At 67.6% G+C, this 56,042-nt stretch carries 56 protein-coding genes and 1 tRNA gene (2 of these 57 running past the window's edge); 28 read left to right on the forward strand and 29 right to left on the reverse strand.

The features are described 5' to 3' along the window. Positions 1–587 carry the 5' portion of a hypothetical protein gene (locus AC3DET_RS08760; RefSeq protein WP_488391373.1) on the reverse strand. The gene continues 85 nt to the left of window position 1, outside the view, so only the first 587 of its 672 coding nucleotides appear in the window; it begins with the start codon at positions 585–587; its stop codon lies off the left edge, out of view. 185 nt (positions 588–772) lie between these two features. On the opposite strand from AC3DET_RS08760, the gene AC3DET_RS08765 reads away from it, so the two are divergent. The 9 genes from AC3DET_RS08765 (at position 773) to AC3DET_RS08805 (ending at position 10,891) form a co-directional block, all read left to right on the forward strand. Further along, a complete protein-coding gene (locus AC3DET_RS08765) occupies positions 773–1,840 on the forward strand; it encodes a polysaccharide deacetylase family protein (RefSeq protein WP_488391374.1) in 1,068 nt (355 codons plus the stop codon). Between the two features lie 21 nt (positions 1,841–1,861). After that, positions 1,862–3,157: an O-antigen ligase family protein gene (locus AC3DET_RS08770; protein ID WP_337731087.1), complete on the forward strand. Its 1,296-nt coding sequence runs from the start codon at positions 1,862–1,864 to the stop codon at positions 3,155–3,157. Next, positions 3,154–4,707 carry an oligosaccharide flippase family protein gene (locus AC3DET_RS08775; protein WP_337731086.1) on the forward strand — a complete coding sequence of 518 codons (1,554 nt, stop codon included), beginning with the start codon at positions 3,154–3,156 and terminating at the stop codon, positions 4,705–4,707. The genes AC3DET_RS08770 and AC3DET_RS08775 overlap by 4 nt, the downstream gene beginning before the upstream one ends. Beyond that, entirely contained in the window at positions 4,704–6,050 is a 1,347-nt protein-coding gene (locus AC3DET_RS08780; RefSeq protein WP_488391375.1) for a phenylacetate--CoA ligase family protein, read from the forward strand. Before AC3DET_RS08775 ends, AC3DET_RS08780 begins: the two co-directional genes overlap by 4 nt. Before the next feature lie 7 nt (positions 6,051–6,057). Then, positions 6,058–7,209 (forward strand): glycosyltransferase, encoded by a 1,152-nt coding sequence (locus tag AC3DET_RS08785; RefSeq protein WP_192201495.1) that lies wholly within the window; start codon positions 6,058–6,060, stop codon positions 7,207–7,209. Positions 7,210–7,239: 30 nt separating this feature from the next. Further along, positions 7,240–7,881 carry a polysaccharide deacetylase family protein gene (locus AC3DET_RS08790; protein WP_488391376.1) on the forward strand — a complete coding sequence of 214 codons (642 nt, stop codon included), beginning with the start codon at positions 7,240–7,242 and terminating at the stop codon, positions 7,879–7,881. A gap of 108 nt (positions 7,882–7,989) precedes the next feature. Beyond that, positions 7,990–9,177, forward strand: coding sequence for a hypothetical protein (locus AC3DET_RS08795; protein WP_488391717.1), 1,188 nt, complete (start codon positions 7,990–7,992; stop codon positions 9,175–9,177). Next, a complete protein-coding gene (locus AC3DET_RS08800; protein ID WP_488391377.1) occupies positions 9,174–9,965 on the forward strand; it encodes a glycosyltransferase family 2 protein in 792 nt (263 codons plus the stop codon). The genes AC3DET_RS08795 and AC3DET_RS08800 overlap by 4 nt, the downstream gene beginning before the upstream one ends. Positions 9,966–9,967: 2 nt before the next feature. Then, positions 9,968–10,891, forward strand: a complete 924-nt coding sequence (locus AC3DET_RS08805) for a glycosyltransferase family 2 protein (RefSeq protein WP_488391378.1) — start codon at positions 9,968–9,970, stop codon at positions 10,889–10,891. A gap of 9 nt (positions 10,892–10,900) precedes the next feature. Here the strand turns inward: AC3DET_RS08805 and AC3DET_RS08810 are convergent, their stop codons facing one another. The 8 genes from AC3DET_RS08810 to AC3DET_RS08845 all read right to left on the reverse strand — a co-directional run bounded on the left by AC3DET_RS08810 (position 10,901) and on the right by AC3DET_RS08845 (position 21,788). Further along, the gene (locus tag AC3DET_RS08810; protein ID WP_488391379.1) at positions 10,901–12,913 is read right to left on the reverse strand and encodes a heparinase II/III family protein; all 2,013 of its coding nucleotides are present in this window, start codon (positions 12,911–12,913) and stop codon (positions 10,901–10,903) included. A 272-nt stretch (positions 12,914–13,185) separates the two neighbouring features. Continuing rightward, positions 13,186–15,048 carry a hypothetical protein gene (locus AC3DET_RS08815; protein WP_488391380.1) on the reverse strand — a complete coding sequence of 621 codons (1,863 nt, stop codon included), beginning with the start codon at positions 15,046–15,048 and terminating at the stop codon, positions 13,186–13,188. A gap of 10 nt (positions 15,049–15,058) precedes the next feature. Next, positions 15,059–16,360 carry a hypothetical protein gene (locus AC3DET_RS08820; protein ID WP_488391381.1) on the reverse strand — a complete coding sequence of 434 codons (1,302 nt, stop codon included), beginning with the start codon at positions 16,358–16,360 and terminating at the stop codon, positions 15,059–15,061. Between the two features lie 20 nt (positions 16,361–16,380). Then, positions 16,381–17,148 (reverse strand): P-loop NTPase family protein, encoded by a 768-nt coding sequence (locus tag AC3DET_RS08825; protein WP_488391382.1) that lies wholly within the window; start codon positions 17,146–17,148, stop codon positions 16,381–16,383. 10 nt (positions 17,149–17,158) lie between these two features. After that, positions 17,159–18,748, reverse strand: coding sequence for an XrtA system polysaccharide chain length determinant (locus AC3DET_RS08830; protein WP_192201487.1), 1,590 nt, complete (start codon positions 18,746–18,748; stop codon positions 17,159–17,161). Further along, positions 18,748–19,368 carry an XrtA/PEP-CTERM system exopolysaccharide export protein gene (locus tag AC3DET_RS08835; RefSeq protein ID WP_488391383.1) on the reverse strand — a complete coding sequence of 207 codons (621 nt, stop codon included), beginning with the start codon at positions 19,366–19,368 and terminating at the stop codon, positions 18,748–18,750. Before AC3DET_RS08835 ends, AC3DET_RS08830 begins: the two co-directional genes overlap by 1 nt. 95 nt (positions 19,369–19,463) lie before the next feature. Continuing rightward, positions 19,464–20,471, reverse strand: coding sequence for an NAD-dependent epimerase (locus tag AC3DET_RS08840; RefSeq protein ID WP_192201486.1), 1,008 nt, complete (start codon positions 20,469–20,471; stop codon positions 19,464–19,466). A gap of 27 nt (positions 20,472–20,498) precedes the next feature. Then, on the reverse strand, positions 20,499–21,788 hold the full coding sequence (locus tag AC3DET_RS08845; protein WP_488391384.1) for a nucleotide sugar dehydrogenase: 1,290 nt from the start codon (positions 21,786–21,788) through the stop codon (positions 20,499–20,501). Between the two features lie 219 nt (positions 21,789–22,007). On the opposite strand from AC3DET_RS08845, the gene galE reads away from it, so the two are divergent. Next, entirely contained in the window at positions 22,008–23,024 is a 1,017-nt protein-coding gene (galE, locus tag AC3DET_RS08850; protein ID WP_488391385.1) for a UDP-glucose 4-epimerase GalE, read from the forward strand. A gap of 116 nt (positions 23,025–23,140) precedes the next feature. Further along, positions 23,141–24,196, forward strand: a complete 1,056-nt coding sequence (locus AC3DET_RS08855) for a diguanylate cyclase (protein ID WP_488391386.1) — start codon at positions 23,141–23,143, stop codon at positions 24,194–24,196. A gap of 7 nt (positions 24,197–24,203) precedes the next feature. Here the strand turns inward: AC3DET_RS08855 and AC3DET_RS08860 are convergent, their stop codons facing one another. Both AC3DET_RS08860 and thiD read right to left on the reverse strand, forming a co-directional pair. Then, positions 24,204–25,043, reverse strand: coding sequence for an alpha/beta hydrolase family protein (locus AC3DET_RS08860; RefSeq protein ID WP_488391387.1), 840 nt, complete (start codon positions 25,041–25,043; stop codon positions 24,204–24,206). A gap of 14 nt (positions 25,044–25,057) precedes the next feature. Beyond that, positions 25,058–25,864, reverse strand: a complete 807-nt coding sequence (gene thiD, locus AC3DET_RS08865) for a bifunctional hydroxymethylpyrimidine kinase/phosphomethylpyrimidine kinase (protein WP_337731073.1) — start codon at positions 25,862–25,864, stop codon at positions 25,058–25,060. Between the two features lie 103 nt (positions 25,865–25,967). On the opposite strand from thiD, the gene AC3DET_RS08870 reads away from it, so the two are divergent. Further along, positions 25,968–26,990: an acyltransferase family protein gene (locus AC3DET_RS08870; RefSeq protein ID WP_488391388.1), complete on the forward strand. Its 1,023-nt coding sequence runs from the start codon at positions 25,968–25,970 to the stop codon at positions 26,988–26,990. An 18-nt stretch (positions 26,991–27,008) separates the two neighbouring features. Here AC3DET_RS08870 and AC3DET_RS08875 read toward each other — a convergent pair whose 3' ends face one another. The 5 genes from AC3DET_RS08875 to AC3DET_RS08895 form a co-directional block, all read right to left on the reverse strand. After that, positions 27,009–27,722 carry a YoaK family protein gene (locus AC3DET_RS08875; RefSeq protein WP_337731071.1) on the reverse strand — a complete coding sequence of 238 codons (714 nt, stop codon included), beginning with the start codon at positions 27,720–27,722 and terminating at the stop codon, positions 27,009–27,011. A gap of 7 nt (positions 27,723–27,729) precedes the next feature. Then, positions 27,730–28,224 (reverse strand): hypothetical protein, encoded by a 495-nt coding sequence (locus AC3DET_RS08880; protein WP_488391389.1) that lies wholly within the window; start codon positions 28,222–28,224, stop codon positions 27,730–27,732. Positions 28,225–28,279: 55 nt separating this feature from the next. Then, positions 28,280–29,677, reverse strand: coding sequence for a PhoH family protein (locus AC3DET_RS08885; protein WP_337731069.1), 1,398 nt, complete (start codon positions 29,675–29,677; stop codon positions 28,280–28,282). 115 nt (positions 29,678–29,792) lie between these two features. After that, the gene (locus tag AC3DET_RS08890) at positions 29,793–30,278 is read right to left on the reverse strand and encodes a peroxiredoxin (RefSeq protein ID WP_446538596.1); all 486 of its coding nucleotides are present in this window, start codon (positions 30,276–30,278) and stop codon (positions 29,793–29,795) included. A gap of 2 nt (positions 30,279–30,280) precedes the next feature. Further along, positions 30,281–30,841 carry a glycine cleavage system transcriptional repressor gene (locus AC3DET_RS08895; protein WP_142124317.1) on the reverse strand — a complete coding sequence of 187 codons (561 nt, stop codon included), beginning with the start codon at positions 30,839–30,841 and terminating at the stop codon, positions 30,281–30,283. Positions 30,842–31,020: 179 nt separating this feature from the next. On the opposite strand from AC3DET_RS08895, the gene dapA reads away from it, so the two are divergent. Both dapA and AC3DET_RS08905 read left to right on the forward strand, forming a co-directional pair. Then, entirely contained in the window at positions 31,021–31,929 is a 909-nt protein-coding gene (gene dapA / locus AC3DET_RS08900; RefSeq protein ID WP_488391390.1) for a 4-hydroxy-tetrahydrodipicolinate synthase, read from the forward strand. A gap of 15 nt (positions 31,930–31,944) precedes the next feature. Then, positions 31,945–32,436, forward strand: coding sequence for a hypothetical protein (locus AC3DET_RS08905; RefSeq protein ID WP_192201476.1), 492 nt, complete (start codon positions 31,945–31,947; stop codon positions 32,434–32,436). A 433-nt stretch (positions 32,437–32,869) separates the two neighbouring features. Here the strand turns inward: AC3DET_RS08905 and fdxA are convergent, their stop codons facing one another. Continuing rightward, positions 32,870–33,193 (reverse strand): ferredoxin FdxA, encoded by a 324-nt coding sequence (gene fdxA, locus AC3DET_RS08910; protein WP_056881145.1) that lies wholly within the window; start codon positions 33,191–33,193, stop codon positions 32,870–32,872. A 304-nt stretch (positions 33,194–33,497) separates the two neighbouring features. Between fdxA and AC3DET_RS08915 the strand changes: the two genes are divergently transcribed. After that, complete coding sequence (locus AC3DET_RS08915; RefSeq protein ID WP_192201475.1) at positions 33,498–34,205, forward strand: pirin family protein; 708 nt, start codon at positions 33,498–33,500, stop codon at positions 34,203–34,205. 80 nt (positions 34,206–34,285) lie between these two features. Here AC3DET_RS08915 and AC3DET_RS08920 read toward each other — a convergent pair whose 3' ends face one another. The 8 genes from AC3DET_RS08920 to AC3DET_RS08955 all read right to left on the reverse strand — a co-directional run bounded on the left by AC3DET_RS08920 (position 34,286) and on the right by AC3DET_RS08955 (position 40,473). Next, positions 34,286–34,444, reverse strand: a complete 159-nt coding sequence (locus tag AC3DET_RS08920) for a DUF1427 family protein (protein WP_142124313.1) — start codon at positions 34,442–34,444, stop codon at positions 34,286–34,288. Continuing rightward, entirely contained in the window at positions 34,441–34,671 is a 231-nt protein-coding gene (locus AC3DET_RS08925) for a DUF1427 family protein (protein WP_337731065.1), read from the reverse strand. Before AC3DET_RS08925 ends, AC3DET_RS08920 begins: the two co-directional genes overlap by 4 nt. Continuing rightward, entirely contained in the window at positions 34,668–36,302 is a 1,635-nt protein-coding gene (locus tag AC3DET_RS08930) for an MFS transporter (protein ID WP_488391391.1), read from the reverse strand. The genes AC3DET_RS08925 and AC3DET_RS08930 overlap by 4 nt, the downstream gene beginning before the upstream one ends. Before the next feature lie 3 nt (positions 36,303–36,305). Next, on the reverse strand, positions 36,306–38,147 hold the full coding sequence (locus AC3DET_RS08935; RefSeq protein WP_488391718.1) for an amidohydrolase: 1,842 nt from the start codon (positions 38,145–38,147) through the stop codon (positions 36,306–36,308). Between the two features lie 88 nt (positions 38,148–38,235). Next, entirely contained in the window at positions 38,236–38,694 is a 459-nt protein-coding gene (locus tag AC3DET_RS08940; RefSeq protein WP_446538591.1) for a DoxX family protein, read from the reverse strand. Positions 38,695–38,706: 12 nt separating this feature from the next. Then, a complete protein-coding gene (locus tag AC3DET_RS08945; RefSeq protein WP_446538590.1) occupies positions 38,707–39,363 on the reverse strand; it encodes a hydrolase in 657 nt (218 codons plus the stop codon). 91 nt (positions 39,364–39,454) lie between these two features. Next, positions 39,455–40,054 carry an NAD(P)H:quinone oxidoreductase gene (wrbA, locus tag AC3DET_RS08950; RefSeq protein WP_192201470.1) on the reverse strand — a complete coding sequence of 200 codons (600 nt, stop codon included), beginning with the start codon at positions 40,052–40,054 and terminating at the stop codon, positions 39,455–39,457. A gap of 59 nt (positions 40,055–40,113) precedes the next feature. Next, positions 40,114–40,473, reverse strand: a complete 360-nt coding sequence (locus AC3DET_RS08955) for a helix-turn-helix transcriptional regulator (RefSeq protein ID WP_446538589.1) — start codon at positions 40,471–40,473, stop codon at positions 40,114–40,116. Positions 40,474–40,776: 303 nt separating this feature from the next. Here AC3DET_RS08955 and AC3DET_RS08960 point away from each other — a divergent pair, with 303 nt between their 5' ends. From AC3DET_RS08960 to AC3DET_RS08975, 4 genes are all read left to right on the forward strand, one after another. Continuing rightward, a complete protein-coding gene (locus AC3DET_RS08960) occupies positions 40,777–41,394 on the forward strand; it encodes a response regulator (protein WP_446538588.1) in 618 nt (205 codons plus the stop codon). 77 nt (positions 41,395–41,471) lie between these two features. Then, on the forward strand, positions 41,472–42,278 hold the full coding sequence (locus tag AC3DET_RS08965) for a MipA/OmpV family protein (RefSeq protein WP_488391392.1): 807 nt from the start codon (positions 41,472–41,474) through the stop codon (positions 42,276–42,278). A 35-nt stretch (positions 42,279–42,313) separates the two neighbouring features. Continuing rightward, positions 42,314–42,892, forward strand: a complete 579-nt coding sequence (locus AC3DET_RS08970) for a GNAT family N-acetyltransferase (protein ID WP_488391393.1) — start codon at positions 42,314–42,316, stop codon at positions 42,890–42,892. Between the two features lie 52 nt (positions 42,893–42,944). Continuing rightward, positions 42,945–44,015: an MBL fold metallo-hydrolase gene (locus AC3DET_RS08975; RefSeq protein WP_488391394.1), complete on the forward strand. Its 1,071-nt coding sequence runs from the start codon at positions 42,945–42,947 to the stop codon at positions 44,013–44,015. A 15-nt stretch (positions 44,016–44,030) separates the two neighbouring features. On the opposite strand, the gene AC3DET_RS08980 is transcribed toward AC3DET_RS08975, so the two are convergent. The 3 genes from AC3DET_RS08980 to AC3DET_RS08990 form a co-directional block, all read right to left on the reverse strand. Further along, positions 44,031–45,407 (reverse strand): ATP-binding protein, encoded by a 1,377-nt coding sequence (locus AC3DET_RS08980; RefSeq protein ID WP_488391395.1) that lies wholly within the window; start codon positions 45,405–45,407, stop codon positions 44,031–44,033. Further along, on the reverse strand, positions 45,404–46,069 hold the full coding sequence (locus AC3DET_RS08985) for a response regulator transcription factor (RefSeq protein WP_488391396.1): 666 nt from the start codon (positions 46,067–46,069) through the stop codon (positions 45,404–45,406). The genes AC3DET_RS08980 and AC3DET_RS08985 overlap by 4 nt, the downstream gene beginning before the upstream one ends. Positions 46,070–46,230: 161 nt before the next feature. Further along, a tRNA-Glu gene (locus AC3DET_RS08990) sits at positions 46,231–46,305 on the reverse strand. Between the two features lie 82 nt (positions 46,306–46,387). Here AC3DET_RS08990 and pcnB point away from each other — a divergent pair. The 6 genes from pcnB to pgi all read left to right on the forward strand — a co-directional run bounded on the left by pcnB (position 46,388) and on the right by pgi (position 51,927). Beyond that, entirely contained in the window at positions 46,388–47,734 is a 1,347-nt protein-coding gene (gene pcnB, locus AC3DET_RS08995; protein ID WP_488391719.1) for a polynucleotide adenylyltransferase PcnB, read from the forward strand. 5 nt (positions 47,735–47,739) lie between these two features. Continuing rightward, positions 47,740–48,222 carry a 2-amino-4-hydroxy-6-hydroxymethyldihydropteridine diphosphokinase gene (folK, locus tag AC3DET_RS09000; protein WP_192202371.1) on the forward strand — a complete coding sequence of 161 codons (483 nt, stop codon included), beginning with the start codon at positions 47,740–47,742 and terminating at the stop codon, positions 48,220–48,222. 17 nt (positions 48,223–48,239) lie between these two features. Further along, the gene (panB, locus tag AC3DET_RS09005; RefSeq protein ID WP_192201464.1) at positions 48,240–49,052 is read left to right on the forward strand and encodes a 3-methyl-2-oxobutanoate hydroxymethyltransferase; all 813 of its coding nucleotides are present in this window, start codon (positions 48,240–48,242) and stop codon (positions 49,050–49,052) included. A 36-nt stretch (positions 49,053–49,088) separates the two neighbouring features. Further along, positions 49,089–49,931 carry a pantoate--beta-alanine ligase gene (gene panC, locus AC3DET_RS09010; protein WP_337731056.1) on the forward strand — a complete coding sequence of 281 codons (843 nt, stop codon included), beginning with the start codon at positions 49,089–49,091 and terminating at the stop codon, positions 49,929–49,931. A 102-nt stretch (positions 49,932–50,033) separates the two neighbouring features. Next, a complete protein-coding gene (gene panD / locus AC3DET_RS09015; protein ID WP_192201462.1) occupies positions 50,034–50,414 on the forward strand; it encodes an aspartate 1-decarboxylase in 381 nt (126 codons plus the stop codon). A 1-nt stretch (position 50,415) separates the two neighbouring features. After that, positions 50,416–51,927: a glucose-6-phosphate isomerase gene (pgi, locus tag AC3DET_RS09020; protein ID WP_446538583.1), complete on the forward strand. Its 1,512-nt coding sequence runs from the start codon at positions 50,416–50,418 to the stop codon at positions 51,925–51,927. A 159-nt stretch (positions 51,928–52,086) separates the two neighbouring features. On the opposite strand, the gene queG is transcribed toward pgi, so the two are convergent. Beyond that, positions 52,087–53,196 (reverse strand): tRNA epoxyqueuosine(34) reductase QueG, encoded by a 1,110-nt coding sequence (gene queG / locus AC3DET_RS09025; RefSeq protein WP_488391397.1) that lies wholly within the window; start codon positions 53,194–53,196, stop codon positions 52,087–52,089. Between the two features lie 67 nt (positions 53,197–53,263). On the opposite strand from queG, the gene AC3DET_RS09030 reads away from it, so the two are divergent. The 3 genes from AC3DET_RS09030 to AC3DET_RS09040 all read left to right on the forward strand — a co-directional run. Then, positions 53,264–54,736 (forward strand): NAD(P)H-hydrate dehydratase, encoded by a 1,473-nt coding sequence (locus tag AC3DET_RS09030; protein WP_446538581.1) that lies wholly within the window; start codon positions 53,264–53,266, stop codon positions 54,734–54,736. Between the two features lie 48 nt (positions 54,737–54,784). Beyond that, positions 54,785–55,267: a tRNA (adenosine(37)-N6)-threonylcarbamoyltransferase complex ATPase subunit type 1 TsaE gene (gene tsaE / locus AC3DET_RS09035; RefSeq protein ID WP_337731052.1), complete on the forward strand. Its 483-nt coding sequence runs from the start codon at positions 54,785–54,787 to the stop codon at positions 55,265–55,267. An 87-nt stretch (positions 55,268–55,354) separates the two neighbouring features. Further along, a protein-coding gene (locus AC3DET_RS09040) for an N-acetylmuramoyl-L-alanine amidase (RefSeq protein WP_446538580.1) crosses the window boundary here: on the forward strand, positions 55,355–56,042 show its beginning. 893 nt of this gene lie beyond the right edge of the window; 688 of the gene's 1,581 nt are visible here — the first part of the coding sequence; the start codon lies at positions 55,355–55,357; its stop codon lies beyond the right edge, outside the window.

The following is a 56,042-nucleotide window of genomic DNA, read 5'->3' on the forward strand; positions in this document are numbered from 1 at the left end:
CTGTACCAGCCGATGATCCTGTCGCATTCGATGTCGACCCACGAAGGACCGTAATGCCAGCGCGCAGCATGCTCGGTTGTCGGCTCGCCCAGGATCCTGCGCGCCTGCCCGGTGTCCATGCCCAGTTCGAGCTGCCGCGCGGCGCGTGGCTGCCATGCCGCGGCGGAGGCATCGCCGGGGCCGGCGGGATCGAGGGTGGGGACGGCGGCGCGGTTGGCGCCCAGCCAGTACAGCAGGGCGGCGACCAGGGCGCCGATCAGCAGGTAGCGGCGTGAACGGGGCGGCGCGGGTGTTTCGTCGTACGCGGGCATGTCGTGGGCGACGGGTTCGGTCTGGGCCGGGGCGTGCATGCTGCGCCGTGGTGCGGAGGCGCCCGGCAGCCGTCCATGCACGCGGTGGAAGTCGAGGGTCGCTTCGTACAGGCGATTCAGGCGCTGCAGTCGCGGCAGGTCCGAGGCATCGCCCTGCATGTCCGGGTGCAGGGCCGCCACGCGCCGGCGATAGGCCTGCTTGAACGCGGCCATGCCGCATTCCGCGTCCAGCCCCAGCTCTTCGTACATGCTGACGAAGTCGGTATCGTCCGACATTGGTGACGCGCCCCTGTATCGCCGTCGGCGCCTTCTTGGCGCGTGATGTCTGCTTTCCCAGCTATACGCGTTCCGGGGCGCGATCCGGCCAGTCCAGGGGCTGGCCGCGCGCGCCGGCTTTCTACGTATTCACCAGCACAGGCAAGGTTGCCGAACTGCGGATGATGATGACCAGGGGATCATCGATGAGCGTCGCGGCGCGCGTGGGGCGCCGGCAGCTGTTGGCACGCTGGTGCCATCGGCTGGGCGCGCTGCCATTGCTGAAGCGCGTGAGGCCGGGGGCGCACGGGGAAGTGCGCGTGCTGGCGTACCACCGCGTGCTGGAGTCGTCCGACCCGAAGGGTTTCAGTTTCGATCCGGAGTTGATCAGCGCGTCCGCGGACGTCTTCCGCCAGCAGATGCAGCACCTGAAGGCGAACTTCGTGCCGATGCGCTTCGACGAGGTGCTGGACCATCTCGATCGCCGCAGGCCATTGCCCGCAGGAGCCACGCTGGTCACCTTCGACGACGGCTACGACGACAACTACCGCATCGCGTTCCCGAGCCTGCGCGACCTGGGCATGTCGGCGATGTTCTTCGTGTCCACGGGCCACATCGATTCCGGGCGGCCGTACGCGTACGACTGGCTGGTGCACATGCTGTGCTCGGTGCCCGACGGCGCGCGCCTGCAGGTGCCCGAACTGGGTATCGACTGGGGGTTGGAAGCCACGCTGGCGGAGCGCCGGCGACAGGCTTCCGACCTGCTGTACCGGGTGAAGCTGCTGGATGACGACGAGCAGGCGGCACTGGTCGCCCGGCTGGAAACCACCTGGGGCATCCCGCGCGCGGTGGGTCACCCGGATTGCCGGCCCATGACCTGGGACCAGCTGCGCGAGATGCAGCGTGGCGGCATGGAGATCGGGTCGCACGGCGTGGACCACCGCATGCTGGCGAAGCTGCCGCTGGAGCGCATGGTGGGCGAGGTACGCGAATCCAAGCTCGCGCTGGAGCGCGAACTGGGCGTGCCCGCGCGCGTCATCTCGTATCCGGTGGGTGGGCCCGATGCGTTCAACCACGACACGGTCGAGGCGGTTCGCGCAGCGGGCTTCGGGCTGGCATGCAGTTACGTGGCCGGCGTCGGCCGGCTCGGGCCGGGCACGCAGTTCTCGCTGCCCCGCCTGCCGGTGGAACGGCACATGGACATGCCGTGGTTCCAGGCGATGATGGCGCTGCCGGAGCTGTTCACCTACGCCTCGCGGCTGCGCACGGGCTGAGGCAGGGAGCGACAGGGGACCATGTTCTTTTTCTTGTTGGTGTACCTGATCCTGGTGCTGATCAGGCCACAGGATTACCCGGCGGTGGCCGAATCGCCCGGGCCGCCCCTGCAGTCCATCGCGCTGGTGCTGGCGGCGGGCCTGTGGGTGTTTTCGCAGCGCAAGTCGTTCAACCAGCCGCAGTACCTGCTGATCCCGATCTTCCTCTTCATCGCCATGGTGTCCAAGGTGGTGAACGGCTGGGCGGGCGGTGCGCTGTTCGTGTTCTTCGTGTTCGCCCCCGTGCTGCTGGCCTACGTGCTGCTCGCCAATGCCGTGGATACGCGCAAGCGCATGCAGGTGGCGATGGGGGTGTTCATCGTGTGTGCGTCGGTGCTGGCGGTGCACGGCATCGACCAGGCCAGCACGGGCATCGGCTGGACCGGCGTCGAGCTCTCGCAGGGCACGCGCATCCAGTACGTGGGCATTTTCAACGACCCCAACGACCTGGGCATGCTGTTCGTGATGTGCCTGCCGATGGCCTTCTATCTGAGCGCACAGGGTGGCTGGCTGGGGCTGAAGCGGCTGTTCTGGTGGACCGCCATCGTGTTGCTGGTCTGGGGCTGCTACCTGACCAATTCGCGCGGCACGCTGCTGGCGCTGGTGGCGATGCTGGGCGTGTACGTCTGGCGCACGCGCGGCCTGTTCCTGGCGGGCCTGATGGGCGCCGGCGCACTGGGAGGGCTGATGATGCTGCCCTCGCGCATGCAGGAAATGGATGTGTCCGAAGCCTCCGCGATGGGACGCGTCGAATCGTGGTACGAGGGCATCCAGATGTTCATCGGCAGCCCTGTGTTCGGCATCGGTGCCGGCGGCTACTCGGACCTGCATGAACTGACGGCGCACAACTCCTTCGTCCTGGTGCTCGCGGAAACGGGCATCGTGGGCTTCACCGTCTGGCTGGCGATCGTGGGCTACTGCTTCCGCATGATGCTGGCCATCGTGAACCGCGGCGACGACATCATCGACGACGTGCCGCTCGAGGTGCCCGACGATATCGCGCTGAAGGAATGGAGGACCGACAAGGCCTTGAGCCTGAGCCTGCTGTTGTCGCTGACCGGCTTCTTCACGGCGGCGTTCTTCCTCAGCCGCAGCTACGTGATCATCCTGTACCTGCTGGTCGCGCTGGTCGTCGGCCACTACACGCGCATGCGGTCCACGTACCCCAGCCTGCCGCAGTTCTCGCTCGACAGGGACATCATCCGCTGGCCCCTTATTGCCGTAATCGGCGTTATCGGGCTGTATCTGACCGTGAAGGTCCTGTTGGCCCTGGCATGAACTCCCGCTCGCGCACGCTCAGCAACACCCTGTTCTCCTCGGTGGGCATGTACACCGAGTACGTGCTGGGCATGCTGACGTCGATCATCATCGCCAGGCACCTGGGACCGGAGGGTTTCGGCACCTACAGCCTGGTGATCTGGCTGGTGGCGATGGGCGTGGCGACCACCAACTCGGGCACGGCCAGTGCGGCGATCAAGTTCATCGCCGAACTGCGCGGATCCGGGCACCTCGAACAGATCCCCTACGTGCTCACCTACCTGCGGCGCGCGCAGCGGGTGTTCATGCTGTTCGTGCTGCTGGCGGGCGCCGCGTTGTTCATCTTCGCCGGCGACCATGTCGCGCCCGGCATGAACCACACGCTGCTGCTGGGGTTCCTGATCCTCGGCGTGGTGCTGCGCTCGTCGTACATGTTCAACATCGGGGTGGCGAAGGGCTTCGAGAACTTCCGCGCCACCGCGATCGTGGCGCTGGTGTCCACCCCCATCAACCTGCTGCTCGTCATCGCGGCGTGGCAGCTGGACGCGCCGGTGGAATGGCTGCTGGCGGTGTTCTCGCTGTCGGGCATCGTCTTCTACGTGGTGTCGCTGCGGCAGATCCGTCCGCTGCTTCCGCCACGCCAGCCCGGCGTGGTGCTGCCGCCGACACTGCGTGCGCGCATCGGCCACCACATGCGCTGGACGGCGCTGACCGTGTCGGTCAGCTTCCTGGTGGCCAGCGAGGTGGAGGTGATGTTCCTCAACCTGTACGCGGACAGTCACGATGCCGGCCAGTTCAAGGTGGCCTACCAGCTGGCGGTCGGCGCGGCGGCGCTGGTGCCGGGGGTGTTCGGTGCGCTGCTGCTGCCGATGATGGCGAGCGCGCTCAGCCAGGGCAGGGAAGTCGCGGCGCGGCGCTTCGCCGGCACCACGCACTACCTGTCGCTGCTGGCGACGCCGCTGATGGCGTTCGGCCTGGTGTTCGGCGACGACGTGATCCACCTGTTGTACGGGCCCGAATACTGGGCGGCGGGCCCGTTGTTCTCCGCCTGCCTGTTCGCCACGTGCCTGACCACGATGGCGCAGGGGGCCTCCAGCATGCTGGTCAGCGCGGACCGGCAGCGCAGCATCCTGGTGCTGGCGGTGACCAGCGGCGTGCTGAAGCTGACGCTGTCCGCCGTGCTGATCGCGCACTTCGCCCTGGTGGGCGCGGTGATCGGTTACCTCACCGTGGCCCTGGTGAACGCCACGTTGTACATCTCGCTTGCGATCCGGGTCAGCCACGCACGGCTGGCCTGGGGCGCGCTGGGGCGCGTGCTGCTGGCGGGCGCGCTGGCGGCGGCGCTGGCGTGGCCGTTGCGGGGGCATCTGGTGCCCTGGGCGGCGGTCCTGCTGGGGGGCGTGCTGCTGGTGCTGTCGTATGCGCTGTTCACGCTCCTGCTGCGCTGCTGGAGCCGCGATGACATCGAGCACCTGCAACTGCTGCACCGCCGCTTCGCCGCGGGTCGTCCGCGCATGGGCGCGCGCCTGCTGGCGTGGGCCCACGAACGTGCGGGGGAAGGCGCCTCATGACGGGCCTCTACGAACCCCTGTTCCGCCATGTGCTTTTCCCCGCGTACGAATCCGGCTTGCGCGGGCGCAAGACGCTGTCGTACCTGCGCGAGTACGAGCGCCAGCAATGGCTGGCGCCGGAGCAGATCGATGCGCTCCAGTGGCAGAAGCTGCAACACCTGCTGCGCCATTGCTGGGAGCACGTGCCCTACTACCGGGAAACCTGGGCCGGGCTTGGCATTGCCGCGCCGGAGGACATCCGCGATCCCGCGCACTACGCGCGGCTGCCCGTGCTGGACAAGCCCACGATCCGCGCCAATTTCGAGCGCTTGATCGCCGGCCCGCAGCGGGCCGGCCTGCTCTACAAGACCACCGGCGGCTCGACCGGCGAACCCCTGAAGTTCGGCTACACGCGCGATAGTTATGAGCGCCGCGTCGCGATCATGTGGCGTGGCTACGGATGGGCCGGTGCACGGCTGGGGCAGCGCACCCTCTACCTGTGGGGCACGCCGCTCGGCGCGCAGAAGCGCAAGGACCTCCTGTACCACGGCGCCTTCAACCGCCGCATGCTCAATGCCTTCGAGATGGACCGCACGCGCATGGCGGAGTACGCCGATGCGATCGACCGTTTCCAGCCCGAAACCATCGTGTCCTACGTCGCGCCCATCGTGGAGATGGCGGACTGGCTGATCGCCACCGGTCGCCGGGTGCATGCGCCGCTGCGCATCCTGGGTGCCGCCGAGGCGCTGCATGACGCGCAGCGCACGCGCATCGAACAGGCCTTCGGCGCGCCGGCCTACAACACCTACGGCTGCCGCGAGTTCATGCTGATCGCCGCCGAATGCGAGCACCGCGATGGTCTGCACGTCAACGCGGACCATCTCAAGGTGGAACTCGGCCATGGCGAAAGTGCCGGCGGGGAAGGGCCGCGCGAACTCGTGATCACCGACCTGCACAACCTGGGCATGCCGCTACTCCGCTACGTCAATGGCGACCTTGCAACGCCCGGCCATGGCCGCTGCGCTTGCGGACGCGGACTGCCGCGACTCGCGCGCGTGGATGGACGCAAGCTGGATGCGTTGCGCACCCGCGATGGCCGGTTCGTGCCGGGCGAGTACGTGGTGTATGCCTTCCTGGGCGCGACCGGTATCCGGCGCTACCAGGTGGTGCAGAAGCAACTGGATGCATTCGAGATCCTGATCGTGCCGGACGCAGGTTTCGATGCCGGCATCATCGAGCATGTGCGGAGCGAACTGGTCAAGGTCGTGGGCGACAGTGTCGCCCTGAACTTCCGCCTCACGGACGAGATCCCGCTGACGCCCAGCGGCAAACAGCGGGTCACCGTGTCGGAACTTGGAGGGTAGGAAGAGCGTGGAGATCGTGCATTTCGTCGAGAACCTTGACCGGGGCGGGCTGGAACGCACCGTGGTGGACCTGATCGCGAGCCAGCGCGAGGCGGGTCACCAGTGCCGGGTCATCTGCCTGTTCAAGCTGGGCCTGCTGGCCAGGGAACTGCTGGCCAGCGGTGTCCGGGTGGACGCCTGCGGCAAGCAGCCTGGCCTGGACCTGCGCGCGCTGCGTCGCGCACGCGCGTTGCTGCGGCAGTCGCCCAACGCCGTCATCCACACGCACAACGCCATGGCGCACTACTACGCGGTGATGGCGTCGCTGGGCTTGCCCGTGAAGTGCCGCATCAACACCCGCCACGGCATGGGCGGTCGCTCGCGCAGCGGTCGTCAGGAATGGCTGTACCGGCAGAGCATGCGCTTCACCGACTACGCCGTCGCGGTATGCGAAGCCGCACGCGAGCGCTTCGCCGAAGAAGGCGTGCATCCGCGGCATGGCCTACTGGCGGTGCCGAACGGCATCCGGCTGGAGCGCTTCCGTTCCGCTGGCCCGGATGCACGCCAGACGCTTGCCACCGAACTTGGCTGGCCTGCGGGCAGCCGGATCATCGGAACCGTGGGGCGCCTGCAGCCGGTGAAGGACCACGCGTTGTTGCTGCGCGCCTTCGCCAAGGTGCGCATGCAGGTGCCGGAAGCCGTGCTCGCCATCGTCGGCGACGGTCCGTTGCGCGAGGCGCTGGAGGCGCAGGCTACGCAGGCCGGACTGGCGGATGCGGTCAGGTTCCTCGGTGACCGCCATGATGTGCCGCGGCTGCTCATGGGCATGGAAGTGTTCGCGCTGTCGTCGTCCAGCGAAGGCTATTCGATCGCGCTGCTGGAGGCGTGCGCGGCCGGACTTCCGATCGTGGCCACGGATGTGGGTGGCAACCGCGAGATCGTCCGCGAGGGTGTGAACGGCCGGCTGGTGCCGTCGGGCGATGCGGCCGCGCTCGCCACGGCGTTGATCGCGCTGCTGCGCGGCGGCGACCGTGCCGCGACGATGGGCCGGGCAGGGCAGGCGTGGGCGCAGGCGGAAGCCTCGTTCCGCACCATGGCCGAGCGTTACCATGGCCTCTACGAGGATGATGGCCAGGACATGTCATCCGGTGCGATGGCCGTGCAGGGACGCATCTCATGAAACTTTGCGCTTCCCGGTAACCCGATCGCCATGAATCCACGTCCACGACGCCTGAAACTGCTGCGCTTCCTGCCGAACGGCTGGCTGTCGACCGCCGGCCCGAGCGGGGAGCGGTGCGCGTTGTACCTGACGTTCGACGATGGCCCGCATCCTGCCCATACGCCGCCGTTGCTGGATCTGCTGGCGGAGCATGATGCCAAGGCCAGCTTCTTCCTGGTGGGGCGCGAGGTGGAACGGCACGACGCACTCGCGCGCCGCATCGCTTCGGAAGGGCACACGCTGGGCAACCATTCGTACTCGCATCCGGTCTTCGAATCGCTGACGCTGGGGCAGCAGATGGAAGAGATCGATCGCACCGAGAAACTCCTGCAGGGCATCGATGGCCGCGCACGCCACGCATTCCGTCCACCCCGCGGCGTGTTGAGCGTACCGATGCTGGCGCGGCTGGTGGGGCGCCGGCACCGCATCGACTACTGGTCGTATGACAGCCTGGACTACAGCCGCCGTCCCGTGCCGGAGTTGCTGGAGACGATCGGGCGCCATCCGCCGCGCGGTGGCGACATCATCCTGATGCACGACGACAGCGACCATTCGCTCGAACTGCTGCGTCGCCTGATCCCGGCATGGAAAGCCCAGGGATTCGATCTGCGCGCCCTGCCGCACGTGCATTGACCTTGCCGCACCCCGGCATGGGGTGGCCGGTGCATCCGCGTTGTCGCGTTTTCTGGAGTGACGATGGCGCGACCACGCGCCGGTAACGAAGGGGGATGCTTGGACGGTGTGATGTGGCTGGCGGGGCTGGCCGTCGTGATCCTGGCGACCGTGCTGGCGGTCTGGAAGTTGCTGCGTTCGCGCAACATGGAACTCTGGATCGGCAACTACCTGCGGCGCCCGCGCATGCGCGCCGTGGAAGGGCCCGTGCACGTGATGTTCTGCTTCGTCGACCACTTCGAGCCCATGTGGCATGGCGCGGATGAAGCGACGCAGCGCGAGCGCGTGGACCGCTGGTGCCGTGACTACCGCACGCTGGCCGGACGCCACCGGGACGCGGATGGCCGGCCGCCCCAGCACAGCTTCTTCTATCCCGAAGAGGAGTACGTGCCGGAGTATCTCGACAAGCTCTCCGCGCTGTGCTCCGACGGCTATGGCGAGATCGAAGTGCACCTGCACCACGACAACGATACCGAGGCCAACTTCAAGGAAGGCATGTCGCGTTTCTGCCGCGTGCTGCACGAACGCCATGGCGCGCTGCCGCGTGATCCGGCCACGGGCGAACTCCGTTTCGGCTTCATCCACGGCAACTGGTGCCTGGACAATTCGCGGCCCGATGGCCGGTGGTGCGGCCTGGACAACGAACTGATCCTGCTGCGCGAGCTGGGATGCTACGCGGACTTCACGCTGCCATCCGCACCCAGCGACACCCAGACCAGCACCATCAACAGCATCTATTACGCCACCGACGATCCGCACGCGCCGAAGTCGCACGACCAGGGCGTGCCGGTCCGCGTCGGCGGACAGGCGAGTGGCGACCTGATGCTCATCCAGGGGCCGCTTGGCCTGAACTGGAAGGATCGACGCATGGGCATCATCCCGCGCATCGAGAATGCCGATGTGCGCAGGGGCCAGCCGCCGACGCCGCAACGGGTCGATGCCTGGGTACGCGCGGGCGTGCACGTGCAGGGCAGGCCCGACTGGTTGTTCGTGAAGATCCATACCCACGGCACGCAGGAAGGCGATATCGATACGCTGCTCGGTCCGCCGGTCGATGCGATGCACGACTATCTCGAATCCGCCTACAACGATGGCAAGCAGTACGTGCTGCATTACGTCACCGCGCGCGAGGCCTACAACATCGTCAAGGCCGCAGAGGCGGGCATGCAGGGCAATCCCGGTGCCTACCGCGACTATGCGTTGCCGGCCCCGCGCGCATCCTGGGCCGGCGGCAAGATGGCGCAGGCGGCCGCGTGACGGACGCTACGCCAGCCGCCCCGCTGGATGCGCCGATGGTCAGCGTGGTGATGCCCGTGTACAACGCGCAGGCCACCATGCGCCGGTCCATCGATTCGGTCCTGCAGCAAAGCCACGCGAACCTGGAACTGATCCTGATCAACGACGGCTCGCGCGACGGTTCGCCGGCCATCATGGACGAGTACGCAGCGCGCGATCCGCGCGTGGTGGCGATCCACCAGGCCAACGGGGGCGTCGCGGCTGCACGCAACCGGGGGTTGCAGGCCGCGCGCGGAAGCCACGTCGCGTTCCTGGACAGCGACGACTGGTGGACGCACGACAAGCTCGCCCTGCAACTCGAACACATGCGGCGGACCGGCGCGCGCGTGTGCTACACCGCCTATCAGCGCGTGGGCGAGGATGGCAGGCCATTGGCGACCGTGCTGCCCCCGGCGCGCGTGGACTATGCCGGCATGCTCTACAGCAACCGCATCGGCAACCTGACCGGCATCTACGAGCGCTCGCTGGGCGAGGTGGCGTTCCAGAAGATGGGGCATGAAGACTACGTGTTCTGGCTGGATCGGGTGCGACGTGCCGGCCATGCCGACCGCGTGCCGGATGAGCGGCCGCTGGCGTACTACCTCGTCCGCGAAGGTTCGGTGTCGTCGAACAAGTTGCGTGCCGCCGGCTGGCAGTGGCGGATCTACCGCGACATCGAGAGTCTGCCCTGGCCGCGGTCGGCGTGGTGCATGCTGCACTACATCGCGCATGCGCTGCTCAAGCGACGTCCCGTCTCAAGGCTGGCGTGACCATGGCATCGTCTCCCCCCGTGACGGTGCCGGACTACGCGGTGGTGATTCCGGCGTACCAGGCCGCTGCCACTTTGGCGCGCGCACTGGACAGTGTCGTGACGCAGACCTTGCCGCCGCGCCAGATCGTGGTGGTGGACGATGGCTCCCCCGATGGCGACGAGATGGCGCGCATCGTGGCGGGTTATGGCGGCGTCGTCGAACTGCTGCGACAGCCCAACGGCGGACCCGCCAGTGCGCGCAATGCGGGCGTGCGCGCGACATCGGCGGCATGGGTGGCATTCCTGGATGCGGACGACACCTGGTTGCCGCACAAGATGCAGGCACAGATGCCCTTGGCGGTGGATCCGCGTGCCGGTCTTCTGCATGGCAGTGCGCGCGAGGACCGCCTGGCGCTGCCGGCTGAGATGGATTTCGACCTGCTGTGGCGGTGCAACCGGATATGCACCTCGATGAGCGTGGTGCGCCGCGAAGTCTTCGATACCCTGGGCGGCTTCTTCGAAGCGCGCGAGCTCATCGGTGCCGAGGACTACAGCCTGTGGTTGCGCATCGCGCACGCAGGCTGGCGGGTGCGAGCCTGCTCTGGCCTGGTGGGCCGTTACACGCCGGTGGAAGGCAGCCTGACCAGTCGCATTGAACGCTGCGCCGCTGCGGAGATCCACAACGCGCAGACGCTGGGCGAACAGTTGTCGCTGCCTGCCGCGATGGTGGCGTGGAAGGTGCGGGTGATCCGCACGGAGTTCGCCCGCCACCTGATCCATGCGCGCCGGTTGCAGCCGGCACGCCACCTGCTGTTGCCGGCGCTGGTCGCACGGCCCACGCTGGAACGCATCAGCCTGATGTCGATCAGCTGCATGCCCATCCCCGTGCTGGACATGCGCCGCCGCCTGCGCGCGCGCGGGCGGCGGCCTCACCCCTGCCCGTGACGGGGCAGGTCAGATTTCGCTCAGTTCGACGACATAGCCGGTGGTGCCGCCCTGCACGTCGATGCGGAAGCGCGCGCCATCCTCGACGTACTTGCCCGAGCTGAAGTTGCTGTTGATCGTCGCGTTGGCCGGCTCCAGCACGCGTACGCGCAGGCGGCCCGCCGTGGCTTCGCGGCTGTTCACCAGTGTCGGCGCCACCGGCACGTTCACCTGGAACGTCGCGGTGGTGCCGCTGGTGATGCTGAAGCTGTCGCGGACGGTCAGGCGGCGGTTGGCGAAGGTGAAGTTGCGCTGCCAGTTGGTGACCGCGTCGCTGTTGCAGAACGCCGGGGTCAGGTTGGCATCGGCGGTGAAGGAGCCGCCGCTGCCGGGATTGACCGTGAGCGTCGAGGCCCGCGTGGTGGATTCGCACTGGCGTGCCACCGTGCCATTGCGCACGAAGCGCACCAGATTGTGCACATCGGTGCCCTGGTTGATGCCGCTGTGGCTCCAGATGTTGGCGGTGACCGCCAGCCAGTCGCCGGAGAACAGCGTGAACGAACCCTGGTCCTGGTGGGCGTGACTCTCGTTGTAGGGTCCGGCCACGATCGCCAGCCACATCGCATCACGCGTCCATCCGGTACGCGCGAACAGGTGTCCGGTACCGCGGGCGTGGTAGACCAGCTCCGACGGTACGGCGGCCGTGGTGCCGGCAGGCAGCAGGTCGTAGCGATAGTTGAAGCCGGAGCCCATGCGCGCGATCGAGATGTTGTTGAGCCACCAGGTCGCCTGGTTCTGCACGACCGGATTGGTCGCCACCGAACGGGCCTCCAGCATCAGGCGGCGGTGGTAGTCGTAGATGTCGGGAACCGAACTGCGTGCCTGGTCGCCGATCGGCGCGAAGCGGTCCAGCGTGGGCACCGTGGCATGCACCCAGTACGGGATGCTGTCGGACGCATGGCTGTTGGCGTTGGCCAGGTCGGTGCCGGTGGCATCGCGCCAGATGCGGTACAGCGAGAACAGCCGCATGTGCGAGGTGCCGTAGCCGGTGCCTTCGCTGCTGCCGCCGCCGGGCAGCCGGGCGAAGTAGGTCTGCAGCGCAGGCAGCTTGTTGTCGCGGAGGAAGTTGAACCAGGTGCTGTTGCCGCTGGCCAGCGCCCAGTACATCGTCGCTTCGACGAAGCTGTAGTAGTAGTTGTTGCCGGGATTGCTCACCGACCAGCCGGACCACGGATGGCTGCGACCGCCCCATTGGGCGTTGTTGTAGTTCCAGATGTTCCACACCGCCTGTTCCGCGTATGCGGACCAGCGGGTGCGCTGGCTGGCGGTGATGCTGCCGCCGCAGGCGGTCATGGTGGACGCCAGATCGGCGATCATCGGGCCGACCTCGAGATAGGAATCCCCTGCCACGGCAGGACGGCCACCGGAAGCGATCGCGGATTCCGCCGCGCTGACCTGCGCCTCGACCATGCTGACAGCCAGCGTGCAGTACTTGGCCTCGGGCGAAAGCTGGTACATCAGCGCGGCCTCGGCGGCACTGAAGCCGTAGCCGCGATTGCCGGCCACGGCCGCATCCACCCAGCCCTTGAAGCGGGTGTAGGCCGCAGAGGCCTTGTCGACCGCCGGCACCGGCATGGGCAGGTTCACCAGCCGTGGCCGGGAGGAGTTCGAACTGATCCGTCCGCCGCTGTTCAGGACCGGGGTTGAATCCACGGTGGGGGCAACCGGTGTGAGGACGACGGGATTGGCCGTGCTGGTGCCGGGGGTGCCGATGGCAGCGCGTTCGCGTGCGCGGCGGGCGAGCCGGGTATTGGCTGAAGCGCGCGTCCAGAAGCGCAGGACGTGGTCGCGGGTATCCTGGCGCAACTCGGCGAAGTCATCTTCGGCCTGGATCCAGGCGTGGGATGCGAGGGCCTGGGCACGAAGCCCGAACAGGCCGCCGGCGGCGCTGGCAGCGGTCAGGGCGGTAAGCGATGCGGCGCCCAGGAACAGGGCGATGGGCAACCGGCGGGTGCGGCGGGGGGAAGCGGGCGTGCGCGACAAAGGGGTTCTCCTGGCAAGAAAACCGCGCACGAACGAATTGGAAGACGACAGCCCTCGAGGCTGGTGACTACCCGCTGCAGCGCCCCCTCGCTACATGCGATCCGCGCAACGGCGGGCGGATCATAACGTGGGGCTTCCGTCAAAACGGACGGGCTGGGTCACAGAAACGCAGGTTGGTTCAGCCGGCGGCAGGGGAGGTCACGGGCCCGTGAGGACGGCTTTGCGACGCGCCGCACTGTTTGCGGCGCTTGCGTCGCCCGCTACGACCCGGGTCATTTCTCGCTGAGTTCCACCTTGTAGCCGGTCTGTCCGCCCGAGACATCCACCCGCCAGCCGCGCCTGAACTCCTGCGCGTCATCGTCGCTCCAGGTGTGGACACGCAGCGTCGCATTCGCGGGCTCCAGCACGCGGATGCGCAGCCGCCCGGCGATGGCTTCGTTCCCCTGGACGGTGGGGCGCTCCGGGACATTGACCTGGAAGATCGCACGGGTCCCCGTGCCCAGCCGGAAATCGTCCTGCACCAGCAGCTTGCGGCCACCGAACTCGATGCGCCGCTGCCAGGACTCCAGGGCCGGATTGTCGCGATACACCGGGGTCAGGTCGGCCGTCGCGGTGATGCCGCCATCGGGCCGCGGCGTCACGGTCACACGGGAGCGCGAGCGCGGTGTTTCGCACTGGTGTACCACGGTGTCGCCTCGCGGCGCCGCGCATTGCTGCGCGTCCGGATTGGCGCGTTCGAAGCGCACCACGTTGTGCACGGGCGTGCCCTGCTGGATGCCGCTGTGGCTCCAGATGTTCTCGGTCACCGCCAGCCAGTCGCGTGCGAACAGGGTGAATCCGCCTTGTTCCTGGTGCGCGTGACTCTCGTTGTAGGGGCCGGCGACGAACGACATCCACATCGCGTCCTTGCCCCAGTCGCTGCGCGCGAACAGGTGGCCGGCACCTTCAGCGTGGTAGACCAAGGCCGGGGGCGGATCGCCGCCATCGCCGGCCGGCAACAGGTCATAGCGACTGTTGAAGCCCTGGCTCATGCGCGGCACCGAGATGCTGCGCAGCCACCACGACGACATCGCGCGCGCATCGGCATCCGTCGTCAGCTGGCGCGCTTCCAGCACCAGGCGGCGGTGATAGTCGAACAGTTCGGGTATCGAACTGCGTGCCTGGTCGCCGATCGGCGCGAAGCGATCCAGCGTGGGCACCGTGGCATGTATCCAGTACGGAATGCTGTCGCGCGCATGCGTGCTGGCCGCGGCCAGGTCCTCGCCCGTGCTGTCCTTCCACAGGCGGTAAAGGCCGAACAGGCGCATCTGCGCAGCGCCATAGCCGGTGCCTTCGCGGCTGCCGCCGCCCGGCAGTTCGGCGTAGTACGCCTTCAACGGCGGCAGGCGGCGTGTCTTCAGCTCGTCCATCCAGGTCTTGCTGCCGCTGACCAGCGCCCAGTACATGGTCGCTTCGATGAAGCTGTAGTAGTAGTTGTTGCCGGGATTGTCGATGGACCAGCCGGTCCATGCGTGGCTGCGTCCGCCCCACTGCGCCCGGCCCGGGTTCCAGACGTTCCACACCGCCTGCTCGGCAAGGGCGGACCAGCGCTGCCGTTGCGCGGCATCGATCATGCTGGTGCAGGCGTGCAGCGTCATGGCCAGGTCCGCGATGCGGGGACCGGCCTCCAGGTACGAATCGCCGGCGATCGCGGGGCGCGAACCGGCCGCAATCGCCGCCTCGGCTTCAGCGACTTCCTTTTCCACCATGCGGACGGCGAGCTTGCAGTACTTCTCGCCACCGCTGAGCAGGAACATCAGGGCGGCGTCGCTGGCGCTGAACGCATAGCCCGGGCTGCCCGACACGGCGGTGTCCACCCAGTTGCGGAAGCGGCCGTACTCCGGCGACCTGCGATCGACGAACGTCAGGTCGATCTTCAACTGGTCGGTCCCTGCCGTTGCCGGTGGGGAGGCCGACGCGGCCGTCGCCTGCGGCGCATCGGCGGAGGCCTGCGTCGCGCGGGGCTCCTGCGCCGCGGTCGCCTCCGGTGCATCGGCTGCACCGCAATGGCCGATGGCGGCTGCCAGCAGCGCCAGCGTCAGCAACACCGCACTGGGAATGCCATGCGTCTTCAATCTGGAGGGCGTGGCGCGCATGCCGGACACCTCAACGGTTGGAGTAGGCGATGCTCAGGTAGATCAGGTTCTGCGAGACGCTCTGGCCAACGTCGGTGCTGTCGCGCTTGTAGCGCTCGGCGTGCAGGCGCGCCGACCAGCGGGGCGCCCATTGGTATTCCAGGCTCGCGCCCACGCGCGAGGTCTCGTCCTCGCGGTTGAGCTGCGTGTAATCCAGCCGCTCCCAGGTGGCGTAGCTTCCCAGCGTCAGCGAACGACGGATCAGCCACTGCAGGTCGAAGCGCGCGCCGCGCGTCTTCTGGTCGAACGTATCCGAATCCACGTAGTCGCGCTTCTGTGCGTACGGGGTGACGGAAAAGGTCAACCGCGTGCCCGTGTACCGGTAGCCGAGGTCGATGCTGCGGACCTCGTACGGTGAGGCATTCACCACCGCGTCCCCGGTCAGGACGTTCTCCGGCACCGTGGCCTCGGACTGGATGCCGGTCAGTGCATCTGTCGCGGTGTCCGAGAACTGGCTGGACACGGCTGCGATCAGCTGGCTGTGGGGAGACAGGTTCCACTCGGCATCCGCGCGCAGCAGCGGCTCGGAGCGCGACTCGCCCTGCCGGTAGTCGATGCGCGAATAGCCCAGGTCCGCGCCGAGCTCGAAGTTGGCCAGCGTGCGGACATAGCGTCCGTAGATGTCGTAGCGGTTGTAGTCGCGTGCCACGATGTCGTCGTCGAAGTCCACGCGCTGCGCCTGCAGGTTCAACGACACGCGGCTGGTGGGCGAGAGTTCCTTGATCGTGCGGACCGCGGCGGCGAGGCGCTGCGAATTGAACTCGTCGGTCACTTCGGCATCACTGTGCACGTAGCGCAGCTCGGCCTGCCCATGCAGCGAAGACGTCCAGTTGAACAGCACCGTCGGGCCGGCGGAGAACACGTTCACCTGCTGGCGGTTGCCCGGGCCATCGGGTACCAGCGAGTCCACCGGCTGCACCGTCAGGTTGTCCTCCACCACGAAGAACAGGCGCTGCGGAATGGCCACCCAGTTCATGCGGCCGGAGAGCGTGCCATCGACGGTGTCGGCGAAGACGTCGTCCTCGTAGTCGCGGTACTCGGCGCGCCCGTCCAGGCTCAGCTGCAGCGCCGAGATGTTCTCGGTGATGCTGAAGCCGACGCCGGCGCGCAGGTAGCGCTGTTCGATGGGGTCGGCCGGCACCATCGTCACGTTGCTGTTGCGCTCCATGCCGAGGTCCACGGTGTAATCGACCCGCGCGGCGAATGCGTGGCCGGAGAACGTGGCCAGCACGGAGGCCGCGATGGCGGAAACGCGAAGGCGGGTGACGCGCATGCCGATGCTCCTTGGCTGCTTCACGGGATTTCGTTGAACACCACGCCGGCCACCTTGTCGGCCGGGAAACTGCCGATGGCCTTCTCCAGCTTCTCCGGCGTGACCTTGCCGTAGCCCGCGACCAGGACCACCAGGTCGGCGAGCTCGGAGAGGATGCGCGCATCGGGCGAACCGAGTACCGACGGACTGTCGAGGACGAGGTAGCGGTCGGGGTAGCGGCTGCGCAGTGAATCCATCATCGCGCGCATGCGGAACGAACTGAACGCTTCGCCGGTCATCTCGCGCTGGCGGCCGCTCGGAATCAGGCGCAGGCGCGGCACGCCGGTACGGTAGAGGATGCGGGCGAGATCGGTGTCGCTGTCATCCAGGTAATCCATCAGCCCGCCGTGCCCGGCATCCACGCGCAGCGCGGTGTGCTGGGTCGGGTGCAGCGCGTCGCAGTCCACCAGCAGTGCGCTCTTGGTGTCGTCGAACGCGAACGCCGTGGCCAGGTTGCGGGCAACGAAGCTGCCGCCGCAGCCGTGGCTCACCGGCGCCACCAGGGTGACGAAGTTGCGCTCGCCGCCCAGCGCGAGCAGCCGCGTACGCAGCTCGCGGAACGCATCGGCCTGTTCGCGCACGGAATCGTTGCGATGGATGACGCGACGTTCTTCCAGTTCGCGTGGCGTCAATGCCGTGGGCTCGTCCATCAGGGCCAGCGAGCGGGAGGTATCGGCGCGGTAGGGCACGCCGTGCAGTCGGTCGTTGTCCGGGGTCACTGGCTTTTCCATTGTGGCGTGATGGGTCATGGCGGAGGCCTCAGGCGGCAAGCTGCTTGAGGCCGAACACGAGCCCATACGCGAGCACGACGACCAGGAGGATGCCGACGCTCATCGCGTTGCGGGTCAACTCCTGGCGACGGTCACGCGGCGAGTGGTAGGTCGGTACCACGGTGAGCAGCGGCCGGTCGGTGAGACGCTGCACCTGGTGCGCCGAGCGGATGCGCGGATCGAAGCGTGCGCGCAGGAACAGCAGGCCGAGGGGAATGCCCACCGCCATCAGCAGCCCGCCGATGGCGAAGTGCATGAAGCGCAGGCCCGTCGGGCGCAACGGCATCGTCGCGGGATCCTGTACGCGCAGGGTCAGGCCGCGTTCTTCGCGGTCCAGCTGCATGGAGACGCGGGCGTTCTCGCGCCGGCGCAGCAGGTCCTGGTAGATGTCGCGGTTGACTTCGTAGTCGCGCGTGAGTTCGGCCAGCGCGCTTTCGGAATCGGCGATGCGCCGGCTGCGGTTGAGTTCGTCGTTGAGCATCGACTCCGCGATCGACATGCGCGATGCGGTCGCCGCCACTTCACGACGGGTCTGCGCCTGTTGGCTGCGCAGCTCCTGGTACAGCGGGTTCATCTGGGCTTCGTCGAACGGACTCCCGCCCTGCGGCGCGGAGGCGCGACGGTTCTGCTCATTGACCATCGACTGTTGCAGGTCGGCCATCTGGTGGCGCACCCGCACGACGTCCGGGTGCTGCTCGGTGTAGTTCAGCAGCAGGCGGTCCAGTTGACCTTGCAGTTCCAGCAATTGCCCGCGGTACAGGCTTTCGCGCGTCTGCACGGCGGTGACCGCCGATTCGCCGGAGAGCTGCGAGGCGATCGCGCCTTCGCGCGAACGCTGTTCGAGCAGCGCCATGCGGGTCTGTTCGACCGTGGTGCGCAGCGAGCTGATGCGCGTGTTGGCATCGGTCGCACTGCCGGGCTGGGCGTCGGTGTTGGCCGAGCGGTATGCACGCAGGCGCTCTTCGGCCTCAAGCAGCTTGGCGTGGTAGTCCTGCACCTGCTTGTTGATGAACTCGTAGGCCTCGCGGCTTTCGCGTTCCTTCGCCGCCAGGCTCTCCTTGATGAACATGTCGCTCAGGCGCTCCGTCACCTCGTAGGTGCGCTTGGCATCGCTGTCGCGGTAGGTGATCTGGATCAGGTTGGGGCGCGGGCTGGTGATCGCGATGCGGCCCTTGATCTGTTCCATCAGGCGGTCCTGCTGGACGGCGTTGGGCACGTTTTCCAGCCAGCCGCCGGTTTTCAGCGCATCCTGCAGGACCCGCTGGCTGTAGATCACCTGCCGGGCCATGCCGGCACGGTCCACGACGCCGGTCGCCACCGCGCGGCCTTCCAGCAGCGGCTGGATGATGTCGCTTTCCTGCGCCAGGATCGTCGTCGAGGCGGTGTAGTTCTTCGGCAGCACCAGCAATCCGACCACCAGCGTCAGCAGGGCGACGCCGGCGAAGATGCCGACCAGCGCCACGCGGTGGCGACGTGCTTCGCGCAGCAGGATCGGGGCCAGTTCGTTGGGCGACAGCGCGCCCGCAGGCGCGGCCGGCGCAGCGTATCCGCGCCGCGCGGGAAGATTGCTCTGGCTCATCAGAACGTGCGCTCGGGAACGGTGATGACGTCGCCGGGCGACACCGTGTAGTTGGTGCTCAGGTCGCCGCGGTTGAGGATGCGGTCAAGCCGGACCGCATAGGTCTGGGTCTGCTCGGCGCCCTTGCGGTGCAGGTCGGACCTGTCGGCGGCCGCGAACTCGGTGATGCCACCGGCGGCGAGCACGGCATCCAGCACCGTCATGCCGGGGCGGTAGGGCAGCGACACGGGCTGGCGGACGGCACCGGTGACGCGCACCCGGGACAGATACTCGTGGCTGCGCAGGTCGGTCAGGATCACGGCCACCTGCGGATCGCGCACGTAGGTCGCCAGGCGTTCCTGGATGTCTTTCGCGACGTCCCCCGGGGTGCGGCCGCCGGCTGGCACGTCGCCCACCAACGGCACCGAAATCATGCCGTCGGGACGCACCGGCACGGTGATGCCGAGTTCCGGGTTGCGCCACACGGAGACCTGCACGATGTCGTCCACGCCGATGTGGTACGCATCGGTACCCAGCGTGCTTGTCGCAGGCGGTGGCGTCTCGCTGCCGGAGGACGTGGCGCACGACGTCAGCAGCACGGAAAGGAGGGTGGCGGCAAGGCCGGCAAAGAGGCGTTTCATCGGAGGATCCCCTGGAGTTGCTGATGCCGGTAACAACGGCGGCGACAGGGGAATCCGGCCACTGCGGAGCGCCTTGTCGGCGCTCCTGATCGGGCTTACTCGGCGTAGAACGTCCGGTACCAGTCCACGAACCGGCGCACGCCGGTCTCGATGGGCGTCGTCGGCGAATAGCCGGTATCGCGGCGCAGGGCTTCCACGTCGGCTTCGGTGTCGGGCACGTCGCCGGGTTGCATCGGCAGCAGTCGCTTCTCCGCCTTGCGGCCCAGGCAGTCCTCCAGCACCTCGATGTAGCGCAGCAACTGCACGGGCTGGTGGTTGCCGATGTTGTAGACGCGGTATGGGGCGCTGGACGATCCCGGGTTCGGCAGCAGCGGGTCGTACGCCGGATCCGGGCCGGGCACGGTGTCCAGCGTACGGATCACGCCTTCCACGATGTCGTCGACGAAGGTGAAGTCGCGGCTGTGGTGGCCGTGGTTGAACACATCGATGGGCTTGCCCTCGAGGATGTTCTTCGTGAACAGGAACAGCGCCATGTCCGGCCGGCCCCACGGGCCGTACACGGTGAAGAAGCGCAGTCCGGTGGTGGGCATGCCGAACAGGTGGCTGTAGGTGTGCGCCATCAGTTCGTTGGCCTTCTTGGTGGCCGCGTACAGGCTGACCGGATGGTCGACGCTGTCCTCCACCGCGAACGGCAGTTTCCGGTTCGCGCCATAGACCGAACTGGACGATGCGTAGACGAGATGCTCGATGCCGCGGTGCCGGCAGGCTTCCAGGATGTTGGTGAAGCCGACGATGTTGCTGTCGATGTAGGCGTGCGGGTTCTCCAGCGAGTAGCGCACGCCGGCCTGGGCGGCCAGGTTGACCACGCGCTGCGGCTTGAACGCATCGAAAGCCGCTTCCAGTGCCGTGCGGTCTTCCAGCGAGCCGCGCACGAAATGGAAGCCTGCCTTCGGCAGGAGCCGGGCCAGGCGGGCCTCCTTCAACGTGGGGTCGTAGTAGGCATTGAGGTTGTCATACCCCAGCACCTCGTCACCGCGATCGAGCAGGCGATGGCTGAGGTGGGAGCCGATGAAGCCGGCAGCGCCGGTGACCAGTACGCGCATCAACAGGGTCTCGTGGAGTCGGGTCGCTTACAGGCAGTCGTCGACGGCGTGGCGGGGCAGGGCCCGCTTCACGTCGAAGAGCACGGCGCCGGGCTTGCCGAGTGCGCGGACACCTTCGGCGCCCCGTTCGGTGAACTCCCGGTGCGCGACCGCCAGGATGATGGCATCGTACTGGCCGGCCTGTGGCTCCGCCACCAGTTCCAGGCCGTATTCGTGCCGCGCTTCGTCCGCATTGACCCAGGGATCGTGCACGTCGACCTGAGTGTTATAGCTGCGCAGTTCGGACACGATGTCCACCACCCGCGTATTGCGCACGTCGGGGCAGTTTTCCTTGAAGGCCAGGCCCAGCACCAGCACCCTGGCGCCGGCCGTGGGCAGGTTGCGCTTGGCCATCAGCTTGGCCACACGGCGGGCGACATGGCTGCCCATGCCGTCGTTGATGCGTCGTCCGGCCAGGATCACGTCCGGGTGGTAACCGATCTGTTGCGCCTTGTGGGTCAGGTAGTACGGATCCACGCCGATGCAGTGGCCGCCGACCAGGCCGGGGCGGAATGGCAGGAAGTTCCACTTGGTGCCGGCGGCTTCCAGCACTTCGTGGGTGTCGATGCCCAGGCGGTGGAAGATCAGGGCCAGTTCGTTGATCAGCGCGATGTTGACGTCGCGCTGGGTGTTCTCGATGACCTTGGCGGCTTCCGCCACGCGGATGCTGCTGGCCTTGTGGGTGCCGGCCGTGATGATGCTGCCGTACAGCGCGTCCACGAAGTCGGCCACCTCGGGGCTGGAACCGGAGGTGACCTTCATGATCGTCTCCAGCCGGTGCTGCTTGTCGCCGGGATTGATGCGCTCGGGGCTGTAGCCGGCGTAGAAATCCCGGTTGAAGACAAGCCCGGATTCGCGCTCGATGATTGGCACGCAGACTTCCTCGGTCGCGCCGGGATAGACGGTGGATTCGTAGATGGCGACCGCGCCCTTGCCGATGGCGCGGCCGACGGCGCGGCTGGCGGATTCCAGCGGATGCAGGTCGGGGCGCTTGTAGTCGTCGATCGGCGTGGGGACGGTGACGATGAATACGTTGCAGCCCGCCAGCGCGGCCGGATCGTCGCTGAAGTCGAGCTGCGGCGTGTCGCGCAGTTCCTCGGCGGTCACTTCCAGCGTGTGGTCATGATGCCCGCGCAGTTCGGCCACGCGCTTGCCGTTGATGTCGAACCCGAGGGTGGGAAACCTGCGGCCGAAGGCGACGGCCAGCGGAAGGCCGACATACCCCAGTCCAATCACGGCGATCCTGGCCTGGTCCAGGGTAGGCAGTGGTGCGTTCATCGATGTGGAGATCCCCTGTGTGTCGCGTCTGTCGAGAAGTCTATACGGTGGCGCGGTGGGCGCGTTCGCCCGGTTCCCGGCCTGGTGTCGAGTCGATCAACGTCCAAAGCACGCCCGGGAGGACACGCGCCAGGATTGGCCTGAATGTGCCGCTGCCTGCGTAACAAGGGGCAATCGTCCATCGGGAAGATGGCGCGACCTGCGACCGGGGGAGTCGAGATGCGGATCCTGTTGTGCGGCGGCGCCGGCTACATCGGCGCGCACACCTACGTGGTGCTGGTGGAACGCGGCCACGATGTGGTGGTGGCCGACAATTTCAGCAACAGCTCGCCGGGCGTGCTGACCCGGCTGCAGCAGATCACCGGCCATCCGGTGCCTTTCCAGCCGCTGGACCTGCGCGAACGCGAGGCCGTCTCGCGGTTCTTCGAACGCCAGCCGTTCGATGCGGTCGTGCATTTCGCCGCGCTGAAATCGGTGGGCGAATCCTGCGAGCGTCCGCTGGACTATTTCCACAACAACATCGGTGGCACGCTCAACCTGTTGCACGGCATGCAGGCGGCCGGCGTCAGGCGGCTGGTATTCAGCTCCTCCGCCACGGTCTACGGAGACCCCGCCAGCGTACCCGTGCGCGAAGATGCGAGCCTCCAGGTCACCAATCCCTATGGCCGCACCAAGCTGGTGATGGAAGAGCTCATCGGCGACCTGTGCCGCAGCGATGCGGGATTCCATGCCGCGAACCTGCGCTACTTCAACCCGGTGGGCGCGCATGCATCGGGGCTCATCGGCGAAGATCCCAACGGCATCCCCAACAACCTGATGCCGTACATCTGCCAGGTGGCGGTGGGGCGCCGCGACCGGCTGAGCGTGTTCGGCGGTGACTGGCCAACCCTGGACGGCACCGGCGTGCGCGACTACATCCACGTGATGGACCTGGCGCGCGCGCATGCCGATGCGCTGGATTTCCTCGCCCGCGAGCAACGCAACCTGACCGTCAACCTGGGCACGGGCCAGGGGGTCAGCGTGTTGCAGCTGGTGAAGGCATTCGCGGAGGCGGCCGCGCGGGACATTCCCTACGAAGTGGTCGCACGGCGGCCCGGCGACGTGGCGGAGGTGTACGCGGATCCCTCGTTGGCCCGGCAGGCGCTCGGCTGGCAGGCCGAGCTGGGGGTGGAAGCGATGTGCCGCGATGCGTGGCGCTGGCAATCCCGGAATCCCCAGGGCTACCCGGCGGCGTGATCGATGCGCCGAACGTGACCCGGTTGGCATAAGCGGGGGCGCGGCGTCGTGTCGCGGGCTGGTACCGCCCGCGTGATTGGCCGAGAATCCGCTCAATTCCCACCGCCTGGATCCGCTTGTCCTCCGACGCTGCACGCGACATGGCGGAACAGAACCGCTCACGCTATGGGCTGCGCATGTACCGCATGCGCGCGCTGGGGCTGGGGCTGGGCGCGATATGCGTGGCGGCCGTGCTTTACGAACATTCGGCGTCGCCCGCCCTGTGGGCGCTGCTGGTCGCCAATGGCTTCCTGTGGCCGCACCTGGCCTACCTGCGGGTGAAGCTGAGCCGCGATGAACCCATCCAGGCCGAATTCCAGAACCTGACCTTCGATGCAGCGATGGGCGGCTTCTGGATCGCCGCCATGCACTTCGATGCGCTGCCCAGCGTGCTGCTGGCGGTGATGCTGACGATGGACAAGGTGATCATCGGCGGTGGACGCTTCGGCATCCGCACGCTGGGCACGATGGTGCTGACCTGCCTGGCGGCCAGCGCAGCGTGGGGTTTTGCCTTCGATCCCTACACCAGCTACCCCGTGGTCCTGGCCTGCCTGCCGTTCCTGGCCATCTATCCGATGGCGATCGGCGTTGCCACCCATTCGCTGTCGCGCAAGGCGCGGCAGCAGAAGGACCTGCTGGAGAAGATGGCGCGCTTCGATGCGGCCACCGGGCTGATGAACCGGCAGCAATGGCTGCATGCCGCCACCACCGAGCTCAAGCGCTTCCAGCGCTCGGGCCGGACGGCGGTGCTGGTGCTGATCGACATCGACCGCTTCAAGGACATCAACGACGGCTACGGCCACACGGTCGGGGATGAAGTGGTGGAAGAGTTCGCGCGATTGTTGAAGGCCTGCCTGCGCGATGTGGACACGGGTGGCCGGTATGGCGGCGACGAGTTCGGCGTCGTCATGCCCGATACGCGCTGGGAAGAAGCGATCGTGGCGGCGGAGCGGCTGCGACGGCAGGTGGCCGCCTGTGCCTTTTCCGCACGCGGCCTGCGCTGCACCGTCAGCATCGGCCTGTCCGAAGCGCATCCGGGCATCGCATCGGTATCGGACTGGATCAACAGCGCGGACAGTGCGCTCTACCGTGCCAAGGCGCAGGGACGCGACAGCATCGTCGTGGGCTGCTGATCCGCGATCAGGACAGCAGGGCGTCGATCACGGCGGCAGGTTGCTTCATCCAGGCGAAGTGATCCGCATGCGTGCCCAGCGCCGCGTGGTGCAGCGTGGTGACGCGGGTCGGGCTTCCGGGCATCTTGGCCGCCAGCGCGCGCAGCGAGCTTTCCGGCGCCAGCCAGTCGTCGTCGAAGAGCACGCCATGGAGTGGTGCCTGGACCTGGCGCATGCCGGCTTCCAGATCCGCCGGCAAGCCGGCGGCGCGATAGCGGCCGCTCAGGCCCACGCGTGCCCAGTCGCGGATCAGGCTGCGTGCTTCGTCGCCGCCAAACCCCAAGCGACGACCGGGCAGCGCACCGCATGCGCGTGCCAGCCAGGGCGCGAACTGGTAGAAGAACGGCAGTGCGTAGCCGCGCGGCGCGGGGAACGCACGCCAGTAAGGCGTGCCGCTGCCGACCAGCCACAGCCCTGTGAATGCGTCGGGATGCTGGCCCAGATGGCAGGCCGCGAGTTGCCCACCCAGGCTGTGCCCGCCGATCACATGCGGCATATCGGGTAGCTGCCGGCGAAGTTCCGCATGACTCGTCGGCAGGTCCGTGCCCAGCAGCTCGCGGTAGCCCCAGTCGTGGCGACGGTCCGCGCGCAGCGAGCTGCTGCCGTTGCCGCGCCATTCGTGCACGAACACCGCCATGCCGCGCGCGGCCAGGCCCTCCGCGAACGGCATGTAATGCCGCGCCGCCACGCCGAGGGCGGGGACCCACAGCACGGCGGAGTTCGCCTGCGCGGGGATGCGCGCCATCAACGCATACGCATGGCCGTCGGGCGTGGTCAGCGGGATGTCCTGCGCTGAAATCGTGGGCATGTCGATGTCGTCCATCAGACGGGCGCGGCGCCGAAATGGTCCAGCACGAGGATGTCGCTGCGTCCCGGGCGGTAGCCGCCCCGAAGCCCGGCGTGCACGTAGTCGGATGCGGCGAGGCAGGCCTCCTTCATCGCCATGCCCTGCGCCCGGCGGGCCGCGATGGCGGACGCCAGCGTGCAGCCGGTGCCATGGGCTTCAAGTGCGAGGCGCGGATGTGCCGTTTCCGCCACGCCTTCCGCATCCGCATACAGGTCGACGACGTCCCCGTCGCCGGGCAGATGGCCACCCTTGAGGAACACGGCATGCGCGCCCAGCGCCAGCAGGTCCCGCGCCGCATCGCGCATCGCCTGCACATCGGGGATCGTGCGCCCCAGCAGCAGTTCGGCTTCGGGCAGATTGGGTGTCAGCACGTCGGCCAGCGGCAGCAACTGGCGGCGCATCGCGTCCAGCGCGCTGTTCTCCAGCAACCTCGCGCCACTGGTGGCGACCATCACCGGGTCGACGACAACCGTGCCGGGGCGGTGCCGGACGAGCGCTTCGACCACGGTGCCGATCACCTCGGCGGTGGCCAGCATCCCCAGCTTGACCGCGCGGATATCGAAGTCCTCGAAGCACGCATCCAGCTGCGCGCGCAGGAATTCCATCGGCGGCACGTTCACCGCGGTCACGCCCCGGGTGTGCTGCGCAGTCAGCGCAGCGATTGCGGAGAGGCCGTGCACGCGGTGCGCCGCGAAGGTCTTGAGGTCGGCCTGGATGCCGGCGCCGCCACCGGAATCGGAACCGGCGATGGTCAGGGCGGAGACAGTGGAAGGTGAGCGCATGCGGTCATTATGCCGTCAGCCTCGCGCCGGATGGCCCCGTTGGCGCGCATCCTGCGTCTAGGGGGTATCGCAGGGCGTGCCGGGAACGGCGACAGGGGATGGCGTGGGAAAACGGCTTTCAGGGCTCGATGGCGTGCGCGCGATCGCCGTGCTCATGGTTCTGCTGGGACACGCCGCCGGCCTTCCCCAGTTCCCGGTGGTGATCAGGAACCTGCTCGTGCTCGACATCGCACGCTTCGGCGTGGCGATCTTCTTCGTGCTCTCCGGTTTCCTGATCACCACGCTGCTGATCGACGAACGCAGCCGGCGGGGGCGTGTTTCGTTGCGCGACTTCTACCTGCGCAGGACGATCCGGATCTTCCCCGCAGCCTATCTGTACATTGCGTGCGCGGTCGTGGTGGCGTCCATCGGCTGGGCGACGCTGAAGCCCGGGGACGTGCTGCATGCGCTGACCTATACGATGGATTACCACCACGACCGTGGATGGGCGCTGGGGCACCTGTGGTCGCTGGCGGTGGAGGAGCAGTTCTACCTGCTCTGGCCCTTGCTGTTCCTGTGGTCGGGCAAGCGCGCCGCCGTCGTGGTGGGGGTCATCATCGCGCTGGCACCGCTGGTGCGTGTGGTCGCGTGGATGGGGTGGCCGCAGGCGCGCATCGGGATCGACGAAGAGTTCCAGTACGTGGCGGATTCACTGGCCACGGGTTGCCTGACAGCGCTGCTGGTGCACCGGTTCGGCAAGGAGCGGTTGGCGGGCGCGATTCCGGCGGCAGCCTATCCGCTCGCGGCGCTGGTTGCCGTGGTGGCGGCGTCGTTCTCCGAGTGGCCGTCGTTCTACCTGCCGGTGGGTGCGACGCTGGTCAACATCGCCATCGCGGTCTGCCTGCTCGGTGTCGTGTTCCGGGTCAATGCCGGAATCGACCGCGTGCTGAACAGCCAGGTGGCCGTGTTCATCGGTACGATCAGCTACTCGCTCTATCTGTGGCAACAGATCTTCCTGGGCAGGAATGTCCCGCTCGCCCGCGAGATGCTGCCGTTGGCGATCGTCCTGCCTTTCCTGGCGGCCTGCGCCAGCTATTTCGCGGTGGAGAAGCCGCTGATCCGGCTACGCGAGCGATTCAGGCACTGAGACCCGGGAAAGGACGGATCAATCCGGTGGTCCGCGTTCGACGCCGTGATCCACCGGCTCCGTGCCCGTATCGACGAAACGTCGATGCAGATATACGACGTGCGCGATACCCGTGAGCCCGGTGAGCATCGCGGGCACCAGCAGCGCGTCGTAGGCCAGGCGCAGGTACAGCCACGCGCCGAGCACGCCTCCGGCGAGGAAACCGCTGATGATCAGGCCGCTGAGGGTCAGCCGGCGCACCGGCAGCGGCATGCCGCGCAGCAGGTGGCCCAGTCCGATGCCGAGGTCGGTGAACATGCCGCTGAGGTGCGTGGTACGGACGGCGGCACCGCTGTAGGTGGTGACCATCGCGTTCTGCAGTCCGCACGCCATGGCGGCGAGCAGGGCGCCCCAGATCTGTTCCTGCTTGAACAGCGGAATCGCGGCGAGCAGCACGACCGCTTCCAGGGCCAGTACCACGCCGTAGCGACGCCCCAGTTTCAGCGTCTGGTCCTGGATGATCAGGCCGCTCAGCATCGCGCCGGCGCAGAACGCGATCAGCACGCCCCACAGGTGGATCACGGAACGCAGGTCGCCATGCGCGATCGCCGCGCCCAGCAGGCTGGTGGTGCCGGTCAGGTGGCTGACCGCCTGATGCTCGAAGCCGAGATAGCCGATGACATTGACCATCCCCGCCACGCACGCCAGCAGGACGGCGCCGATCCAGACCCAGCGGGGAAGGTGCAGACCCATGACCGGGTTACCCAGCCACGCGCGTGGCGCGGCGGCCGCGTCCCGGCCACAGACCCGTCAGCGCCCAACCGGCGAACGCAGGCAGCAGTTCCAGCAGCCAGGGCTGCCAAGCGGGAGGACCGAGGCCGCCCGGTCGAACGACAAGCAGAACGGCGAGCGCAGCCAACTGGACCAGGCTCCAGGCGATCAGTACATGCAGGAGGCGTCGATACCTGACGCCTGCGGCAAACCACCCGTAGCCTGCCGAGGCGACGAGAACGAAGATCGTGCTCTGGACGATGTAAGAGATGTCCGCCACGTCCTGCCACCGGCCGTCTGCGAAGCGTAGTGCAAGCATCGACAGGGAGAATGCGGAAACGGCGGCCGACACTGCGATCGCCAGGAAAATCACTGCGCTGGCAAGCACGATGCGCCGCCATTGCATGCCGTGCGGTGCCGTAGCCTCCGCGTCCGGCAGGACGGGATCCGAGGCGTAGTGTGTCGGGGCGTAGGGATCGTGCATGGCGGGTTCGCGTGTGGCCGCTGCGCTGACCGGTGAGCGCAGCGGCCGTACGCCGTTACAGCACTTCCGACGCGTAATCCGCCAGACGCGACCGCTCGCCACGCCGCAGCGTGATGTGCGCGCTGTGCGCCCAGTTCTTGAAGCGGTCCACCGCGTAGGTCAGGCCGGATGTCGTCTCGGTAAGGTACGGCGTGTCGATCTGCTCCACGTTGCCGAGGCACACGATCTTGGTGCCCGGGCCGGCGCGGGTGATCAGCGTCTTCATCTGCTTGGGCGTGAGGTTCTGCGCCTCATCGAGGATCAGGTAGCGCGACAGGAACGTGCGCCCGCGCATGAAGTTCATCGAGCGGATCTTGATGCGCGAGGCGAGCAGGTCGTTGGTCGCCGCACGCCCCCACGCACCGCCTTCCTGGTTGTGCGTCAGTACTTCCAGGTTGTCGGTCAGCGCGCCCATCCAAGGCGTCATCTTTTCCTCTTCCGTACCGGGCAGGAAGCCGATGTCCTCGCCCACGCTGACCGTGGCGCGGGTCATGATGATCTCGCGGTAGCGCTGCTGGTCCATCGTCTGCGCCAGGCCGGCCGCCAGTGCCAGCAGCGTCTTGCCGGTGCCGGCGGTGCCGAGCAGGGTGACGAAGTCGACTTCCGGATCCATCAGCGCGTTGAGTGCGAAATTCTGCTCGCGGTTGCGCGCATTGATGCCCCATACCGCGTGCTGGCTGTGGCGGAAGTCGTCGACGATCTGCAGCGTCGCCTTGTCGCCTTCCACCCGGCTGACGCGGAACTCCGATTCGTCATCACCGGGCAGGTAGAGGTACTGGTTCGGGTACCAGCCTGCGCCCTCGGTCATGGTGACTTCGTAATACGTGCGTCCCTTGTCGGTCCAGGAGCGCAGGTCCTTGCCGTGGCGCTGCCAGAAGTCCTCCGGCAGCGGATCCGCGCCGGTGTACAGCAGGCTGAAATCGTCCAGCGCGCGGTCGTTCTCGTAATCCTCCGACACGATCCCGGCAATCGCCGCCTTGATGCGCAGGTTGATGTCCTTGGACACGAACACCACCGGGATCTCCGGCTCGCTCTCCTTCAGCGCGAGGATGGCGCCGAGGATGGCGTTGTCGGGGATGACCGCGCCGAAGCTCTTGCCGGCGTCGAAATGGCTGGTCTGGAAGCGGAGCAGGCCCGCGCTCTGCGAGCCTCGCAGTTGCAGGCTGTTCGGCTGGATCAGCGGAATGCCGGCGGCCACGTTGTCCAGGCCGGAGGTCTCGACCAGTTCATTGAGGAAGCGGCTGACCTGCCGCGCATTGCGGCTCGCTTCCGACGTGCCCTTCTTGCCGTTGTCCAGTTCCTCGATCACCTGCATCGGCAGGTAGACGTCGTGTTCCTCGAACTTGAACAGCGCGGTGGGGTCGTGCATCAGCACGTTGGTGTCCAACACATAGATACGCTTGCTACGGGTCATTCGGGCAACCTCATCGAGGAAGATGTGTGAACACGGGCGACTTTTCCGCGGACAGCAGCGAACCACCATGACCCGCCGCGGCGCGGGATGGTGGATGGGGTGGAGGGGAATTCGGTCACTGGGCCTGGTGGGCCTTCAGGGCGTCCAGCACGGCGTCGGCATGGCCGGGAACCTTCACGCCGCGCCATTCCTGTGCAATGCGGCCGTCGGGCGAGATCAGGAACGTGCTGCGCACCACGCCCAGCACCTTGCGGCCGTACATGTTCTTTTCGTGGATCACGTCGAAGGCCCTGCACAGGGCTTCGTCGGCGTCGCTCACCAGCGGGAACTTGAACCCTTGCTTTGCGCAGAAGTTGTCGTGCGACTTCACCGAGTCGCGGGAGACGCCCAGCACGGTGGCATCCAGTTTCCGGAACTTCGGCAGCAGCGCATTGAAGTCCAGGCCCTCGGTGGTGCACCCGGGCGTGCTGTCCTTCGGGTAGAAGTACAGCACCAGCCAGTGGCCGGCATGGTCGGCGAGGGTGGTGGTCTCGCCGCCGGACAAGGCCAGCGGCAGTTTCAGTGTCGATTTGGGCAGGGCGTTCGCGCTTTTCGCCGTCATCGTCAGAACTTCATCGGATCCATGATCGCGTCCAGGTTCAGATGGTCGCAGAATTCAAGGAAGTCGTCGCGCAGCGCGGCGATGTGCATGTTGGCCGGCACGCCGATGGTCACCTGCGCCGAGAACATCTCCGCACCGGTCTGCATGGCGCGGTAGCGCGTGCTCTGCAGGTTTTCGATGGTGATGCCCTGGCGGTCGAAGAAGTCGGCCAGCTGGAACAGGATGCCCGGTTTGTCCGCGGCCACCACTTCCACGATGTAGGGCAGCAGGTTGGACTGCACCACCTTGGGACCGGTGCGGTAGAACACCAGCTTCAGGCCCTCGTCGCGCTCGAGCCGCGTGAGCATGGTTTCCAGCTTCGCCACCGCGTCCCACGAACCCGTCGCCAGCGCCGTGACGGAGACGTCGCGCCCCACCGTGGACAGCCGGGCATCCACCAGATTGCAGCCGCTGTCGGCGATGCGGCGCGTCACCGACAGAAGCGGCGACTCCGGATGCGTCGTATAGGCGGTGATCAGGAGGTGGTTTTCGGTCGGCGAAGGCCGGGGCGTGGAATCGGTCAAGAGAGCTTCCGGCGTTGCGGTCAGGCTGAATGGCGGCCGGGCAGCGTCCCGGCGACGCAGGCAGCATACTTGCCCGCCCTTTGAGCCCGCAAGTAACATGCGGCCGACATTGCAGGCGAACCGGCCAACTGCGCTTATGGGCGCCTCCGGACGCCGGACACCCCACCGAGAGCCATCCCTTGCATCTTTCCGGCAGCATCACCGCACTGGCCACGCCGTTCCTGGCGTCGGGCGAACTCGACCTGGAAGCCTGGCGTTCGCTGCTCAAACAGCAACTGGACGGAGGCACGCAGGGCGTGGTGGTGGCGGGATCGACCGGTGAAGCGGCTGCGCTCTCCGACGACGAATACGACACACTGCTGCGCATCGCGGTGGAGGACGTGCGCGGGCGCATTCCCGTGCTGGCCGGCACCGGCCAGATGAATACCGCCAAGACCATTGCCGCCACGCGACGCGCAGCAGCAGCGGGTGCGCAGCTCGCGCTGGTCGTCACGCCGCCCTACGTGCGCCCGACGCAGGCCGGGCTGGTGGCGCATTACCGGGCAGTGGCCGACCAGGGCGGATTGCCCGTGGTGCTCTACAACGTGCCCGGTCGCACCGGATGCGATCTGTTGCCGGAAACGGTGGCCGAGCTCGTCGATCATCCGAACATCGTGGGCATCAAGGAAGCGCGCGCCGAACCCGAACGCATGGCGGCCCTGCTGGCGCTGCGGAAGGAGGGCTTCGCGGTCCTGAGCGGCGACGACCCGACGGCCTCCCGCGCCATGCTGGCCGGTGCCGATGGCCTCATCTCGGTGGGCTCGAATGCCCTGCCGCGCACCTTCCGCCGCCTGTGCGACCTCGCCCGTTCGGGCGAGGCGGCCGCAGTCGCCGGACTGGATGCCCAATTGCAGGAGATCTATGCCTTCCTCGGCGTGGAATCCAACCCCATCCCGGTGAAGGCGCTGCTGCAGCGCGCAGGCTTCGGCGATGGCCTGCGCCTGCCGCTGCTTTCGCTGTCCTCCATCCATACCGATACTGCCGATCGTCTCGCCGCCATGGCGCAGGCGCTGGAAGCACAATCCAACCGCGACATCCTCGCGGCCTGAACCCAGGAGATCCTCATGCGTCTTTCGTCTTCCCTCGTGCGTCCGCTTGCCCTGGTGCTGCTGGTCGTTTCCGTCGCCGGCTGCTCATGGTTCAAGAAGGGCGCGAAGGGCGACTACGCGCTGGCGCCTGAAACGCGTCCGCTGGAAGTGCCGCCGGACCTCAACCTGCCCAACACCAGTGGCGCCATGCAGATACCTGCCGCCAGCCAGGCCACGGCGGCCGCAGCACCCGCAGCCGCGGGTGGTTTCACCGTCGCCGGTACCCGTGACGAAGCGTTCACCCGCGTGGGCGAAGCGCTCGCCGGCGTCGAGGGCGTCACCATCGCCAGCCGGGCCCAGCTGCTGGGCACCTACGACGTCAGCTACGAGGGGGCCAGCTTCCTCGTCCGGGTGTCGGGCGTCGAAGCCGGCGCCTACGTGACGGCAGTCGATCCGCGCGGCCTGCCGGCCACGTCGCCGGCCGCAACCAAGCTGCTGGCGGCGCTGAAGGCCAAGCTGGGCGGGTGAGCAATCCGCTGCGGCGGGGTGAAAGATGTGCTGCCGTCGTCCCGTTTACGCACGCTGGGATCCATCTTGATCCTGCGTGTGCACTCCGACCGACTGCCACGGCAAAGGCAACATGGATCCCGGCGTTCGCCAGGATGACGAAAAGGCGCCTCACGGCGCCTTTTCCATGTGCTTGCGGCGGGCCCGCCAACTTGCCGATGACAGTCGAGCTGCTCGCCGCGCTGGAGGTCAAGCTGGCCGATGGGCAGCCCGCTGCGGCGGAGATAGTGGTGTTTGCCGTCGTCCCAGCGCACGCTGGGACCCATCTTGATCCTGCGAGTGCACTCCGACTGCCACGGCAAAGGCGACATGGATTCCGGCGTTCGCCGGGATGACGAAAAAAGGCGCCTCGCGGCGCCTTTTTTTATGTGCATGGTGCGGCAGTGCGCGCCCGTCAACGCTCCAGCAGCGGCAGCTTGTCCGGCTTGCCTTCCCATTCCTTCGCGTCCGGCAGCGGATCCTTGCGCGTGGTGATCACCGGCCATGCCCGGGAGAGTTCGGCGTTGAGCGCGACGTAGCCTTCCTGGCCAGCCGGCACGTCGTCTTCCGGGTAGATGGCATTGATCGGGCACTCGGGTTCGCACAGCGTGCAGTCGATGCATTCGTCCGGGTCGATCACCAGGAAGTTGGGGCCTTCATGGAAGCAGTCCACAGGGCAGACTTCCACGCAGTCGGTGTACTTGCACTTGATGCAGTTTTCGGTGACGACGAAGGGCATGAGGTTGGATGTGCAGCGAAGGAAACCATGCAAGTTTAAATCACCGCGTCATCCAGGATGGAAATGTTTCTCGGCAGCCCCCGTGCGCTTGCGCGCGGATCGGGGCGTGGCATGCATGGAATGTCCGCGTGCGCGACGGCCAGGGCTGCGGCGCTTCCTGTCTGATCGTTCCAGCAGGCTTGGCGCAACTCAGGTTGCCTGGCCTATATTTCCATTAATGGAACGACCTATTGGTTTTTGTTGGCTTTATCCCATTCGTGTTGAGGATCATGCTGCACGCCTCACCACACACCGGAGCACCGCCATGATCACCTTGCGCCCCGCCACCGCTCGCGGCCACGCCAACCACGGCTGGCTGGACTCGTGGCACAGCTTCTCCTTCGCGAGCTATTTCGACGACAAGCACGTCCACTGGGGTCCGCTGCGCGTGATCAACGAGGATCGCGTGGCCGCCGGCCGCGGCTTCGGCGAACACGGCCACCGCGACATGGAAATCATCAGCTACGTGCTGGAAGGTGCGCTGGGCCACAAGGACTCGATGGGTACCAGCTCCAGCATCGTGCCGGGCGACGTGCAGCGCATGAGCGCCGGCACCGGCGTGCAGCATTCGGAATTCAACTACAGCGAAACCGGTACCACGCATTTCCTGCAGATCTGGATCATCCCCGACAAGCAGGGCGTGGCGCCCTCGTACGAAGAGAAGCGCTTCGCCGCCGAAGAGAAGCAGGGCCGCCTGCGGCTGGTGGTCAGCCCGGACGGCGCCGATGGTTCGATCTCCATCCATCAGGATGCGCGCCTGTACGCCGGCCTGTTCGACGGGGATGAAGCGGCGGAACTGCGCCTGGCCGAAGGTCGCCTGGGTTACGTGCACGTGGCGCGCGGCGAAGTGACCGTCAATGGCCGTACCCTGTCGGCGGGCGATGCGTTGCTTTACGAAGGCGAGCCGCTGGTCAGCGTGGGCCAGGGCATTGGGGCGGAAGTGCTGGTATTCGACCTGCCGCCGTTGAAGTAGGCAGGCGGCTCTGCGGCGCTTGCATCGACCAGAAAGGGTGCGCGGATGCGCACCCTTTTCCGTTCTCGGGACGCGGTCGTTCAGGCGAGCATGCGCTCGGCGACCAGGAAGCCTGCCGTCATGGCGACTACCAGCAGCGCGCCCTGCAGCCGAGGCGGGGCGGGCAGCGGCACGTCCAGCAGGCGGCAGCCCATGCCGATGGCCAGCGCGAGCACCAGGCCGAGCAACGTCAGCATCATGGGCGTCCTCCCTGTCTTGTTTCGCCGGTCGGTCCGCCGCAGTGGGCGACGTGGCGTGCTTCGCGGCGCGCCATGAAACGGTCGGCGACGACATACCCCAGCGTCATCGCCACCACCAGCAGCGCGCCCACCAGCACCGGCGGTGCCGGCACCGGGATGCCCATCCAGCGACAGCCGAAGCCGATGGCGAAGCCCAGCAGCACGCCCGCGAGGAATTTCAGGTTCATGCCATGCCTCCGGGCGCCTGCGATGGCGCTGGCACGGGATTGCCTGGCGCACCGCCGATGAAATGCCGCACGACGGGTGCGTGGGTCGGGTCTTCCAGCAGCGCCTTGATCGCATCCTGCAGGGCGCGCTCGTCTTCGGTGACGCGTTCGTGCTGGCGCAGGTGCTCGTGCCAGGAGCAGTCGACGAAGTACTCCAGGTAGGTGCCGGGCTGCGTGCTGTCTTCGGCCACGCCCCATTGCACGGCGCCGTTGCGACGGCGCGCGTGCCCCAACGGCTGCATGCGGGCCAGGAATTCCTCGCGCCGTGCGATATCCACGCGGTACTCGACCGTCACCAGTACCGGACCGCGGTCACCGCCGACATCACCCGCGACCACCGGTTGTGGCCAGTGGCCGGACGGGGTGACGTTGACGCGCGCGGCCTCGCCCAGCTTGAACCGCCAGCTGGCCAATGCAGCGATCACCGTGCCGATCGCCGCCACGATCAGCGCCATCGGCGTTCCGTAGGCCTGCGCGACCGCGCCCCAGCCCAGGCTGCCCACCGCCATGCCTGCGGAAAACACCACGATGTACAGCGACAGCGCGCGTGCCCGTACCCACGCCGGCACCGAAGTCTGCGCGGCGATCTGCAGCGATGACAGCACCGTGATCCACGCGAAGCCATTGAACAGCGAAACCACATACAGCGCGGGGATGTTGCGCAGCAGGGCGAGCGCCACCATGCAGCCTGCGTAGACGCCGGTGGCGGCCAGCACCATCGCGTCGGGATCGAACCGCGTGCGCAGGGCCGGCAGCAGCATGGCGCCGGCGATCGCGCCGATGCCGATGCAGCCCAGCAGCAGGCCATAGGTGCCCGCACTGGCACCCAGCTCCTGCTTCACCACGATGGGCAGCAGCGCGGTCAACGCACTGGCGAAGACGAAGAAGCAGGCGGCCTTCACCAGTACCGACTGCAGTACCGAGGCCTGCCCGGCATAACGCAGCCCGGCGCGCAGCGCCGCGCCGAAGGTTTCCGGTGGCAAAGCGGAGGATGCCGGCGAGCGCCGCCAGCGCCACAGCACCACGACCACGCCGAGGAAGCTCAACGCGTTCACCGCGAACGCCCACGCGATGCCGGCCTGCGCCACGATCAGGCCGCCGAGCGCAGGTCCGATGGAACGCGCGATGTTCATGCTCAACGAGCCCAGCGCCACCGCCGGCCCCAGCATCGGCCGCGGAACCAGCTCGGGCGTGGTCGCCTGCTGCGCGGGCATCGCCATCGCCGCGCCGATGCCAAGCGCGAACGTCAGCGCCACCAGCGTCCACGGCCGCAGCATGTCCAGGTGCGCCAACACCGCCAGCGTGCTGGCGACCAGCAGCATCCACAGCTGCGCGATGATCAGGTAGCGCCGCCGGTCGACGATGTCGGCCAGCGTGCCGGCCACGATGGCCAGCAGCACGACGGGCAGGGTGGTGGCGGATTGCACCGCGGCCACCATCAGCGGCGAACCGGTGGTTTCCGCCATGACCCAGGCGGCGGCGACATCATGGATCCAGGTGCCGATGTTGCCGACCAGGATCGCCAGCCACAGCGCGCGGAATGTCGGTTGCTGAAGCGGTGACCAGGGTCCGACGGGTGCGGGCGTCGCCATCGGTCAGAACGCGAAGCAGGAGCAACCCATCGCGCCCCAGAAATTGCGCAGGTCGTGCGTGGGGGTGGCGTGGTGTGCGGCATGGCCGTGCTCATGCACCTGGCAGTGCTTGCCATGTGCATGCGATATCGCTGCGGTCGCCTGCGCCAGGGTGCCGCCCTGGTAGCCGCCGAAGCGGTTGACCGGCGACCAGTCCGGCATCGGGGGTGGCAAGGTGGGTGCGAGCGGGGCATACGGTCTGTCGCCGTGCACGATGCGTCCGCCCACCACCGTCAACACACTGGTGATGTCGGGGATGTCGGCCTCGGGCACGCTGAAGAAATCCGCGGACAACAGCGACACGTCGGCGAACTGGCCCGGCGCCAGTCGTCCCTTGTGGTCCTGTTCGCTGGAGAACCACGCGCTGCCCCGGGTCCACAGCGCCAGCGCCTCCTCGCGTTCCAGCCGGTTGTCGTCGCCGTACATGCGCAGTCCGCCGAGCGTGCGCCCGCTGACCAGCCAGTACAGCGCCACCCACGGGTTGTAGCTGGCGACACGGGTGGCGTCGGTGCCCGCGCCGACCGGCACGCCCGCCTGCAGCATGCGGCGCACCGGCGGCGTGTGCTTCAGCGCGTCGCTGCCGTAGCGTTCGGCGAAGAACTCGCCCTGGAACGCCATGCGGTGCTGGATGGCGATGCCGCCGCCCAGTGCGCGCACGCGGTCGATGTTGCGCGGCGAGATGGTCTCGGCGTGGTCGATGATCCAGTGCAGGCCATCGAACGGCACCTCGCGGTTCACGCGTTCGTAGACGTCGAGCACGCGGGTGATGCTTTCGTCATAGGTGGCATGGATGCGGAATGGCCAGCGCTTTTCCGCAAGCAGGCGCACCACGTCATCCAGCTCGCCTTCCATGCCGGCCGGTAATTCGGGACGCGGTTCGCGGAAATCCTCGAAGTCCGCCGCCGAGAACACCAGCATCTCGCCCGCGCCGTTGTGGCGCAGCATGTCGTCGCCCTGGCGCGGCGAGAGCATGCCCGACCAGCGCTGGAAGTCGGCCAGTTCCTGCCCCTTCTTCTGGGTGAACAGGTTGTAGGCGATGCGTACGGTCAGTTCGTCGTCCGCGTGCAGCTTCTGGATGATCTCGTAGTCTTCCGGGTAGTTCTGGAAGCCGCCGCCCGCATCGATCACCGACGTGATGCCCAGCCGGTTCAACTCGCGCATGAAGTGGCGCGTGGAGTTCAGCTGGTACTCGGCCGGCAGCTTCGGCCCCATGGCCAGCGTCGCGTACAGGATCAACGCGTTCGGCTTGGCCAGCAGCAACCCGGTGGGATTGCCCGCCTTGTCGCGCTGGATCTGGCCTCCGGGCGGATCAGGGGTGTCCTTCGTGTAGCCCACCGCACGCAGCGCGGCGCGGTTGAGCAGGGCGCGGTCGTACAGGTGCAGCAGGAAGACCGGCGTGTCCGGCGCCAGCGCGTTGATCTCCTCCAGCGTGGGCAGGCGCTTTTCGGCGAACTGGTGCGCGCTGAAACCGCCGACCACCCGCACCCATTGCGGCGCCGGCGTGCGATCCACCTGGGTCTTCAGCATCGCCATGGCATCGGCCAGCGAGCGCACGCCGTCCCAGCGCAGTTCCAGCGTGTAGTTCAGCCCGCCGCGGATCAGGTGCGTGTGGCTGTCGTTGAGGCCGGGGATCAGCCGGCGTCCGCCGGCATCGATGATGCGCGTGGTGTCGCGGGCGTGCGCCATCACGTGGGCCTCGTCGCCCACCGCGAGTATGCGTCCGTCGGCGAAGGCGATCGCGCTGGCGGAAGGCTGTGCCGCATCCAGCGTGGTGATGCGGGCGTTGCGCAGGATCAGGTCGGCCACGAGAAGTTCTCCGGATCGGGCATCGCGGGGCAGTGCAGCCAGTGCGGCAACCGCCGCCGCAGTCTTCAGCAGGTGGCGGCGCGTATCGTCAACGGCCATGCGCGAACCCCGATCGTGCGGTGCGCAGGGCATCGAAAGACAATGCGCCCGGCCCGGTCAATGCCACCGCGAGGTTCACCAACAGCCACAGCAGCGGGTACTCGATGCCGCCGTGCATCCAGAACCAGCCGTGCGACAGGTTCAGCGCCACGGTGACGCCGAGGAACGCCGCCGAGCCGAGGGCCGCGATGCGCGTGAACGCACCCGCGAGCACCATCAGTCCGAGCAGGGTCTGCAGTGCGGCAAGCAGCAAAGGCAATGGCGCGGCGGAAGGCAGGCCGAAGTGCTGGAGTTCGGCCGCGAACCCGGCGACCCCCGGCCCGCCGAACCAGCCCAGCAACTTGCCCAGTCCATGCGGCAGGAGGAAACCGCCGGCGGCCAGGCGCAGCACCAGCAGCCCGGCCGGGGCAGTCTCATGGCCTGCGCGTTGCGCGACGTTGGCGGTCATCGCGGCGTCCCGTCAGTGGCCGCCTTCGGACGCCCCGAACATGCTCTTGGCGTACTGGATGCCCAGCCCATAGCCGCCGCCGTGGAGTTTGGCGATGCCGGTGGTCAGGTCGTAGGTCGCGCTGCGTGCCCAGTCGCGCTGCAGCTCCAGCAGGTACTGCACGCTGGTCAGCGGGCGGACGCCCGCCTGGACCATGCGCTGCATGGCGCGTTCGTGCGCCTCGGCGGTGACATCGCCGCAGGCATCGGCGATCACGTAGACCTCGAAGCCCTGGTCCAGCGCCGACAGCGCCGGCCCGACGATGCACACGCTGGTCCACAGGCCGCCGAGCACGATGCGCCCTTTTCCGGAGGCGTTCACCGCCGCGATGACCGCCGCATCTTCCCAACAGTTCATGGTGGTGCGGTCGAGCACGTTCGCATTCGGGAAGGCTTCGGGGATTTCCGGGAACAGCGGACCGGAGAACGACTTCTCGGCCACGGTGGTCAGCAGTGTCGAAACGCCGAAGCCGGCCGCGCCCTTGGCGACGAGTGCAACGTTGTTACGCAGCATCGCCACGTCGATGGAGTGCGTGGCAAAGGCCATCTGCGACTGGTGGTCGATCAGGACCAGCGTGTGGTCGTGAGGCGTGAGCAGGGTCTTGCCGGCGGCGGGGGTGGCGGTGGGCATGGCGGGCTCCGGGCATGGGGTAGGAATCGCACCACTGTGGCGCGCGCACGCGCACGCTGGCTTGCATCGGCGTGCGCGCTGCCCGCGAACCTCATCCGTGCAGCTTGATCGCGGTCTCGGCGACGCGCTGGCCCTGGTAGCGCGCGGCGTCCAGCTCGTTCTGCGTGGGTTGGCGCGAACCGTCGCCGCCCGCGATGGTGGTGGTGCCGTAGGGCGAGCCGCCGGTGACTTCATCCAGTTTCATCTGACCGGCAAAGCCGTAGTCCAGCCCCACGATCACCATGCCGAAATGCAGCAGATTGGTGATGATGGAGAACAGCGTGGTTTCCTGCCCGCCGTGCTGGGTGGCGGTGGAGGTGAACGCGGCACCGACCTTGCCGTGCAGCGCCCCCCTGGCCCACAGGCCGCCGGCCTGGTCCAGGAAGTTCGCCATCTGCGAGGACATGCGGCCGAAGCGCGTGCCGGTGCCGACGATGATCGCGTCGTAATCGGCGAGTTCCGCGATCGTCGCCACCGGGGCGGGCTGATCGAGCTTGTAGTGGGACGTCCGCGCGACCTCCTCGGGCACCAGTTCCGGCACGCGTTTGATGTCCGCGCTGGCGCCGCCCGCGCGCACGCCTTCGGCCACGGCATGGGCCATGGTTTCGATATGCCCGTAGGCGGAGTAGTAGAGGATCAGGACCTTGGCCATCGTGCGGCTCCCGTGGAGGACGGAGGAATGCGGCGATCGCGCCGCGATGCCGGGCAGGGTTACCCGTGCCGGGTTATCGGCGCGTGCAGGTGGCGGAACTCGCGCGGCGAGTAGCCCGTCATCCGACGGAAGGTACGGGTGAAGTGGCTCTGGTCGAAGAAGCCCAGCGAGGCGGCCGTGGCGGAGATCTTCTGCGGCCCGCGCGCCAGTTGCGCCTTGGCCAGGGCGATGCGCTTGGCCAGCACGTATTCCATCGGGCTCTGGCCGGTACTGACGCGGAACAGTCGGGCGAAGTGGAAGCGACTGACGCAGGCCGCAGCCGCGATGTCGGTCAACGTCAGGCTGTCGCCGATATGGCGTTCGATGTGGTCAAGCGCACGTGCGAGTGCGCGCGCGCCAAGGCCTCTCGGGGCCGGCACATTGTCCGCGTACATCCCGGCTGATGTGGAATGCGCAAGCGTCGACGCGAGAGGGAACAGGGACGGGGAGCCATCCACGGCAGTGTCCTCGGGTGTTGGCGGTGGGGGGGCGCCTGCGGACAGGGGTATGGCGCAGGGCTTGTACGTCATGGTCCTCACGCGGCACATGGCGCATAAGCCCCGATCGGGCGACGGGTGGATCCCCCGATTGGGGGGCGGGTTGCCTGTCCGGAGGCTGCGCCCGTATCGTGCAAGGATCGCTGCGCCGCCGATTGCGTGGCGCCCGTCCAGGCCGAAGTCCGAATGCCCATCCGTATCCTCACCGTCGACGATCACCCCTTGCTGCGTGAAGGCATCGCGGCGGTGATCGAGGGGCAATCCGACATGCAACTGGTGGGGGAGGCCGCCAATGGGCGCGAGGCCCTGCAGGTTTTCCGCGACTGCCGCCCGGACGTGACGTTGATGGACCTGCAGATGCCGGAAATGGATGGCGTGGATGCCATCGGTGCGATCCATCGCGAATTCCCGGAGGCACGGGTCGTGGTGTTGACCACGTACCAGGGCGATGCGCAGGCGTTGCGCGCGTTCAAGGCGGGTGCGTCGGGATACTTGCTCAAGAGCATGCTGCGCCGCGAACTGGTGGACACGATCCGCAACGTGCATGCAGGTCGCCGGTGCATCCCGCCCGAGATCGCGTCCGGCATCGCCGAACATGCGTCGGATGACGCGTTGACCCTGCGCGAGATCGAAGTGCTCCGGCAGGTGGCGGACGGCAACGGCAACAAGCGCATTGCCCACCACCTCGGCATCGCGGAGGAAACGGTGAAGGCGCACATGAAGAACATCCTCGCCAAGCTGGATGCCAACGACCGCACGCATGCGGTCACCATTGCGGTCCGCCGCGGGATCTTCCATCTCTGAAGGATTTAAGGAGTTCTTAAAGAGCGTGCGGGAGCATGGGTGGGCCGGATGTCCGGTCCCCCACCTGCGAGGTCTCCATGAGTGCGTTGCGCGCCTGTACGCCATTGTTGTTGCTGTTGCCGCTCTCCGCTGCCGCACAGGTCGTCGAACGCACCGACAAACAGGCGCATGACCAGCTGTCGTCGCGCTGGAGCGCCGGCCTGGCGGTCGTCCACCGCGACAGCGAATACGCCGGCGAGGGCACCCGGACGCGCCTGCTGCCCAATGTCGCCTATGACGGTGACCGCTTCTACCTGCGTGGTGCGGCGTTCGGCTACCGAGCCTACCAGGACGATCGCTTCGAATTCCGTGCCTTCGTCGCCGGACGCCTGGACGGCATCGATGCCGATGACTTCGGCAGGGCCGAACTGGCGCGGCGCGGCGTGGACCGCGATCTGCTGGAAGATCGCGACGACAGTGTCGATGTTGGTGTGGGCGCGAGCTGGAAAGGCACCGCCGGCAAGCTCGATCTGGATGCACGCGTCGATGTCACCGGCACCAGCGACGGCTACTCCATCGCGCTGGACTACAGCTATCCGGTGACGCTGGGGCGCACGACCCTGGTCCCTTCCATCGGCGCGATGCGCCTGTCGGCGGACATGGCCGACTACTACTACGGCACGCTGGATGAAGAGGTCGCACGCGGCGTGGTCGCCTACCGTCCGGGTGCCGCGACAGTGCCCCGCGCCAGCCTCACCCTGATCCATCCCTTCGCCAAGCGGTGGGCGTTGCTGGGCAACCTGGAGTACCGCGCGTTGCCCGACGCCCTGCAGGACAGTCCGCTGGTCGAGGCGGACAAGGACCGCAGCGCTTCCCTCTTCATCGGCGTGTCGCGCGGGTTCTGAAACGCAGTTGTCCTTTCCCCCACCGGAGCGACCCCATGTTCTCCAGATCCCCCCATGCCGGCGTGGAACCTGTGCCGGGTCCGATGCCCGCAGCGTACCTGCCGACGCCGGATGAACTGGCGGGCGCACACGTGCCCGTCGATCACGACGTCCTGATACGACGCGTGTCGCGCACCCAGGCTGCCGCGCTGATGCAACTGTGCGACCGCCAGACGGCCGAACTGTCGCGTGTGCCTGGCAGGCGCGTCGGCGGCGTGCTCGAACTGATGGAAGCGTTGTTCGAGCCGCCTCTGCGCGCATGGGCCTGGATGGCGGAGCGGGGCGGTGAACCCATCGGCCATGCATTCGCCACGGTGGGCTTCTCGATGATCGAGCGCGCGTATTACTTCAACCTGGAATCGCTGTTCGTTCCGGCGAGCGAGCGCCCATCGGGAGTCGCCGTCGCGTTGCTCGCCGAGGCCCGTCGCATGGCCGAAACGCTCGGCTGCGTGGACCTGCGCTGGCAGGTGCCGCTGGCGCAAGGCAGCGGGGAAATCGCGCTGCCCGGCCACGCCGGTGCCGCGACGATGATCCAGTACGTGTTCCCCACCTTGCAGGACCAGCAGCATGACTGACGTGCCGAGAAGCCATCCACTCCGCCCGGAGCCCCGAAAAGGGCGCAGGCACTTGCGGCGCCTGGTCGCGGCCGCCTGCGTTTCCGCCACCGCCTTCGGGTATGCCGGCCTGTCGGGCTGCAGCACGGTGGCGTATCCGCAATCGCCCCAGTTCGGCGAGGATGGATTCCAGAACGTACGCAAGCCACGCCCGCTGGGTTGGCGCCAGACCGGCAAGCTCTGGTGGGATTTCCTCATCGGCGGCAAGCCGGCGGGCACGGTGCCTGCCGGCACGATCCCCGTGCAGGCACTGACGGCGGCGCAGTTGGACCACGCTGCGGACGGCACGCTGTACCGGTTGGGGCATTCCACGGTGCTGATGAAGCTGGACGGGCGGTTCTGGTTGACCGACCCGGTGTTTTCCGAACGTGCGTCACCGGTCCAGTGGGCGGGACCGAAGCGTTTCCACGCGCCGCCGCTGACCATCGAGCAACTGCCGCACCTTTCCGCCGTGGTGCTGTCGCACGACCACTACGATCATCTCGATCGCGACGCAGTGCGTGCGCTGGCAGCCAAGACGGATGTGTTCCTCACCCCGCTGGGCGTGGGTGACCGCCTGGTGCGCTGGGGCGTGCCGCGCGAGAAGGTCCGGCAACTGGACTGGTGGGGCGACGTCGCGCTGCAGGGCGTGCGCTTCACCGCGACGCCGTCGCAGCACTTTTCCGGCCGCACGCCTTTCGACCGCAATGCCACGCTGTGGGCGTCATGGGTGATCGAATCGGACGACCTGCGGATCTTCTTCAGTGGCGACACGGGCTACTTCGACGGCTTCCGCTCGATTGGCGAGCGCATGGGGCCTTTCGACATCACGCTGCTGGAGTGTGGTGCCTATGATCGCCGTTGGCAGGACGTCCACATGCTGCCCGAGCAGACCCTGCAGGCGCATCTTGACCTCCGCGGCAAGTGGTTGCTGCCGATCCACAACAGCACCTTCGACCTGGCCTTCCATGGCTGGAGCGAACCGATGGAAACGCTGTACACGCTGTCGCGGCAGGCAGGCGTGGACATCACCACCCCCGTGATCGGCCAGCCGCTGGTGGTCAGGCAACCGGAAGGCACGCATCCGTGGTGGCGCAGCGAGTGAGGTATGCCGCGCGGCTCAGGCGTCCTGGGCCGCGCTGAAGCCGACCCTGCAACCGAAGCCGCGGCCGGCGATGCCGTCACTCACCGTGATCATCGCCTCGTGTGCACGCGCGATGCGCTGGACCAGCGAAAGGCCGATGCCGCTGCCGCGCTCGCCATTGCCATGGCTGCCACGGAAGAAGCGTTCGAAGATGCGCTCGCGCTCCTCGGCGGGAACGCCGGGACCGTTGTCGCGGACCGCCAGCCAGGCGCTCGCGCCATCGGGGTCCATGCCGCAGGCGATCTCGATGCGGGCGCCTTCTCCGCTGTAGCGCACGGCGTTGTCCAGCAGGTTGCGGGCGAGGATGCCGATATCGTCCAGGTCGCCCAGGACGCTGGCCGGCTCGGCGTGGATCGCAAGGGTCTGCTGGCGTCGCGATACCATCGATTCGAACTCGCGCGCCACCATCGTCACCACGTCGGGCAGCGCGACGACGGGGCGGTCTTCGCGCAGGGGCGATGCATCCACGCGAGCGGAGTCGAGCAACTGCTGTGCGAGCCGCGAGGTGCGCTGGATGCCCTGCGCCAACTGCTCCAGTGCCGCATGTGCGTCGGCCTGGGTGCCGGCGCGCAGCGCCACCTGGGTCTGCGTGAGCAGCGCGGCGAGGGGGGTGCGCAGTTCGTGCGCGGCGTCTGCAAGGAACTGCCTTTCGCCGCGCATGGCGTGCGACAGGCGTTCGAGCAGAAGGTTGAACGAATCCACCAGCGGCCGGATCTCCCGCGGCATACCGGTGGACGGCAGCGGTGCGAGATCGTGTGCCTCGCGCTGCGCCATGTCCCGGCGCAGGCGGTTCATCGGCCTCAGGCTCCAGTGGATGGCAAGGCCCACCGTCATGGCCAGTACCAGCAGGATGCCGATCCCGCTCCACAGGCTGATCTTCACCCAGTAGGCCAGTTCCGCACGCATGGCGGATTGCGCCATGCCGGCCTGCACCTGGATGCGGCCGCTGGCATCGGTGATGGCATAGACGCGCCACGGTTCGCCGCCCACCTGGCTGACCACGAATCCCGGTTCGAAATCGGCGCGCAGCGGCTCGGTCGGTGCGCCGGCCGAAAGCACCACGGGATGGCGCCGGCCGAGGATCCACACCTGGTAGCGCAAGGTTTCGAACTTCCTGTGGGTGGAGCGGGCGCGCGTGGGCAACTTGAGGCGCGGCCCTTCACTCAGTGCGTCGAGGTTGGCCGGCATCGACAGCAGGATCTGCTCGGCTACCTCCTGCAGGAACTGGTCTTCGTGTCCTTGCTGCTGCCGCGTCATCTGGAGGTGCTGTCCGCCCAGCCAGCACGCCCACCCCAACGCCAGGGGCGTCATCACGGCCAGCAACAGTTTGGCTTTCAGTGAATGGTGGCTCATTCGCTCTCTCCCAGCCGGTAGCCGAAGCCATGCACGGTGGCGATGACGCCGTCGCCGAGCTTCTTGCGCAACTGGTGGATGTACACCGCGATGGTGTTGCTCTCGATCGCCCCGTCGCCGCCATAGACCAGCGACTCCAGTGTTTCGCGCGCGATCACGCGGCCGGGCCGTTCCATCAACGCCAGCAGGGTGCGGTACTCGTGCACACCGAGCTTGATCGGGCGGCCCTGCTGACGGACCGAACGATCCGCCGGGTCCAGCACGATGTCGCCGTGGCGCAGCACCGGTGCGACGCGCCCCTGGGTCCGCCGCACCACGGCACGCAGGCGCGCACTGAGTTCGCCGGTTTCGAAGGGCTTGACGATGTAGTCGTCGGCACCGGCATCCAGGCCGCGGACGCGGTCGCTCAGCTGGTCGCGCGCCGTGATGATCAGGACCGGTGTGGTGTCGTAGCGCTGGCGCAGCGCAGCCAGCACGTCCAGACCGGACCCGCGAGGCAGGCCCAGGTCGAGCAGGACCGCCGTGTAGCCATGGTCCACCAGGGCGAGGCGCGCCGCGGACGCATCCTCGGCACGATCGATGGACCAGCCATCCTGTGCCAGTGCGGCGGCCAGTGCGTCGCCGAGCATGCGATCGTCTTCAACCAGGAGCAGGCGCGACACGGGCGACCCTCGGGGATGGCGGGGGCCCCATGCTAGGTGGAAGCGATTAAACAGTCTTTAATGGGGCGATGGCATGGGCAGCGGAAACACAAAACCCCGCCGGAGCGGGGTCTCGAGTCGATTCACCGGCCATGGTTCTCAACCCGTGGCCCTGTGCCGGATGGCGCTCCCTAGGGGACTCGAACCCCTGTTTTAGCCTTGAGAGGGCCACGTCCTAACCTCTAGACGAAGGGAGCGTTTTTGGTGAAACCGGCTCAGCGGATTAGTATAGGCGGCGACCCGGCCCAGGGCAATCATCCTGGCAGCCGTGCGACCCACCTGCATGGAACCGCCGCTATTACGCCGCTCACTGCTCTGCGAACCATTCCCCGCGACCAGCACACCATCTCGCGCAAGGACATCAGCCCGAATGCGCTGCGCGTGCTCTACCGCTTGCGGGATGCCGGCTTCCAGGCCTACCTGGTCGGCGGCGCGGTGCGTGACCTGCTCGTGGGCGGCCACCCCAAGGATTTCGACGTGGCCACCGATGCCACGCCGGAGCAGGTCCGCCAGCAGTTCCGCAATTGCCGCCTGATCGGGCGCCGCTTCCGCCTGGCGCACGTGGTGTTCGGTCGCGAGATCATCGAAGTCGCCACCTTCCGCGCCAACGTCGATGACGGCAGTGGCGACCGCGAGATGGACAACGGCCGCCTCGTCCGCGACAACGTGTACGGCACCGTGGAAGACGATGCGGTGCGCCGCGACTTCACCGCCAATGCGTTGTACTACGCCATCGACGACTTCTCCGTGCGCGACTACGTGGGCGGCTTCGAGGACGTGATGGCGCGGCGCCTGAAACTGATCGGCGAGCCGGAACTCCGCTACCAGGAAGACCCGGTCCGCATGCTGCGCGCGGTTAGGCTGGCGGCGAAACTCGATTTCGAGATCGAAGCAGCGACCGCCGAACCGATCGGCCGGCTGGCGCCGCTGCTTTCGGAAGCCGCGCCCGCCCGCCTGTTCGAGGAAATCCTGAAGCTGTTCCTGTCCGGCCATGCGGTCGCCAGTTTCGAAGGGCTTGAGCACTTCGGTTTGCTGAAGGTGCTCTTCCCCGAGACCGCGGCAGCGCTGGCATCCAACCGCAGCGGTGCGCTTCGCCGGATGGTGATGGCGGGGCTGGCGGGAACCGACCAGCGCGTCGCCAACGACGAGCCCGTATCGCCTGCCTTCCTGTTCGCATTGCTGCTCTGGCCGGCGTACTGCCGCGCCCTGATGGGGTTGCAGGCCCAGGGCGTGCATGCCGAAGAAGCCCAGCGACGCGCCGCCGACCGCGTCACCCTGCATCAGTTGAACACCGTGGCGCTGCCGCGCCGCTTCTCGTTGCCCATGCAGGAAATCTGGTTGTTGCAGACCCGCTTCGGCAACCGCCAGCGCAAGCGCGTCACACGGCTGCTGTCGCATCCGCGTTTCCGCGCGGCATTCGACTTCCTTGCGTTGAGGCTCGCGGCATCGCCCGAACACGCCGAGGACGTCGCGTTCTGGCGTGATGCACAGACGCAATCCGGCGAAGAACTCGCGGCTGCGCTCGGCGTCGCAGTGCCGGGCGATTCCTTCGGTGAAGAAGGTGCGCCGGCGTCCAAGCGTCGTCGCCGTCGCCGTTCCCGCAGCACGGCTTCGTCGCCCGAATGAAGACAATGGTCCAGGCCTGCATCGGCCTGGGAGCCAATCTCGGCGATGCCGCAGGCACGTTGCGACAGGCCGTGATCGCGCTCGGGCAACGCGAAGACGTGGCGGTGCGCCGGATGTCGCGCTGTTACCGCACGCCGGCGTGGGGCAGGGAAGACCAGCCTGACTTCGTGAATGCGGTGGCGTTGCTGGAGACCCGCCTGCCGCCGCGCGCGCTGCTCGATCTGCTGCTGGCGGTGGAGGCGGATTTCGGCCGTCATCGGATCGATGGCGAACGCTGGGGTCCGCGTACGCTGGATCTGGATCTGCTGCTCTACGGTGATGCAGTGATCGACGAACCCGGCCTGCGCGTGCCGCACCCGCACCTGCACGAGCGCGCATTCGCGCTGGTTCCGTTGCTGGAGGTCATGCCGGACGCCCGTATCCCCGGTTACGGCGACGCGCGGGACGCTGTGTCCGTGCTGGAAATGTCCAACATCCATCCCTTATGAGTGGATAATGCGGGGCTATGAGCACGCACGCAGACAGCAAGCCCTGGACCGTTCCCGCCCTCGCCGACGCCAAGCGCGAGGGCCGCAAGCTGGTGATGCTGACGGCCTACGACAACAGTTTCGCCCGGGTCATGGATGCCAATGGCGTCGACCTGGTGTTGATCGGTGATTCGCTGGGCATGGTGGTGCAGGGCCACGACTCCACGCTGCCGGTGACGGTGGACGACATCGCCTACCACACCCGCGTGGTGGCGCGTGGGTTGACCCGCGCGCTACTGGTGTCGGACCTGCCGTTCCAGTCCGATGCCACGCCCGAGCGCGCGCTCGACGCCGCGACTGCATTGCTGCAGGCGGGTGCCGAGATGGTCAAGCTGGAAGGCGCGGGGCACAAGCTCGACGTCATCCGTTTCCTGGTCGAGCGCGACATTCCGGTCTGCGCGCACCTGGGCCTGACGCCGCAGTCGGTGTTGAAGTTCGGTGGTTATCGCGTACAGGGTCGCGGTGAAGCGGCCGCCGCGCAGTTGCGCGACGATGCGCGCGCCGTGGCGGAGGCAGGGGCGCAGATGCTGGTGCTTGAATGCGTGCCGTCGTCGCTGGCGGCCGCGATCACCGCCGACATCGCCATTCCCACCATCGGCATCGGCGCCGGCCCCGGCTGCGACGGGCAGGTGCTGGTGCTGCACGATTTCCTCGGCCTGGACACGGGCCATCGGCGTCCGAAGTTCGTCAAGGATTTCCTTGCCGATGGCGGTTCGGTCGCGGGCGCGGTGCGCGCCTATGCCGACGCGGTGCGCAGCGGGGCGTTCCCCGACGACGCCCATTCCTACTGACCGCGCTGCGCGCAACGACACGCCACAGGGGCCACGATGATCGAGACCATTACCCAGCTTGACGCATTGCGTGCACGCGTCAGGGAATGGAAGCAGCAGGGCCTGCGTGTCGGTTTCGTGCCCACCATGGGCAACCTGCATGCGGGCCACTACTCGCTGGTGATGCTGGCGCGACAGTACGCCGACCGCGTGGTGTCCAGTGTGTTCGTCAATCCGACCCAGTTCGGACCCAACGAGGACTTCACCCGGTACCCGCGCACGCCCGAGGCGGACATGAGCGGGCTCGAAGGCGCCGGCTGCGATGTCCTGTGGCTGCCGACGGTCGAGTCGATGTACCCGTTCGGGGTCGAACTGGCGGCCAAGGTGCATGTGCCCGGCGTCAGCAGCGTGCTGGAAGGCGCGCACCGGCCCGGTCACTTCGATGGGGTATGCACGGTGGTCAGTCGCCTGTTCAACCAGGTGCTGCCCGACGTCGCCGCCTTCGGCAAGAAGGATTACCAGCAACTGGCGGTGATCCGGCAGATGGTCACCGACCTCGCATTCCCCGTGCAGGTCCTGGCGGGCAGCATCGTGCGCGAGGCGGATGGCCTCGCGATGAGTTCGCGCAACCAGTACCTGTCCGCGGACGAGCGGCCGCGTGCCGCGGAAATCCGCAGGACCCTGATCGCGATGCGTGAAGGCCTGCTGGCCGGGCAATCACGTGCGCAGGTGGAGTCCGACGCCGCGCGGCACCTTGCCGGCGTGGGCTACGCGGTCGACTACACCGTGGTCCGCCGTCACGACCTGAGCGAGCCGCAGGATGGCGAACAGGGCGCGAAGGTCGCGCTGATCGCCGCCAAGCTGGGGCGTACCCGCCTGATCGACAATCTGGAATTCTGACGGCGCAGGCAGTCCGGCGCCGTACGCGGTGTTGCACGGGCATGCACGCCATGGCGTGCACGAGCGGCTAAACTTCGCGTTCCCGTCCCCCTTGCCGCCGACATGCACCTCAGCCTGCTCAAGACCAAGATCCACCGCGCCACCGTCACCCATTCCGAGCTGAACTACGAAGGCTCCATCGCCATCGATGGTCTGCTGCTGGACGCGACCGGCATCCGGGAATTCGAACAGGTGCATATCTGGGACGTGACCAATGGCGCCCGCTTCTCGACGTATGCGATCCGTGCCGACGAGGGCAGCGGCATCATCTCGCTCAACGGCGGCGCCGCGCGCCACGTGCAAGTGGGCGACCTGGTGATCATCGCCGCGTTCGCCTCGATGAGCGAAGAGGAAGCCGACCGGTTCCAGCCCACGCTCGTCTACGTGGACGGCCAGAACCGCATCACCCACACCAACCGCAGCATCCCCAAGCAGGCTGCCTGACATGACCACCGGTTTCGATGCGCTGCAGTCCCACGCCACGCGCCTGCGTGGGGGCCCACTGAGTGAGTTGCTGGCGCGCGAGCCCGATCGCGTTGCACAGCACGCCGTGCGCAATGGGCCGCTGTACTTCAACTTCGCGCGCCAGTCCTATGATGCGCCGGCATGGCAGGCGCTGCTCGAGCAGGCGCGTGCCGCCGACCTGGCTGGTGCGTTCCGGCGCCTGTTCGACGGTGAGAAGGTCAATGTCACCGAAGGCCGCGCGGCACTGCATACCGCCTTGCGCGGACAGCACACCGATGCCGTCGTCGCACGCGAGGCGCATGCGTCGGCAGTGGATGTCCGGCAGCGCATGGCGGCGCTGATGTCGCAGCTGGAAGGCAGCGACGTGACCGACATCGTCAGCGTCGGCATTGGCGGTTCCGACCTGGGGCCACGCCTGGTGGCAGATGCCCTGCGTGATCCATTGCCGGGTCGTTTCCGCGTGCACTTCCTGTCCAATGTGGATGGCGCGGCCGCGCAGCGTACGCTGGCGCCGCTGGATCCGGCACGCACCGCGGCGGTGCTGATCTCCAAGACGTTCGGCACGCAGGAAACGCTGCTCAACGGCACCATCCTGCGCGACTGGCTGGGCGGCAGCGAACGGCTCTATGCCGTCAGCGCGAATCCCGAGCGTGCGGCGGCTGCATTCGACATCGCGGCCGAACGCGTGCTGCCGATGTGGGACTGGGTCGGCGGGCGTTATTCGCTGTGGTCGGCGGTCGGTCTGCCGATCGCGCTGGCGATCGGTTTCGACCGTTTCGAACAGCTGCTCGAGGGCGCGTCGTCGTTCGATGCACACGTCATCGGCACCCCGCTGGCCGGCAACATCGCGGTGCGCCATGCGTTGACGGCCGTGTGGAACAGGAACGTCCTCGGCCATGCGGCGCAGGGCGTGATGACCTACGACCAGCGCCTGGCGCTGCTGCCGGCCTATCTGCAGCAGCTGGTGATGGAAAGCCTGGGCAAGTCGGTCAAGCTGGACGGCAGCCCGGTGGGCGTCGATACGGTGCCCGTGTGGTGGGGGGGCGCGGGCACGGACGTGCAGCACAGCTTCTTCCAGGCCTTGCACCAGGGCACGGGCATCGTGCCGCTGGATTTCGTCGGCACGGTCAACAGCGACGCGCCCTACGCGGAGAACCACCGCGCGTTGCTGTCCAACCTGCTGGCGCAGAGCGAGGCGCTCGCCAATGGCCAGCACAGCGACGATCCGCACCGCAGCTATGCTGGCGGCCGTCCGAGTACGCTGATCCTGCTGGATGCGCTGACACCCCAGTCGCTGGGCGCATTGATCGCCATGTACGAACACAGCGTGTACGCGCAGTCGGTGTTGTGGGGCATCAATGCCTTCGATCAGTTCGGCGTGGAACTCGGCAAGCAGCTGGCCAACGGATTGCTGCCGGCGCTCAAGGGCGAAACCGAGGTGAAGGATCCGGTGACCCGGGCGCTGCTGGCCGAGATCGCCGCGCGCGGCTGAAGGCGCTGCGCATCGACGCATCCATTCTGTAGGAGCGACGTGAGTCGCGACCGCACGAATGAAGCGCCATCGACGATGGATCACACGGATCGCAGAGCATGCGGCCCCGCACGAACGACCTTCCGTGTCCGTTCGCATGATGCATGCCCCGCGTCCGCTTCACTCGTGCGGTCGCGACTCGTGTTGCTCCTGCGCGGCGTGGTGCCTGTGCAGGGCCCATGCCACGTGTTCGCGCACGAGCGGGGACGGGTCCTCGCGTCGGCTTTCCAGCGCGGCGAGTACGTCGGGCGTCGCCGGCGCATTGCCCAGTGCCACTGCGATGTTGCGCAGCCAGCGCTCATGCCCGCTGCGACGGATCGCCGAGCCTTCGGTGCGGCGCAGGAATTCATCGCCATCCCACGCGAAGAGCTGTGGCAGCGTGGCCACGTCCAGATCGTTGCGTGCGCGGAAGTCGGGTTCGTCGGTACGCTTGGCGAACTTGTTCCACGGACACACCAGCTGGCAGTCGTCGCAGCCGAAGATACGGTTGCCGATGGCAGGCCGCAGCTCTTCCGGAATCGCGCCGTCATGCTCGATGGTGAGGTAGGAAATGCAGCGGCGCGCATCGAGCCGGTACGGCGCCGTGATCGCCTGTGTCGGGCACACGTCGATGCAGCGCGTGCAGGTGCCACAGTGCGCGGACGCGGGCGCATCGACCGGCAACGGCAGGTCGACATAGATCTCGCCGAGGAAGAACCACGAGCCGCCGTCCTTGTCGATCAGGCAGGTGTGCTTGCCGATCCAGCCCAGCCCCGCATTGCGCGCCAATGCGCGCTCCAGCACCGGCGCTGAATCCACGAACACCCGATGGCCGAACGCGCCGACTTCCTGCTGCAGGCGTTCGGCCAGCTTCTGCAGGCGGTTGCGCATCAGCTTGTGGTAATCACGGCCCAGCGCATAACGCGCGACATAGGCGCGCGTGCCGTCCTGCAGCGTGTCCCAGGCATCGTCGCTGTCGTTCCGGCCATAGTCGAGTCCCACGGAGATGACGCGCAACGTCCCGGGAATCAGTTCCTGTGGCCGTGCGCGCTTGTCGCCGTGGTGTGCCATCCACGCCATCGATCCATACAGGCCCTGCGCCAGCCAGTCGCGCAGGTGTTGTTCGTCGTCGCCGAGTTCGATGCCGGCGATGCCGCAGCGCTGGAAGCCGAACTCGCGCGCGAGTGCGCGCACACGGAGCGCCAGCGCATGCGGGTCGGGTGAGGGCGTCGTCGGGCCGGGATGGAACATGCGGGAATTATAGGTGGCTGGACCGCATTCACTTCCCTGCAACCCCGGCCAGTCCTAGAATCCGGCCATGTCCGGCACCTTGCCCCTTCATTCCACGCTTGCCGCGCGGGCATTGGACGAGCGCGCCACGCATGCGCTGGGGGACGATCCCTACGTGCTGATGCAGCGTGCCGGGCAGGCGGCCTGGCAGCACCTGTTGCTGCACTGGCCGGAGGCCCAGCGCATCGTCGTGGTGTGCGGTCCGGGCAGCAACGGCGGCGATGGCTACGTGCTTGCATGGCACGCACATCGCGCGGGCCGGCGCGTCGAAGTGGTGCACCTTCCCGCGCACGTGCCGGGCAATGCCGTCGCCCAGCGTGCCTGCACCGACTACGTGGCGGCCGGCGGGCACGTAACGCTGTTCGATGGCGCGTTGCCGAAGGGCGACATCGTGATCGATGCGCTGTTCGGCATCGGACTGTCGCGCGCACCGGATGCGGACGTCCAGGCCGTGATCGATGCGGTCAACACGCAGGTGGCGCCGGTGTTCGCACTGGACGTTCCCAGCGGCGTGGACGCCGATCGAGGCAGCGTGCCCGGCACTGCGGTGGTGGCCACGCGCACCCTGCAGTTCATCGTGCGGCACGCGGGCCTGCATACAGGGGATGCGCTGGAATACACCGGCGTACTCGCGCTGGATGACCTCGGCCTGCCTGCCGACACGCATGACGGCGTGCAGGCGCAGGCGTCGCTGTTGCAGCAGGATGCGCTGGCACGCTGGTTGCTGCCGCGCCGCCGCAACACGCACAAGGGAGAGTCCGGCCACGTACTGTGTATCGGCGGCGATGAAGGCAGTGGCGGTGCGATCGCCTTGTGCACGGAGGCCGCGCTGCGTACGGGTGCCGGCCTGGTGAGCGTGGCGACGCGCGCGGGGCATGTCGCGGCATTGCTGTCGCGCAGGCCGGAAGCGATGGTGCGGGCGGCGGAGTCGACGAGCGATCTGGTGCCGATGCTGGCGCGCTCGCACGTCGTCGCCATCGGGCCGGGACTCGGGCTGCACGACTGGGGGCGAGCCCTGTTCCAGCATGCCGTGCGCAGTGAGAAACCCCTGGTGCTCGATGCGGACGCACTCAATCTGCTGGCCGACACGCCGCAATCACTGGAAGACGCGATCCTGACACCACACCCTGGCGAAGCCGCGAGATTGCTCGGTTGCACGACGGCGGACGTGCAGCGGGATCGATTCGGCGCTGCGGCAGCCATCGCGCAACGCCATGCATCCGTCGTGGTGTTGAAGGGCGCAGGCACCATCGTGGCCGCGCCCGACCAGATGCCGCGGGTGATCGATGCGGGCAATCCCGGCATGGCGGTGGGCGGGATGGGCGATGTGCTCACGGGCGTCATCGCGGCATTGCGTGCGCAGGGCCTGTCCGCGTTCGATGCGGCGAGTGCCGGTGCGTTGCTGCATGCGCTGGCGGGTGATGCAGCGGCGTGGGATGGCGAACGCGGCCTGCTGCCCGGGGATCTGTTTCCCCACATACGCCGATTGGCCAATCCTTGACGCGCGCACACGCGTCACCCGACACCGGCCAGCACTTAGAATCGCCGCATGCACATCCTTCTCGCCGACAGCGACGCCACCGAAGCGTTGGGCCACGCGCTTGCCCGCACCCGTCCGCAACCCGCCGTAGTGCACCTGCAGGGTGACCTGGGCGCGGGCAAATCGACTCTCGCACGCGCCCTGCTGCGTGCGCTTGGTGTGACCGGCGCGATACGCAGCCCGACCTACACACTTGTCGAGCGTTACCCTCTGGAAAGTGGCGAAGCCTGGCATCTGGATCTCTACCGGATCGGCGATGCCGGTGAACTCGAATTTCTGGGCCTGGATGAAGGGGCTGCGGTGCTCTGGCTGGTGGAATGGCCCGAGCGTGGCATTGCGGCGCTGCCGCAGGCAGACCTGAAGGTGCAGCTGGACGTGGAGGGAGAGGGGCGCTCGGCGCGCCTTGTCGCGTCGTCCGAGGCAGGGCAGCAGTGGCTGTTCCGGCTGGCCGAAGCAACGCAGTTGCATGCGCCATCTCTCCAGACTGGTTAGGAACATCCGGCAGGTCACGGATTATTAAGGGAAAACGCCTTGCATTCGTGACTCGATGGTGCTTGAATCCGCGGCATGATCCCGGGGATGCCCACCACGACCGCCGCCGCGTTGCGCCTTGCCCTCGCGGGCCTGCTGGCGTTGGCGCCTTGCGGGCTGCGTGCGGGTGAAGTCACCGCCGTCAGCCTGAGCCAGGGCAGCACCGGCACACGGGCGGAGATCCAGCTTGCGGGCGCCGGGCAGTACAAGACCCTGACCCTTAAAGCACCGGACCGGCTGGTCGTCGACCTGCCGGCCTCGAAAGCGAAGGCAGGCCTGCGTCTGCCCGTGCCTGCGGGCATCGTGCGGGCAGTCCGCACCGGCCAGCCCGATCCCACCACCCTGCGCATCGTGTTCGACCTGGCATCGCCGGTTGCCGCGCTGAAGCCCCGCATGGAACAGGCCGGTGGGAACTCGCGCCTGGTGATCGAATGGCCCGGCGATGGCATGCCCGCATCCACGGCCCTGGCGCCGACGGCCCCGCCCACGCAGGCAACGACGGTGCCGACCACGGCCGCGTCGACAGCCGCATCGACTGCCTCGCCGCAGGCCGATGCCGCCCGCGCCACCGCGCTGCTGACCGCGCAGGTGGTGCAGGCGGGAAGTGCGCCCTCCGCACCCGTGCCGGCACCATCGGCACCCACGACGGTCGGGAGTGCCGCCACGACGCCCTCGCCGCAGGCCATCCTCAATGGCCAGCCGATCCCGAACACCGCGCCGGCATCCACGGTGGGCG

The organism is Pseudoxanthomonas sp. 97-1-1 (genome assembly GCF_057773125.1).

What these genes read in the sequence shown, in the direction of transcription:
- AC3DET_RS08765 (WP_488391374.1), top strand. Translation starts at nt 773, where the DNA reads ATGAGCGTCGCGGCGCGCGTGGGGCGCCGGCAGCTGTTGGCACGCTGG.
- AC3DET_RS08770 (WP_337731087.1), top strand. Translation starts at nt 1,862, where the DNA reads ATGTTCTTTTTCTTGTTGGTGTACCTGATCCTGGTGCTGATCAGGCCA.
- AC3DET_RS08775 (WP_337731086.1), top strand. Translation starts at nt 3,154, where the DNA reads ATGAACTCCCGCTCGCGCACGCTCAGCAACACCCTGTTCTCCTCGGTG.
- AC3DET_RS08780 (WP_488391375.1), top strand. Translation starts at nt 4,704, where the DNA reads ATGACGGGCCTCTACGAACCCCTGTTCCGCCATGTGCTTTTCCCCGCG.
- AC3DET_RS08790 (WP_488391376.1), top strand. Translation starts at nt 7,240, where the DNA reads ATGAATCCACGTCCACGACGCCTGAAACTGCTGCGCTTCCTGCCGAAC.
- AC3DET_RS08805 (WP_488391378.1), top strand. Translation starts at nt 9,968, where the DNA reads ATGGCATCGTCTCCCCCCGTGACGGTGCCGGACTACGCGGTGGTGATT.
- AC3DET_RS08815 (WP_488391380.1), bottom strand. Translation starts at nt 15,048, where the DNA reads ATGCGCGCCACGCCCTCCAGATTGAAGACGCATGGCATTCCCAGTGCG.
- AC3DET_RS08820 (WP_488391381.1), bottom strand. Translation starts at nt 16,360, where the DNA reads ATGCGCGTCACCCGCCTTCGCGTTTCCGCCATCGCGGCCTCCGTGCTG.
- AC3DET_RS08825 (WP_488391382.1), bottom strand. Translation starts at nt 17,148, where the DNA reads ATGACCCATCACGCCACAATGGAAAAGCCAGTGACCCCGGACAACGAC.
- AC3DET_RS08830 (WP_192201487.1), bottom strand. Translation starts at nt 18,748, where the DNA reads ATGAGCCAGAGCAATCTTCCCGCGCGGCGCGGATACGCTGCGCCGGCC.
- AC3DET_RS08835 (WP_488391383.1), bottom strand. Translation starts at nt 19,368, where the DNA reads ATGAAACGCCTCTTTGCCGGCCTTGCCGCCACCCTCCTTTCCGTGCTG.
- AC3DET_RS08840 (WP_192201486.1), bottom strand. Translation starts at nt 20,471, where the DNA reads ATGCGCGTACTGGTCACCGGCGCTGCCGGCTTCATCGGCTCCCACCTC.
- AC3DET_RS08845 (WP_488391384.1), bottom strand. Translation starts at nt 21,788, where the DNA reads ATGAACGCACCACTGCCTACCCTGGACCAGGCCAGGATCGCCGTGATT.
- galE (WP_488391385.1), top strand. Translation starts at nt 22,008, where the DNA reads ATGCGGATCCTGTTGTGCGGCGGCGCCGGCTACATCGGCGCGCACACC.
- AC3DET_RS08860 (WP_488391387.1), bottom strand. Translation starts at nt 25,043, where the DNA reads ATGCCCACGATTTCAGCGCAGGACATCCCGCTGACCACGCCCGACGGC.
- thiD (WP_337731073.1), bottom strand. Translation starts at nt 25,864, where the DNA reads ATGCGCTCACCTTCCACTGTCTCCGCCCTGACCATCGCCGGTTCCGAT.
- AC3DET_RS08875 (WP_337731071.1), bottom strand. Translation starts at nt 27,722, where the DNA reads ATGGGTCTGCACCTTCCCCGCTGGGTCTGGATCGGCGCCGTCCTGCTG.
- AC3DET_RS08880 (WP_488391389.1), bottom strand. Translation starts at nt 28,224, where the DNA reads ATGCACGATCCCTACGCCCCGACACACTACGCCTCGGATCCCGTCCTG.
- AC3DET_RS08885 (WP_337731069.1), bottom strand. Translation starts at nt 29,677, where the DNA reads ATGACCCGTAGCAAGCGTATCTATGTGTTGGACACCAACGTGCTGATG.
- AC3DET_RS08890 (WP_446538596.1), bottom strand. Translation starts at nt 30,278, where the DNA reads ATGACGGCGAAAAGCGCGAACGCCCTGCCCAAATCGACACTGAAACTG.
- AC3DET_RS08905 (WP_192201476.1), top strand. Translation starts at nt 31,945, where the DNA reads ATGCGTCTTTCGTCTTCCCTCGTGCGTCCGCTTGCCCTGGTGCTGCTG.
- fdxA (WP_056881145.1), bottom strand. Translation starts at nt 33,193, where the DNA reads ATGCCCTTCGTCGTCACCGAAAACTGCATCAAGTGCAAGTACACCGAC.
- AC3DET_RS08915 (WP_192201475.1), top strand. Translation starts at nt 33,498, where the DNA reads ATGATCACCTTGCGCCCCGCCACCGCTCGCGGCCACGCCAACCACGGC.
- AC3DET_RS08920 (WP_142124313.1), bottom strand. Translation starts at nt 34,444, where the DNA reads ATGATGCTGACGTTGCTCGGCCTGGTGCTCGCGCTGGCCATCGGCATG.
- AC3DET_RS08925 (WP_337731065.1), bottom strand. Translation starts at nt 34,671, where the DNA reads ATGAACCTGAAATTCCTCGCGGGCGTGCTGCTGGGCTTCGCCATCGGC.
- AC3DET_RS08930 (WP_488391391.1), bottom strand. Translation starts at nt 36,302, where the DNA reads ATGGCGACGCCCGCACCCGTCGGACCCTGGTCACCGCTTCAGCAACCG.
- AC3DET_RS08940 (WP_446538591.1), bottom strand. Translation starts at nt 38,694, where the DNA reads ATGACCGCCAACGTCGCGCAACGCGCAGGCCATGAGACTGCCCCGGCC.
- AC3DET_RS08945 (WP_446538590.1), bottom strand. Translation starts at nt 39,363, where the DNA reads ATGCCCACCGCCACCCCCGCCGCCGGCAAGACCCTGCTCACGCCTCAC.
- wrbA (WP_192201470.1), bottom strand. Translation starts at nt 40,054, where the DNA reads ATGGCCAAGGTCCTGATCCTCTACTACTCCGCCTACGGGCATATCGAA.
- AC3DET_RS08960 (WP_446538588.1), top strand. Translation starts at nt 40,777, where the DNA reads ATGCCCATCCGTATCCTCACCGTCGACGATCACCCCTTGCTGCGTGAA.
- AC3DET_RS08965 (WP_488391392.1), top strand. Translation starts at nt 41,472, where the DNA reads ATGAGTGCGTTGCGCGCCTGTACGCCATTGTTGTTGCTGTTGCCGCTC.
- AC3DET_RS08970 (WP_488391393.1), top strand. Translation starts at nt 42,314, where the DNA reads ATGTTCTCCAGATCCCCCCATGCCGGCGTGGAACCTGTGCCGGGTCCG.
- AC3DET_RS08980 (WP_488391395.1), bottom strand. Translation starts at nt 45,407, where the DNA reads ATGAGCCACCATTCACTGAAAGCCAAACTGTTGCTGGCCGTGATGACG.
- folK (WP_192202371.1), top strand. Translation starts at nt 47,740, where the DNA reads ATGGTCCAGGCCTGCATCGGCCTGGGAGCCAATCTCGGCGATGCCGCA.
- panB (WP_192201464.1), top strand. Translation starts at nt 48,240, where the DNA reads ATGAGCACGCACGCAGACAGCAAGCCCTGGACCGTTCCCGCCCTCGCC.
- panC (WP_337731056.1), top strand. Translation starts at nt 49,089, where the DNA reads ATGATCGAGACCATTACCCAGCTTGACGCATTGCGTGCACGCGTCAGG.
- panD (WP_192201462.1), top strand. Translation starts at nt 50,034, where the DNA reads ATGCACCTCAGCCTGCTCAAGACCAAGATCCACCGCGCCACCGTCACC.
- pgi (WP_446538583.1), top strand. Translation starts at nt 50,416, where the DNA reads ATGACCACCGGTTTCGATGCGCTGCAGTCCCACGCCACGCGCCTGCGT.
- queG (WP_488391397.1), bottom strand. Translation starts at nt 53,196, where the DNA reads ATGTTCCATCCCGGCCCGACGACGCCCTCACCCGACCCGCATGCGCTG.
- AC3DET_RS09030 (WP_446538581.1), top strand. Translation starts at nt 53,264, where the DNA reads ATGTCCGGCACCTTGCCCCTTCATTCCACGCTTGCCGCGCGGGCATTG.
- tsaE (WP_337731052.1), top strand. Translation starts at nt 54,785, where the DNA reads ATGCACATCCTTCTCGCCGACAGCGACGCCACCGAAGCGTTGGGCCAC.